Origin of the sequence: Bacillus capparidis (genome assembly GCF_017832095.1) — a bacterium.
Classification (GTDB): Bacteria; Bacillota; Bacilli; order Bacillales; family Bacillaceae; genus Bacillus; species Bacillus gobiensis.
In genome coordinates this window covers 1-57671 of record NZ_JAFDST010000010.1, presented here as the reverse complement: position 1 = coordinate 57671, position 57671 = coordinate 1, and the positions used below count along the sequence as shown (strand labels likewise).

The 57671-nt window shown below is 42.2% G+C and carries 61 protein-coding genes and 2 tRNA genes (1 of these 63 running past the window's edge); 61 read left to right on the top strand and 2 right to left on the bottom strand.

Going from position 1 to position 57671, the window contains the following annotated elements:
* On the top strand, positions 1-253 hold the 3' end of the coding sequence (locus JOC74_RS22940; RefSeq protein WP_053605082.1) for a toxic anion resistance protein. 935 nt of this gene lie to the left of the window's left edge; the window shows 253 of its 1188 coding nt (coding positions 936-1188); its start codon lies off the left edge, out of view; it ends in the stop codon at positions 251-253.
* A 72-nt stretch (positions 254-325) separates the two neighbouring features.
* Here JOC74_RS22940 and JOC74_RS22935 read toward each other — a convergent pair whose 3' ends face one another.
* The gene (locus JOC74_RS22935) at positions 326-568 is read right to left on the bottom strand and encodes a hypothetical protein (RefSeq protein ID WP_053605083.1); all 243 of its coding nucleotides are present in this window, start codon (positions 566-568) and stop codon (positions 326-328) included.
* Between the two features lie 198 nt (positions 569-766).
* Between JOC74_RS22935 and JOC74_RS22930 the strand changes: the two genes are divergently transcribed.
* From JOC74_RS22930 to rsmI, 11 genes are all read left to right on the top strand, one after another.
* Entirely contained in the window at positions 767-2209 is a 1443-nt protein-coding gene (locus JOC74_RS22930; protein WP_053605084.1) for an aminotransferase class I/II-fold pyridoxal phosphate-dependent enzyme, read from the top strand.
* Positions 2206-2829 carry a dTMP kinase gene (gene tmk, locus JOC74_RS22925; protein ID WP_053605085.1) on the top strand — a complete coding sequence of 208 codons (624 nt, stop codon included), beginning with the start codon at positions 2206-2208 and terminating at the stop codon, positions 2827-2829. The genes JOC74_RS22930 and tmk overlap by 4 nt, the downstream gene beginning before the upstream one ends.
* A 60-nt stretch (positions 2830-2889) precedes the next feature.
* Entirely contained in the window at positions 2890-3219 is a 330-nt protein-coding gene (gene darA / locus JOC74_RS22920; RefSeq protein WP_053605086.1) for a cyclic di-AMP receptor DarA, read from the top strand.
* A 12-nt stretch (positions 3220-3231) separates the two neighbouring features.
* Positions 3232-3669, top strand: a complete 438-nt coding sequence (locus JOC74_RS22915; RefSeq protein ID WP_053605087.1) for a YaaR family protein — start codon at positions 3232-3234, stop codon at positions 3667-3669.
* Positions 3670-3681: 12 nt separating this feature from the next.
* On the top strand, positions 3682-4671 hold the full coding sequence (holB, locus tag JOC74_RS22910) for a DNA polymerase III subunit delta' (RefSeq protein ID WP_053605088.1): 990 nt from the start codon (positions 3682-3684) through the stop codon (positions 4669-4671).
* Positions 4672-4673: 2 nt separating this feature from the next.
* Entirely contained in the window at positions 4674-5501 is an 828-nt protein-coding gene (gene ricT, locus JOC74_RS22905) for a competence/sporulation regulator complex protein RicT (RefSeq protein WP_053605089.1), read from the top strand.
* A gap of 14 nt (positions 5502-5515) precedes the next feature.
* Entirely contained in the window at positions 5516-5881 is a 366-nt protein-coding gene (gene yabA, locus JOC74_RS22900) for a DNA replication initiation control protein YabA (RefSeq protein ID WP_053605090.1), read from the top strand.
* Between the two features lie 122 nt (positions 5882-6003).
* Positions 6004-6282: a spore germination protein gene (locus JOC74_RS22895; protein ID WP_053605091.1), complete on the top strand. Its 279-nt coding sequence runs from the start codon at positions 6004-6006 to the stop codon at positions 6280-6282.
* Positions 6283-6285: 3 nt separating this feature from the next.
* Positions 6286-7026, top strand: a complete 741-nt coding sequence (locus JOC74_RS22890; protein WP_053605092.1) for a tRNA1(Val) (adenine(37)-N6)-methyltransferase — start codon at positions 6286-6288, stop codon at positions 7024-7026.
* Positions 7016-7285: a GIY-YIG nuclease family protein gene (locus JOC74_RS22885; RefSeq protein ID WP_053605093.1), complete on the top strand. Its 270-nt coding sequence runs from the start codon at positions 7016-7018 to the stop codon at positions 7283-7285. Before JOC74_RS22890 ends, JOC74_RS22885 begins: the two co-directional genes overlap by 11 nt.
* Positions 7282-8157, top strand: a complete 876-nt coding sequence (rsmI, locus tag JOC74_RS22880) for a 16S rRNA (cytidine(1402)-2'-O)-methyltransferase (protein ID WP_053605094.1) — start codon at positions 7282-7284, stop codon at positions 8155-8157. Before JOC74_RS22885 ends, rsmI begins: the two co-directional genes overlap by 4 nt.
* Positions 8158-8219: 62 nt before the next feature.
* On the opposite strand, the gene abrB is transcribed toward rsmI, so the two are convergent.
* Positions 8220-8504: a transition state genes transcriptional regulator AbrB gene (gene abrB, locus JOC74_RS22875; RefSeq protein ID WP_053605095.1), complete on the bottom strand. Its 285-nt coding sequence runs from the start codon at positions 8502-8504 to the stop codon at positions 8220-8222.
* Between the two features lie 540 nt (positions 8505-9044).
* Here abrB and metG point away from each other — a divergent pair.
* The 49 genes from metG to lysS all read left to right on the top strand — a co-directional run bounded on the left by metG (position 9045) and on the right by lysS (position 57324).
* On the top strand, positions 9045-11033 hold the full coding sequence (metG, locus tag JOC74_RS22870) for a methionine--tRNA ligase (protein ID WP_053605096.1): 1989 nt from the start codon (positions 9045-9047) through the stop codon (positions 11031-11033).
* Positions 11034-11125: 92 nt separating this feature from the next.
* Positions 11126-11893, top strand: coding sequence for a TatD family hydrolase (locus JOC74_RS22865; protein WP_053605097.1), 768 nt, complete (start codon positions 11126-11128; stop codon positions 11891-11893).
* Positions 11894-12138: 245 nt separating this feature from the next.
* Complete coding sequence (locus JOC74_RS22860) at positions 12139-13347, top strand: G5 and 3D domain-containing protein (RefSeq protein ID WP_053605098.1); 1209 nt, start codon at positions 12139-12141, stop codon at positions 13345-13347.
* A gap of 219 nt (positions 13348-13566) precedes the next feature.
* Positions 13567-14127: a ribonuclease M5 gene (gene rnmV / locus JOC74_RS22855; protein ID WP_053605099.1), complete on the top strand. Its 561-nt coding sequence runs from the start codon at positions 13567-13569 to the stop codon at positions 14125-14127.
* Positions 14120-14995: a 16S rRNA (adenine(1518)-N(6)/adenine(1519)-N(6))-dimethyltransferase RsmA gene (gene rsmA, locus JOC74_RS22850; protein WP_053605100.1), complete on the top strand. Its 876-nt coding sequence runs from the start codon at positions 14120-14122 to the stop codon at positions 14993-14995. The genes rnmV and rsmA overlap by 8 nt, the downstream gene beginning before the upstream one ends.
* Before the next feature lie 229 nt (positions 14996-15224).
* Positions 15225-16619, top strand: coding sequence for an L-cystine transporter (locus JOC74_RS22845; protein WP_053605101.1), 1395 nt, complete (start codon positions 15225-15227; stop codon positions 16617-16619).
* A 334-nt stretch (positions 16620-16953) separates the two neighbouring features.
* Positions 16954-17841: a sporulation peptidase YabG gene (gene yabG / locus JOC74_RS22840; RefSeq protein WP_053605102.1), complete on the top strand. Its 888-nt coding sequence runs from the start codon at positions 16954-16956 to the stop codon at positions 17839-17841.
* A 221-nt stretch (positions 17842-18062) separates the two neighbouring features.
* Positions 18063-18329 carry a biofilm formation stimulator Veg gene (gene veg, locus JOC74_RS22835; protein ID WP_053605103.1) on the top strand — a complete coding sequence of 89 codons (267 nt, stop codon included), beginning with the start codon at positions 18063-18065 and terminating at the stop codon, positions 18327-18329.
* 146 nt (positions 18330-18475) lie between these two features.
* Positions 18476-18652: a small, acid-soluble spore protein, alpha/beta type gene (locus JOC74_RS22830; RefSeq protein ID WP_053605104.1), complete on the top strand. Its 177-nt coding sequence runs from the start codon at positions 18476-18478 to the stop codon at positions 18650-18652.
* A gap of 199 nt (positions 18653-18851) precedes the next feature.
* Positions 18852-19721: a 4-(cytidine 5'-diphospho)-2-C-methyl-D-erythritol kinase gene (gene ispE, locus JOC74_RS22825; protein WP_053605105.1), complete on the top strand. Its 870-nt coding sequence runs from the start codon at positions 18852-18854 to the stop codon at positions 19719-19721.
* Between the two features lie 57 nt (positions 19722-19778).
* On the top strand, positions 19779-20600 hold the full coding sequence (purR, locus tag JOC74_RS22820; protein ID WP_053605106.1) for a pur operon repressor: 822 nt from the start codon (positions 19779-19781) through the stop codon (positions 20598-20600).
* Positions 20601-20619: 19 nt separating this feature from the next.
* On the top strand, positions 20620-20997 hold the full coding sequence (gene ridA / locus JOC74_RS22815; protein ID WP_053605107.1) for a 2-iminobutanoate/2-iminopropanoate deaminase: 378 nt from the start codon (positions 20620-20622) through the stop codon (positions 20995-20997).
* Positions 20998-21206: 209 nt separating this feature from the next.
* The gene (spoVG, locus tag JOC74_RS22810; RefSeq protein WP_053605108.1) at positions 21207-21497 is read left to right on the top strand and encodes a septation regulator SpoVG; all 291 of its coding nucleotides are present in this window, start codon (positions 21207-21209) and stop codon (positions 21495-21497) included.
* A 179-nt stretch (positions 21498-21676) separates the two neighbouring features.
* Positions 21677-23047, top strand: a complete 1371-nt coding sequence (glmU, locus tag JOC74_RS22805) for a bifunctional UDP-N-acetylglucosamine diphosphorylase/glucosamine-1-phosphate N-acetyltransferase GlmU (protein WP_211086332.1) — start codon at positions 21677-21679, stop codon at positions 23045-23047.
* Between the two features lie 20 nt (positions 23048-23067).
* Positions 23068-24021: a ribose-phosphate diphosphokinase gene (locus tag JOC74_RS22800; protein WP_053605110.1), complete on the top strand. Its 954-nt coding sequence runs from the start codon at positions 23068-23070 to the stop codon at positions 24019-24021.
* A 69-nt stretch (positions 24022-24090) separates the two neighbouring features.
* Positions 24091-24720: a 50S ribosomal protein L25/general stress protein Ctc gene (locus tag JOC74_RS22795; RefSeq protein WP_053605111.1), complete on the top strand. Its 630-nt coding sequence runs from the start codon at positions 24091-24093 to the stop codon at positions 24718-24720.
* Between the two features lie 322 nt (positions 24721-25042).
* Positions 25043-25603, top strand: a complete 561-nt coding sequence (gene pth / locus JOC74_RS22790) for an aminoacyl-tRNA hydrolase (protein ID WP_053605112.1) — start codon at positions 25043-25045, stop codon at positions 25601-25603.
* 60 nt (positions 25604-25663) lie between these two features.
* Positions 25664-25894, top strand: coding sequence for an anti-sigma-F factor Fin (gene fin / locus JOC74_RS22785; RefSeq protein WP_053605113.1), 231 nt, complete (start codon positions 25664-25666; stop codon positions 25892-25894).
* 65 nt (positions 25895-25959) lie between these two features.
* Positions 25960-29493 (top strand): transcription-repair coupling factor, encoded by a 3534-nt coding sequence (gene mfd / locus JOC74_RS22780; protein WP_053605114.1) that lies wholly within the window; start codon positions 25960-25962, stop codon positions 29491-29493.
* A 254-nt stretch (positions 29494-29747) separates the two neighbouring features.
* Positions 29748-30284 (top strand): stage V sporulation protein T, encoded by a 537-nt coding sequence (spoVT, locus tag JOC74_RS22775; RefSeq protein ID WP_053606171.1) that lies wholly within the window; start codon positions 29748-29750, stop codon positions 30282-30284.
* 313 nt (positions 30285-30597) lie between these two features.
* Entirely contained in the window at positions 30598-32193 is a 1596-nt protein-coding gene (locus JOC74_RS22770) for a putative polysaccharide biosynthesis protein (RefSeq protein WP_211086331.1), read from the top strand.
* Complete coding sequence (gene yabN, locus JOC74_RS22765) at positions 32183-33649, top strand: bifunctional methyltransferase/pyrophosphohydrolase YabN (protein ID WP_053605116.1); 1467 nt, start codon at positions 32183-32185, stop codon at positions 33647-33649. The genes JOC74_RS22770 and yabN overlap by 11 nt, the downstream gene beginning before the upstream one ends.
* 1 nt (position 33650) lies before the next feature.
* Positions 33651-33914: an RNA-binding S4 domain-containing protein gene (locus JOC74_RS22760; RefSeq protein WP_053605117.1), complete on the top strand. Its 264-nt coding sequence runs from the start codon at positions 33651-33653 to the stop codon at positions 33912-33914.
* 90 nt (positions 33915-34004) lie between these two features.
* A complete protein-coding gene (yabP, locus tag JOC74_RS22755) occupies positions 34005-34316 on the top strand; it encodes a sporulation protein YabP (protein WP_053605118.1) in 312 nt (103 codons plus the stop codon).
* Entirely contained in the window at positions 34313-34924 is a 612-nt protein-coding gene (yabQ, locus tag JOC74_RS22750; RefSeq protein ID WP_053605119.1) for a spore cortex biosynthesis protein YabQ, read from the top strand. The genes yabP and yabQ overlap by 4 nt, the downstream gene beginning before the upstream one ends.
* Before the next feature lie 29 nt (positions 34925-34953).
* Positions 34954-35331: an FtsB family cell division protein gene (locus JOC74_RS22745; RefSeq protein WP_053605120.1), complete on the top strand. Its 378-nt coding sequence runs from the start codon at positions 34954-34956 to the stop codon at positions 35329-35331.
* A 152-nt stretch (positions 35332-35483) separates the two neighbouring features.
* Positions 35484-35870 carry a S1 domain-containing RNA-binding protein gene (locus tag JOC74_RS22740; protein ID WP_053605121.1) on the top strand — a complete coding sequence of 129 codons (387 nt, stop codon included), beginning with the start codon at positions 35484-35486 and terminating at the stop codon, positions 35868-35870.
* A gap of 172 nt (positions 35871-36042) precedes the next feature.
* Positions 36043-36119: transfer RNA gene (locus JOC74_RS22735), tRNA-Met, on the top strand.
* Between the two features lie 16 nt (positions 36120-36135).
* Positions 36136-36207 (top strand) — tRNA-Glu (locus JOC74_RS22730).
* Positions 36208-36426: 219 nt separating this feature from the next.
* Positions 36427-38910 carry a stage II sporulation protein E gene (gene spoIIE, locus JOC74_RS22725; protein WP_053605122.1) on the top strand — a complete coding sequence of 828 codons (2484 nt, stop codon included), beginning with the start codon at positions 36427-36429 and terminating at the stop codon, positions 38908-38910.
* Positions 38911-38985: 75 nt separating this feature from the next.
* Positions 38986-39723, top strand: coding sequence for a vWA domain-containing protein (locus tag JOC74_RS22720; protein WP_053605123.1), 738 nt, complete (start codon positions 38986-38988; stop codon positions 39721-39723).
* Positions 39689-40711: a serine/threonine protein kinase PrkT gene (gene prkT, locus JOC74_RS22715; RefSeq protein WP_053605124.1), complete on the top strand. Its 1023-nt coding sequence runs from the start codon at positions 39689-39691 to the stop codon at positions 40709-40711. Before JOC74_RS22720 ends, prkT begins: the two co-directional genes overlap by 35 nt.
* 111 nt (positions 40712-40822) lie before the next feature.
* On the top strand, positions 40823-42241 hold the full coding sequence (gene tilS, locus JOC74_RS22710; protein ID WP_053605125.1) for a tRNA lysidine(34) synthetase TilS: 1419 nt from the start codon (positions 40823-40825) through the stop codon (positions 42239-42241).
* Positions 42238-42777 carry a hypoxanthine phosphoribosyltransferase gene (gene hpt / locus JOC74_RS22705; RefSeq protein ID WP_053605126.1) on the top strand — a complete coding sequence of 180 codons (540 nt, stop codon included), beginning with the start codon at positions 42238-42240 and terminating at the stop codon, positions 42775-42777. Before tilS ends, hpt begins: the two co-directional genes overlap by 4 nt.
* A gap of 96 nt (positions 42778-42873) precedes the next feature.
* Entirely contained in the window at positions 42874-44766 is a 1893-nt protein-coding gene (gene ftsH / locus JOC74_RS22700; RefSeq protein WP_053605127.1) for an ATP-dependent zinc metalloprotease FtsH, read from the top strand.
* Between the two features lie 268 nt (positions 44767-45034).
* Complete coding sequence (locus tag JOC74_RS22695; protein WP_053605128.1) at positions 45035-45811, top strand: type III pantothenate kinase; 777 nt, start codon at positions 45035-45037, stop codon at positions 45809-45811.
* Between the two features lie 10 nt (positions 45812-45821).
* On the top strand, positions 45822-46697 hold the full coding sequence (hslO, locus tag JOC74_RS22690; protein ID WP_053605129.1) for an Hsp33 family molecular chaperone HslO: 876 nt from the start codon (positions 45822-45824) through the stop codon (positions 46695-46697).
* Between the two features lie 47 nt (positions 46698-46744).
* Positions 46745-47632 carry a peptidyl-prolyl cis-trans isomerase gene (locus tag JOC74_RS22685; RefSeq protein ID WP_053605130.1) on the top strand — a complete coding sequence of 296 codons (888 nt, stop codon included), beginning with the start codon at positions 46745-46747 and terminating at the stop codon, positions 47630-47632.
* 60 nt (positions 47633-47692) lie between these two features.
* A complete protein-coding gene (gene cysK, locus JOC74_RS22680) occupies positions 47693-48616 on the top strand; it encodes a cysteine synthase A (protein ID WP_053605131.1) in 924 nt (307 codons plus the stop codon).
* A gap of 146 nt (positions 48617-48762) precedes the next feature.
* Positions 48763-49815 carry an SDR family oxidoreductase gene (locus JOC74_RS22675; protein WP_053605132.1) on the top strand — a complete coding sequence of 351 codons (1053 nt, stop codon included), beginning with the start codon at positions 48763-48765 and terminating at the stop codon, positions 49813-49815.
* 146 nt (positions 49816-49961) lie between these two features.
* Entirely contained in the window at positions 49962-51371 is a 1410-nt protein-coding gene (locus tag JOC74_RS22670) for an anthranilate synthase component I family protein (RefSeq protein ID WP_053605133.1), read from the top strand.
* 6 nt (positions 51372-51377) lie between these two features.
* Positions 51378-51971, top strand: coding sequence for an aminodeoxychorismate/anthranilate synthase component II (gene pabA, locus JOC74_RS22665; protein ID WP_053605134.1), 594 nt, complete (start codon positions 51378-51380; stop codon positions 51969-51971).
* On the top strand, positions 51968-52813 hold the full coding sequence (gene pabC, locus JOC74_RS22660; RefSeq protein ID WP_053605135.1) for an aminodeoxychorismate lyase: 846 nt from the start codon (positions 51968-51970) through the stop codon (positions 52811-52813). Before pabA ends, pabC begins: the two co-directional genes overlap by 4 nt.
* A gap of 24 nt (positions 52814-52837) precedes the next feature.
* Positions 52838-53695, top strand: coding sequence for a dihydropteroate synthase (gene folP, locus JOC74_RS22655; protein WP_053605136.1), 858 nt, complete (start codon positions 52838-52840; stop codon positions 53693-53695).
* Entirely contained in the window at positions 53688-54050 is a 363-nt protein-coding gene (gene folB, locus JOC74_RS22650) for a dihydroneopterin aldolase (protein WP_053605137.1), read from the top strand. The genes folP and folB overlap by 8 nt, the downstream gene beginning before the upstream one ends.
* Entirely contained in the window at positions 54047-54550 is a 504-nt protein-coding gene (folK, locus tag JOC74_RS22645; protein ID WP_053605138.1) for a 2-amino-4-hydroxy-6-hydroxymethyldihydropteridine diphosphokinase, read from the top strand. The genes folB and folK overlap by 4 nt, the downstream gene beginning before the upstream one ends.
* On the top strand, positions 54502-54714 hold the full coding sequence (locus JOC74_RS22640) for a helix-turn-helix domain-containing protein (protein ID WP_082364182.1): 213 nt from the start codon (positions 54502-54504) through the stop codon (positions 54712-54714). The genes folK and JOC74_RS22640 overlap by 49 nt, the downstream gene beginning before the upstream one ends.
* Positions 54715-54732: 18 nt before the next feature.
* Positions 54733-55734 (top strand): tRNA dihydrouridine synthase DusB, encoded by a 1002-nt coding sequence (gene dusB, locus JOC74_RS22635; RefSeq protein WP_053605139.1) that lies wholly within the window; start codon positions 54733-54735, stop codon positions 55732-55734.
* Positions 55735-55821: 87 nt separating this feature from the next.
* A complete protein-coding gene (lysS, locus tag JOC74_RS22630) occupies positions 55822-57324 on the top strand; it encodes a lysine--tRNA ligase (protein WP_053605140.1) in 1503 nt (500 codons plus the stop codon).
* Positions 57325-57671 lie beyond the last annotated feature (347 nt).

Genomic DNA, 57671 nt, shown 5'->3' with positions numbered 1-57671 from the left:
AAATGCAGAAATGCTGAAGGCCAATACGATTGAAACGGCAAAAGAAAACGAACGAGGGCTTGTCGACATTGAAACGTTAAAGAAAGTTCAGGAAAATCTCGTCGGAACGCTGGAAGAAACCTTGAAAATTCAAGAGGAAGGCCGAACGAAGAGACAGCAGGCAGAGCAAGAAATATTGGCCATGGAAGACGACTTAAAGCAAAAGCTGCTGAATATAAAATCAGACCAAAACAATCAAACGTATTTGCCGTAGGAGCCTTTTTTGGAAAGGCTCTTTTTTAATTTCAGTGAAAAAAATTCAGGAACAGCGTTTTCAAATTATCACTTATGGCCCAAATAAAGAATATCCTATAAATATGAAAATAAAAAAGCTGAAACTCATAATCGCATTCAAAATAGTGAATACATAGCTTTTGCCAAAAATACCAAGAGCTATTCCAATTGGACCGACTAAAAAAGTAAAAGTCCAGAAAGGGCTGCTTATTTGAAAAATGAGATTAGGCGCCCAAAGCAAGAGACATATTATAAAACAAGCGAGTGACCAAATTTTTAAGTTTTTTTTATTCATAAAAACAACCCCCGTTCGCCTGAATTTCTTATGTTACGGATTGGTTATGGTAAGCTGTTAAAATATGTGTCAAAAATAATTATATAATAATATTTACACAGGAAAAAAACCCTTTTCCTAGCTTTATACTTGGTATGGGAACTTATGTTACAATACAAGTACAACAAATAAGAACATATTTTAAAAGGATCGTTCAAATTGAAAACACCATTATTCCACGCCTTACTGCGCCACGTGCAATCCAATCCTTATTCGTTTCATGTGCCGGGACATCACAACGGGGATGTCTTTTTTGATAAGGCCCGCCCCTTTTATGATTCACTGCTTGCGCTTGATCTGACAGAAATAGAAGGCTTGGACGACCTCCATCATCCCGAAGGCGTGATTAAGGAAGCACAGGAGCTGGCCGCAAAGCTCTACGGTGCATGCGAAACTTTTTTCTTAGTTAACGGCAGCACTGTCGGCAACCTGGCAATGATATTGGCCTCGTGTCAGCAGGGTGATACGATCTTGGTGCAGCGGAACTGCCATAAGTCGGTGTTTCACGCCGTCGAGATGGCCGGCGCTTACCCGGTTTACCTTAGCCCGGAAATTGACTTGGACATGAAGCTGCCCACTCACGTGTCGGAGGAGACACTGAATAGAGCGATGTCGCTCTATCCTGAAGCAAAAGCGATTGTACTGACAAATCCGACGTATTATGGCCACGTGACAGACCTGGCACCATCGATCAAGGAGGCCCATCGCCGCGGAATTCCTGTCCTTGTTGATGAAGCGCACGGCGCGCATTTTGTATTGGGCAAGCCGTTTCCATTGTCTTCCCTGCAGATGGGTGCTGATGTCGTCGTCCATTCGGCTCATAAGACGCTGCCGGCGATGACGATGGGATCCTATCTTCATCTCAACAGCGACCGGATCAACAGAGAACGGATCGCTTACTATCTGTCAATTTTGCAAAGCAGCAGCCCATCTTATCCGATTATGGCTTCACTTGATTTGGCAAGAGCCTATCTTGATGAGATCATCTATTCAAATCAGCTGGAAGCGATTGTGAAGGATATTGCATCATTTCATGGCTTGTTTGCGGAAATGCAGCATGTTGAAATTAAAAAACCAACAGATCCGTCCATTCAAACAGATCCGTTAAAGCTTGCTGTCCAATCAAAGTGCGGGCATACTGGATATGAATTAAAGGAGCTGTTTGAAGCGGCTGATGTTCATCCGGAAATGGCAGACGAACAATTTGTGCTTTTTGTGCTGCCCATGGAAAAGAACAGATCGATTTCTAAAGTACGTTTTCAAGCGATAGACAAGGAAGTAGAAAGGACAAGGCGGCAAGGGCGGAAAGCTCTCACGTCGGATCAACCGTCTGAAAAAATAACGGAATTAGCGTATGACAAAGAAATACTTGCGTCATTCAAAAAAGAACCGCTCTCCCTTGAAAAGACAATCGGCCGCGTGTGTGCGGGACCAATTATCCCGTATCCGCCGGGAGTGCCACTACTTTTGCCGGGAGAACGAATTATAGAGGAAAAAGCTGAGATACTAAAGAGGCTTATTGATCAGAAAGCCCGGATACAAGGGAACGGGATCAATCACAATTATCAATTACTTGTTTATATAGAAGAGGAGACACCATGACAGGAGTATTTATTACATTTGAAGGACCAGAAGGAGCAGGGAAAACGACAATTCTTCAAAAGGTTAAAGAGCGGCTTGAAAAGGATGGCCACAGCGTCACCGCTACACGGGAACCAGGGGGAATTGACATTGCCGAGCAAATTCGCCAAGTGATTTTAAAAGAAGAAAACACTGCGATGGATGCAAAGACAGAAGCCCTCCTTTACGCGGCAGCAAGAAGGCAGCATCTTGTTGAAAAAGTATTGCCAGAGCTGAAAAGCGGGAAAATAGTCTTGTGTGACCGATTTATCGACAGCTCGCTTGCGTACCAAGGGTTTGCAAGAGGTCTTGGCATCGATGAGGTCTATTCGATTAACCAGTTTGCAATCGGAGACGCAATGCCTGACTTGACGATCTATTTTGATATCGATCCTGAAGAAGGCTTAAAGAGGATTGAAGAGAGCAGCGACAGGGAAAAGAATCGTCTTGATTTAGAAACGATTGAATTTCATAAGCGAGTGCAGCAGGGCTACCAGGAAGTGATCAAGCGATTTGCAGGCAGAATCGAGACCGTTTCTGCTGAACGATCGATTGAAGACGTTTGTCACGATGTCTATTCCATTATTCAAAAGAAAATATGACCTAATGGCCTATATGATATAATAAGAAATAATGTTTTCAAATACGAGGAGGTCCGAAAATTGAAACTAATCATTGCAGTCGTTCAAGATCAAGATAGCAATACCTTGCTAAAAGCATTGACTGAAAATAATTTCCGCGTTACTAAGCTTGCAACGACGGGCGGATTTCTTAAGTCAGGCAACACGACATTTATGATCGGTACAGAGGATATTCGCGTAGAAAAGGTGCTTGATATTATTAAGCAAAACGGAAGGAAACGCGATCAGCTCGTTACTCCTGTATCTCCAATGGGAGGAAACGCTGACTCCTATGTTCCGTATCCAGTAGAAGTTGAAGTCGGCGGTGCGACCGTGTTTGTTATGCCGGTTGAAAAATTCCATCAATTTTAAGGTGAACGGATAGTGAAAATTAATCAAGACGTTCGTATCACGGAGCTGCAAAAGCAGATTTCGGCCAAGCAAGCAACTACGTCCCCTTCTTTTAAATCCGCTATGGAAAAAGAAAAGGGAAGGCTTCAAGCGGATCAGCTGACGAAGCTGTTGTCTGACATAGAAGAGTTTGGAAAACGTCTGGCCAAGTCGAGAAATTTTAAAGACTTGGCCAGATTCAAAGGGTTAGTTAAACGATTTGTAAAGGAAGCTGTCGAAAGCGGTTTATCTCTCGAAGAATCGAGAAGCTTTGACCTTTATGGAAACAGCCGGACGTTAACCGTTGTAAAAGAATTGGACACAAAACTGATTCAGCTGACGGAGGATCTATTGAATAAAGAACAGGATTCCGTTTTATTGCTGGAACGAATCGGCGAGATCAAGGGACTATTAATAAACCTGTACACATAGAGAGTTGATAAAATGGGTAGAAGCTGGACTGAAATGGAGGGCCATCAGCCGGCCGTAATGAAGCTTTTTTCAAATAGCATAAAAAAAGAGCGCTTGGCTCATGCTTACTTGTTTGAAGGCGGGAGAGGCACGGGGAAATCAGACGCTGCCTATTTGCTGGCGAAAAGTTTTTTCTGCCTTGAATCGGGTGTTGAGCCTTGTGAAACGTGCAGAAACTGCAAACGAATCGAGTCAGGGAATCATCCGGATGTATTCGTCATTCGTCCGGACGGCCAATCGATAAAAAAGGGCCAAATCCAGGCACTTCAGGAAGAATTTAAAAAGACAGGTGTCGAATCCAAAAAGAAACTGTACATTATTTTTCATGCAGATCAGATGACGGCCAATGCGGCAAACAGTTTGTTGAAATTTTTGGAGGAACCGAATCCCGGAACAATGGCCGTTATAGTTACCGAGCAGCCGCAGAAGCTGCTTAATACGATCATTTCCAGATGCCAAATGTTAACATTCAGGCCGCTGGCTCCTTCTTCCATTGAAAAAGACCTCATCAAGGAGGGTGTCTCTGCACACTTGGCGGCTCTTTTATCTAATTTAACGGGAAATGTGGCTGAAGCACTCGAATTAAGTCGGAATGAAGAGTTTGCAGAAGCAAGATCGATAGTGATAAAATTATATGAAGTGTTAACTCATCGAAGAGGACATGCTTTCTTTTATATACATGACAAGTGGATGCCTTTTTTTAAAGAAAAAGATCAGCAGGAGCTTGGACTGGATCTGTTACTGTTCATCTATCGTGATGTGTTGTCCATTCAAGTGGGAAATAATGGACAGGTTTTATATCAGGATTTGATGGACAATATAGAGTCTCATGCATTACAATCAACGCAGGCAGTCGTAATGAACCAAATTCATGCTGTGCTGGAAGCTAAAAAACGGCTTCGTTCCAACGTGAATGCCCAGGTACTGATGGAACAGCTGGTGTTAACGTTGCAGGAGGGATAACCTTGTATAATGTAATTGGAGTCCGTTTTAAAAAAGCGGGGAAAATTTATTATTTCGATCCAAATGGATTTCAGATAGAGCGCGACACAAACGTAATCGTTGAAACCGTCAGAGGCGTTGAATACGGACATGTTGTGATCGTAAATAAAACGGTGGAAGAGCATGACATTGTGCTTCCGCTTAGAAAAGTCATCCGTGTTGCTGATGAGCGCGATAAGATGATAGTTGATGAAAATAAGGAAGCCGCTGCACAAGCTTTTGGCATTTGCCAAAAAAAAGTGGCCGAGCACGGGTTGGATATGAAGCTGGTAGATGTTGAATTCACCTTTGACCGCAACAAAGTGATCTTTTATTTCACAGCTGATGGAAGAGTCGATTTCAGAGAGCTGGTGAAGGATCTGGCTTCTATTTTTAAAACACGAATCGAGTTAAGGCAAATCGGGGTCAGAGATGAAGCGAAAATGCTCGGCGGAATCGGGCCGTGCGGAAGAATGCTTTGCTGCTCTACCTTTCTCGGTGATTTTGAACCGGTATCTATTAAAATGGCGAAGGATCAAAATTTATCATTAAATCCTACTAAGATATCTGGTTTATGCGGAAGGTTAATGTGCTGCTTGAAATATGAAAATGATGAGTACGAAACGGCAAAAGAACAGCTTCCGGATATCGGTGAATTCATTACGACAACAGACGGACCTGCGAAAGTGGTTGGCCTGAATATCCTTGAACGAATCCTTCAGGTTGAGCTTACAGAGAGAGATAAAGTCGTAGAATACACTTGGGAAGAATTGCTCGAAGAAGGTGTTGTTTCCGCTCAAACAACAGATTGACGAGGTGGAGAACCTTGGATAAAAAAGAATTATTCAGTGCAGTCAGCAGTATGGAGGAACAAATCGGCTCCTTATATAAGCAGCTGGGAGATTTAAAGCTTCATATTGGTGAAATGATCGAAGAAAATCATTATCTACAGCTTGAAAATAATCATCTCCGCCAAAGGCTTGAGGAAAAGAACAACGGTGCAGCTGTGGAAGAAGAGCCTGTTTCTGGAGAAGAAAAAACCGAAAAAATGGTATCTGCGGAAATCGGAGAGGGCTATGATAATTTGGCGCGCCTTTATCAAGAAGGCTTTCACATTTGCCCCATCCATTACGGCAGCGTCCGTAAAGACGGTGATTGTCTGTTTTGTCTTTCTTTTTTAAATAAGAAGTAATAAATGGCTCCCGAAGAGATTCGGGAGTTTTTTTTGTAGAAAATGATTGATTTGATAAGAGACAGGAGCACGGGAATAGAAAAAAAGAATGCATAGAATGCGTGTAAGAGGAGGAATAGAACATGAGAAAACAATGCAATATTACAATTAACAGTGTTACCGGCGGCGGGGTTGTTAATTTTGGCGGGGCTTATAAAATCTCTCCTGTTACTTTCACAAAAACTGTATCGTCAGCAGAGGGAAACTCTGTACAGGGGAACACGACAGAGGAAATGCCAATGGACGAAGCATCTGGAGAAGTTATGGTTAATTCAAACACCCGCGGTTTCAAAACAAAAGAAATCGTTTATAATCAAGGAAACAGTGATAATGCTTTAAGAGTTACAATAAGAAAGGAATAATATATGGTTGTATTACGAGATGATGAAAGATTGGATTATTTGCTGGCAGAGAATATGAAAATTGTTCAAAGCCCTAGTGTTTTTGCTTTTTCACTTGATGCCGTACTGCTGTCAAAATTCGTGTATGTTCCGATTCAAAAAGGAAAAATCATCGATTTATGTACAGGCAATGGCATTGTCCCGCTTTTGCTCAGCACTCGGACAAAAGCGGAAATCATCGGAGTCGAATTGCAGGAGCGGCTCTATGATATGGCAGTAAGAAGCGTGGGGTACAATGGATTGCAGCATCAAATTGGTTTGATTCAGGATGACCTGAAAAATATGCCGGTTGTTTTAGGTCATAATAAATATGATGTAGTTACGTGCAATCCTCCGTATTTTAAGACACCGAATCAAGAAGAAAGAAACCTGAACGAGCACTTGGCTATTGCGCGGCACGAGATTCATTGTACGTTGGAAGATGTCATTCGGGTGGGCAGCAAACTGCTGAAGCAGGGCGGAAAGCTTGCTCTAGTCCATCGCCCCGGACGGCTGATTGAAATATTTGAACTGATGAAGGCATATCAAATCGAACCAAAACGTGTTAGATTTGTCTATCCCCGAGAGGGAAAAGAAGCGAATACGATCTTGGTTGAAGGGATCAAAGCCGGAAAACCGGACCTTAAGATCTTGCCCCCGTTATTTGTGTATACGGATAAAAATGAATATACACCTGAAGTCAGGACGATTCTATATGGAGAATAATCACTTTTTTTATGTGCTGCTTTGTGGAGATGGCAGCTTTTATGCAGGCTATACGAATGATCTGGACAAGCGATTGAAAGTACATAATAAAGGGAAAGGGGCAAAATATACGAGAGCCAGACTCCCTGTTTCCTTGGTACATAGCGAAGCTTATCCAACTAAACAAGAAGCGATGCAAATGGAATATCATTTCAAAACACTATCGCGAAAAAAGAAAGAACGATATTTGGAAGCGAGAAGGGAGGCAGTCAGCGAATGAAAAGCCAAAAAAGTTTTAACGGCCATTCTGATATGGGGACTTTGTTTCTGGTTCCAACGCCTATAGGCAATTTGGAGGATATGACCTTTCGCGCTGTAGACACGTTAAAAACAGTGGATTATATTGCAGCAGAAGATACGAGACAAACGAAGAAGCTGTGCCATGTTTACGACATTGAGACCCCGCTTGTCAGCTACCATGAGCATAACAAAGAATCCAGCGGACATAAAATCATCGAATGGCTGAAAGAAGATAAAAATATCGCACTAGTCAGCGATGCTGGAATGCCGACGATTTCCGATCCAGGAAGAGAAATCGTCAGAGAATATGTATCGATTGGCGGAAACGTGGTCCCGCTGCCCGGAGCCAATGCAGCTCTCACAGCCTTGATCGCGTCAGGTATTTCTCCTCAGCCATTTCTTTTTTTCGGTTTTCTGGACAGGTCGAAGAAAACGAAGAAAAAACAACTGGATGAGTTAAAAGACCGTGAAGAAACGCTTATTTTTTATGAGGCGCCACATCGTTTAAAAGAAACCCTAACGTTTATTCATGACCATTTGGGGAATCGTCAAATCACGGTATCAAGAGAGCTGACAAAAAAATTTGAAGAATTTATCCGGGGCACGGCTGAAGAGCTAAAGGATTGGGCGGCAAATGAAACGATTCGCGGTGAATTTTGCCTTGTTGTAGAAGGTTCACAACAAAAGAGCGAGCAAACATCGGCATGGTGGGATGAATTAACCGAGATCGAGCATGTCGAACATTACATCCAGCTGGGCTGTTCGACGAAAGAAGCCGTCAAAAATGCCGCAACGGACCGCGATATTCCAAAACGAGCAGTATATGATGCCTATCACATACGAAATAAATAAAAAAGATCGCTCTCAGGAGTTGCGTACAACTGGCTGAGAGCGGTCTTTTTTTATGTTTTATCTTATTTTGATGATTGAAGCTTGTTTTGGATTTCGCTGATAATCAATTCTGCACCTTCGCGGCTAAGAACCAATTTTCCTTCAGCAAGGTTCAAGTTATCATCAGAAACTTCACCAGTCACCTGACAAGTCATGTTTGGTTTGTATTTTTTAAGAATGATTTTTTCATCATCCACGTAGATTTCAAGAGCATCTTTTTCTGCAATTCCAAGAGTGCGGCGTAATTCAATCGGAATAACCACACGGCCTAATTCATCAACTTTACGTACAATTCCTGTAGATTTCATATGTTTTCTCCTCCCAAGAGTCATTTATTTTTTGTTCTTCGTCATTATTCGACAAATTCCTTACCCTATAAGAATAACAGGGTTTCCAATAAACGTCAATCATTTAATCTTCTATAGTTTGTAAAAACTAGATCTTAAAGTAAAAAAGCATTTAAAACCTTTATACTACAGGGTTTTTCTTTTTTCAATGATATAAACTTCACCAATTCGAGATAAACAAAAATCAAGACTTTCGAACTAAAGATATTTTTGTTTGTTGTTTTTTACGACATTATTCGACAAAAAAATAGGTTTTCTGTCTTATTTTTTAAAAAAATTTGAAAAAGGGCTTTTTATCAAAAGTGTCTGTCATGTATATTTCCTTGAACTTAAAGGCTAAGATGGTATCATATAAGAAGAGTTAAAAAAACAAATATAATATAAAATTATGCGCTCTCGTCCTTCGGGCGGGAGTTTTTGGCGAATCATTTAGAAAGAATGCCTGTCTGATCTGATTCGGCCATTATTGTCATCGGAACATATTGTTTAGGAGGTTTTACCATGCCACAAGAGAAAAACACTTTTTATATTACGACTCCGATTTATTATCCTAGCGGGAAATTACATATCGGCCATGCCTATACGACTGTAGCGGGCGATGCTATGGCCCGTTACAAAAGGCTGAGAGGCTTCGATGTGATGTATTTGACAGGCACTGATGAACATGGACAAAAGATTCAGCAAACCGCTGAGAAAAATAATACAACGCCTCAAGAATATTTGGATCACGAAGCAGAAGTGATTAAAGAACTGTGGAAAAAATTAGATATTTCCAATGATGATTTTATCCGTACGACTGAAACACGCCATAAGACAGTCGTTGAAAAAATTTTTAAAAAGCTTTTGGATAACGGGGATATATACCTTGACGAGTATGAAGGGTGGTACAGCATCCCTGACGAAACGTTTTATACGGAAACGCAGCTGGTAGATGTTGAACGTGATGAGAACGGAACAATCACCGGCGGAAAAAGCCCTGATAGCGGCCATCCAGTTGAATTGATTAAGGAAGAATCATATTTTTTCCGTATGAGCAAATACGCGGATCGTCTCCTTGCCTACTATAAAGAAAATCCCGGTTTTATTCAGCCTGAATCAAGAAAAAATGAAATGATCAACAATTTCATTAAGCCGGGTCTGGAAGACTTAGCAGTCAGCCGAACGACATTTGATTGGGGTATCCCGGTTCCAGGAAATCCAAAACATGTCATCTACGTATGGATTGACGCACTGTCGAATTATATTACTGCGCTCGGTTACGACACTGGCCAGGATGAAAAATATAAAAAATATTGGCCGGCAGATGTACATTTAGTTGGTAAAGAGATTGTCCGCTTCCACACCATTTATTGGCCGATTATGCTAATGGCTTTGGATCTTCCGCTTCCAAAAAAGGTCTTCGCCCATGGCTGGCTGCTAATGAAGGATGGGAAAATGTCAAAATCAAAAGGAAATGTGGTTGATCCAGTCACATTAATTGACAGATATGGTTTGGATTCTCTTCGTTATTATTTACTTCGTGAGGTTCCATTCGGTTCTGACGGTGTTTTCACTCCCGAAGGCTTTATAGAACGGGTAAATTTCGATTTGGCGAATGATTTGGGAAATCTGTTAAACCGGACAGTAGCAATGATCAACAAGTATTTTGACGGCCAAATCAAATCGTATGCCGGACCTGTCACTCCGTTTGATAAAAATTTATCGGATATGGCTTTACAAACAGTGAAATCATATGAAAAGGCAATGGATAATATGGAGTTTTCCGTTGCACTTAACCAATTGTGGCAATTCGTCAGCCGGACAAATAAATATATTGATGAAACTGCTCCATGGGTTTTGGCTAAAGATAAAGAAAAAGAAAACGAACTGCAGTCTGTTATGTATCATCTTGCAGAGTCGCTGCGGATCATTGCTGTTCTATTGAAGCCGTTTTTAACAAAAGCGCCAGAGCAAATCTTTTTGCAGCTCGGCGTGTTAGAGGATTCATTAACATCATGGGAAAGCATTTCAGAGTTCGGAAGGCTGGCTGACACGAAAGTACAAGCTGGTTCTCCATTATTCCCGCGATTGGACGCTGAAGAAGAAGTCGCCTACATTAAAAATAAAATGCAGGGTTCTGTCCCGGCTGCAAAAAAAGAAACAAAGATAGAAGAGGTGGAGAAGCTTCCTGAAATCGGCATTGATGAATTTATGAATGTCGAGCTTCGTGTCGCTGAGGTAATCAAAGCCGAACCTGTAAAAAAAGCGGACCGCTTGCTAAAGCTCCAGCTTGATTTAGGCTTTGAACAACGACAAGTTGTCTCCGGAATTGCTAAGTTTTACAGCCCTGATGATTTAACCGGGAAAAAAGTCATCTGCGTGACTAATCTTAAACCTGTAAAATTAAAGGGAGAGTTGTCACAGGGGATGATTTTGGCAGGGGAAGATAACGGTACTCTTTCACTCGCTTCAGTAGATGAATCGTTAGCCAATGGTGCCAGGATTAAGTAAGCTTATTAGAACATACGCAAAAGGTGTTTCACGTGTAACATTTCGTCGAACACCTTTTGTTTTTTGTCTAAAGAAGAAAGGAGAAGCTTTTTATGCTATTTGATACACATGTTCATTTAAATGCAGATCAATATAATGAGGATGTAAATGAAGTCATTGAACGGGCGCGTGATGCCGGAGTAGAAAAGATGGTTGTTGTGGGATTTGATCGTCCTACCATCGAAAAAGCTATGAAGTTGATTGAGGAATATTCCTTTCTTTATGCAGCTATAGGCTGGCATCCTGTCGATGCGATTGATATGAAGGATGAGGATTTGAAATGGATAAAGGAGCTTACCGCTCATCCTAAGGTTGTTGCCATTGGTGAAATGGGTCTTGATTATCATTGGGACAAGTCACCAAAAGATATTCAAAAAACAGTTTTTCGTAAACAGATTGCCCTTGCCAAAGAAGTGAAATTGCCGATTATTATTCATAACCGGGATGCAACCGAGGATGTTGTTGCCATTCTTGAAGAAGAAGGCGCAAGCGAGGTAGGGGGAATTATGCATTGTTATAGCGGAAGTATTGAAATCGCCCAGAAATGTATGGATATGAATTTTTACATCTCCTTTGGCGGTCCTGTTACGTTTAAAAATGCTAAAAAACCTAAGGAAGTTGCAAAAGAAATTCCTTTCGATCGGCTTTTGATTGAGACGGATTGCCCTTATTTAACACCTCATCCATTTAGAGGAAAAAGAAACGAACCAGGGTATGTTAAATATATTGCAGAACAAATCGCGGAATTAAAAGGCGTTTCATATGCAGAAATTGCGAAAATTACTACAAAAAATGCTGAAAAAATTTTCTCTATAAAATGACAGCATTCGATGTAATTTCCTGGATGTGCTCGTCCTTTTTTTCTATATTACAAAAAAGTTCTACACGCCGATTCTCTTTCATAGGATAAGTTTGTCGACAACTCTTTCTTTCCTTTTCTAGTTAATTTTTGCATAATAGAGGGTGCATTTGGCTTATAGTGTAAGTAATTAGGAGGGTTGACAGGGTTGACGATACTATATATAATCTCTCCGAGGAGAAGGAGGCGTTTTTCATCGTACAAAAAATGAAAAAGCTGTTTTCCGTAAAGCTAAGTAAAAGCAAAGTTATTCTGCTTGCTGCGTCCTTGCTTATTATAGGCAGCGGAACCGCCTATGGAACTCATGAGCTTACGAAACAATCAGTCTCTGTTTCTATTAACGGCAAAAAGCAGCAGCTGAGAACTCATGCTAATACAGTGGGAGAGCTTCTGGAAAGCCAAGGGGTTTCCACGAGAAGTGAAGATAAAATCTCTCCAGCAATACAAACGAAGCTGGAAAACAATATGAAAGTTGCATATGTATCTTCAAAGCCTGTCCAGCTTACAGTGGATGGCCAAAAGGAAACGATATGGACAACTGCAGAAACGGTAGATGATTTTCTTGCCGAGCAAAAGCTCGCTCTGGGTGATCACGATCAAGTGCAGCCTTCAAAAGATAAAAAGCTTACTGAAGATGCCAAGCTTACGATCAATAAGGCTTTTCAAATAAAGCTAAGTGATGCCGGGAAAGAAAAGCAGCTATGGACGACTTCGACTACGGTCGCTGACTTTTTAAAGCAACATGATTTGGAACTAAGTGATATGGATAAAATCGAACCTTCATTGGACGAAAAATTAACAGCAGATCATAAGGTTACAATAACTCGAATCGAAAAAGTCACCGATGTAGTGGAAGAAAAGCTCGCCTATCAAGTGAAAAGAAAAGAAGATCGTTCACTTGAAACAGGGAAAGAAAAAGTTGTTCAAAAAGGAAAAGAAGGCACCCTGAAAAAGCATTATGACGTTGTTAAGGAAAACGGTAAAGAGGTTTCCAGAAAACTTGTAAAAGAAGAATCTGGAGACGACAGTATAGATAAAATTGTTGCTGTAGGAACGAAGGATAAGAAAAACCAAGTAGTTGCCACAGCAGAAAAAAATCCGGTGTCGAGAAGCAGTAATTCTACCGGAAAAGAATATTATGTTACATCCACGGCATATACAGCAAGCTGTTCGGGATGTTCAGGCCGTACGGCTACCGGAATTGACTTGAAAAATAATCCAGGTGCCAAAGTAATCGCGGTTGACCCGAGTTTTATTCCATTAGGAACCAAAGTGCATGTAGAAGGCTATGGCTATGCCATTGCAGCTGATACAGGTTCGGCAATCAAGGGAAGTAAAATCGATGTGTTTTTCCCTGATAAGTCCACTGCGTATCGCTGGGGAAATAAGCAAGTGAAAATAAAAGTACTTAAGTAATCGATTCAGAGGGATTTTGCACCCTCTGTTTTTTTCGTTATAATGAATGGAGCTTTTCGAGTTTCTAGTAATTAGACGATCCATCAGAGAAAAAGTTTCATTTTTTTCTCGATTTTTTCAATTTTATTTCAAATATTAAATTATTCGCGTGAAATGGCTGTCCCAAAGCGGGGAATGAAAAGATAAGCTTTAGGCTTCATTCGGTAGACGGAGGAATATATGAGGATAAAAGAAATTATTGTAGTAGAAGGACGGGACGACACGGCAAAAATAAAATCTGCCGTAGATGCGGATACAATTGAAACAAACGGTTCTGCGATTGGCGAAGAGGTCATTAAACGAATCCGGCTTGCTCAGCAAACGAGAGGAGTCATTATTTTTACGGATCCGGACTTTCCCGGAGAAAAAATTAGAAAAACGGTCGCAGAAGCCGTGCCTGGTTGTAAGCATGCGTTTTTGCCCAAGCATCTTGCCATCCCGAAAAATAACCGCGGGATCGGGGTCGAGCACGCATCAGTGGAAAGCATTCGAGAGTCCCTAAGCTCCGTTCATGAAGAAATGGAAGATCCGGTTTTGGAAATCACAACGGAAGAGCTTATCGAGGATGGCTTGATAGGCAGTGCTGTCTCCAGAAAGAGAAGAGAACGTCTCGGAGACCGGTTAAATATAGGATATACTAATGGCAAGCAGCTTCAAAAACGCCTGCAAATGTTTCAAATTACGAAAAGTGAATACAAGCAAGCTATGAAAGCTGTCATGCAGGAGGAACAAAATGAATAAAGAGATCGCAACACCGAATCGAACAAAAGAAATTTTGCAGAAATACGGGTTTTCTTTCAAAAAGAGCCTGGGGCAAAATTTTCTGATCGACCCCAATATCCTTCATCGAATTGCCGACCATGCAGGAATTACGGATCAGACTGGTGTCATTGAGATTGGTCCGGGTATTGGAGCTTTGACGGAGCAATTGGCAAAACGAGCAAAAAAGGTCGTTGCCTTTGAAATTGACCAGCGGTTGTTGCCGATTCTTGACGATACACTATCACCTTATGAAAACATTAAAGTGATTCATCAGGATGTGTTGAAGGCCGACGTGGCTGCAGTTATCAACGAAGAGTTTCAGGATTGTGATGAGATAAAAGTCGTTGCCAATTTGCCGTACTATGTTACAACCCCAATTATTATGAAGTTGTTAGAAGAAAAACTTCCATTAAATAGCATTGTCGTCATGCTTCAAAAAGAAGTAGCAGATCGAATGGCTGCAGCTCCCGCAAACAAGGATTACGGTTCTTTATCGATTGCCGTTCAATTCTATACGGAACCGAAGACTGTTATGACAGTGCCGAAAACAGTTTTCGTGCCGCAACCTAATGTTGATTCTGCAGTAATACGTCTTGCGCTTCGAGATGGACCAGCCGTTTCTGTTGATAATGAAACCTTCTTTTTCCAGTTGGTCAAAGCAAGTTTTGCCCAACGAAGAAAAACGCTGCAAAACAATCTCATCAACAATCTTTTTGCTGAAAAAGCAGGGAAACAGATGATTGAAGATGCGCTTGAAACAGCGGGAATTGACGGGAGGCGCCGTGGAGAAACCCTTTCGATAAAAGAATTTGGCCATCTAGCAAATATTTTGTTTGCCAAGCTTTAGGATCCTGATGAAAAAGGTATTGTCCTTTCTGGCTTTATTAGCGAGAATGCCGCTAAGCTGCAGAAAATGGACAGTACCGTTTTTGTTAGTTTTAGAGTTTGGATTATTGGAACAAATCCGACTATTCTTGTAAGCTTAGTTGTTGACCCTGCTTCCTGATATGTATAAAATGAATATCGCTGTTAAATTAATTAACAAATAAATTGAAATAGAAGGAGGTTTTTTTGTCATGGATACATTTTTCATTCTGCTTAATATTGTAATCATGCTTGCCATTGTCGGACTCTTACTTTATATGCAAAAAAAGCATGTTTCCTTTACAAAGCGTGTATTTACCGGACTGATATTGGGTATCGTCCTCGGAGCATATCTGCAGGTCGTATTCGGTCCGGAATCATTTGTAACAGTGACAACTACAGATTGGTACAGCATTGCAGCAGATGGATATGTCAACTTATTAATGATGATCGTGATGCCGTTAGTACTAGTATCGATCATTCAATCCATTACGAACCTGAAAAATTCCGCTGATTTTGGAAAAATGTCAGCATGGATTATCGGAATACTTGTCGCAACAGCGATGATTGCTGCAGCAGTTGGGATAGCCAGTGCTTCAGTATTCCAATTAGATGCAGGCGAAATAGAGATTGGCCAGGCTGAGACGGAGCGAGGAGAAGCGCTTCAGGAGAAACTCGGCGGGATTCAGGACTTAACAACGCCGCAAAAAATTCTCAGCTTTCTTCCGGCAAATCCATTCCTTGATTTAACGGGTCAGCGGGCGACATCCACCATTGCCGTTGTAATCTTTGGAATTATTGTTGGGATAGCCGTTCTCGGATTAAGAAGGAAGAAACCCGAGGAAGCGGAGCGTTTCTCGGGCATGGTGAATGCCGTTTATGCGGTTGTGATGCGTATTGTGACGCTTGTGCTGAGACTTACCCCAATTGGTATTTTGGGCCTGATGGCAAATACGGTAGCGAGCACAGATATCAATGGAATTGTTGAGCTTGGGAAGTTTGTCATTGCTTCCTATGCAGCACTTGCCGCCATGTTTATCATCCATCTCATCATTCTGGCTATATCCGGACTAAATCCGTTTATGTTTGTTCGGAAGGTACTGCCTGTTTTAGGATTTTCCTTTACTTCGCGTTCCAGTGCAGCGACGATCCCGCTGAATATCGATGCACAAAAAAATCGATTGGGTGTCCATGAAGGGATTGCTAATATGTCAGCTTCATTTGGTGCGACCATTGGTCAAAACGGCTGCGCAGGTATTTACCCGGCCATGCTTGCAATGATGATCGCGCCAACTCAAGGAATTGATGTGACTTCACCGTCCTTTCTGATCCAATTGATTTTAATCGTCGGCATCAGTTCCTTTGGTGTAGCCGGTGTTGGAGGAGGAGCAACATTTGCAGCATTGATCGTTCTTTCCTCAATGAACTTGCCAGTGGCTTTGGCAGGTTTGCTGATTTCGGTTGAACCGCTCATTGATATGGGAAGAACAGCCTTAAACGTAAACGATAGCATGCTGTCCGGTACGTTGGCTTCCAAATTTACGAAAAAGCTCGATGTTGAAACATACAATAGCCGGGATGCAATCAGTGGAGAGACAGTAAACTGATTGATAAGTGAGCATGGTAAGAAAAAAAGATAGAATTACGAAAAAAGCAAAATGTTCGAATAAGCGCATCCCCAGTGGTGCGCTGTTTTTTTGTTGAGGAGGTTTATATGCCACTTCACGCGACATATGAGCTTTTCACCTGCAGAAACGACGCCTATATTAATCACCTTCTTCTTCCGGCTGACATAGGCTAGATAAGAACTTCATCCCGCTTTAACAGGCAGTTTCTTCGCTAATGACAAGGATAACTGCCAGTTAGTGTCTGATAAGATCGAGCAGTGGGGATGTAAAGTTTTCCTTATAGTAGAGGGAGTATAGGTGTGGAGTGAAAAGCATGCAATTTCAAATAGGTGACCTGGTAACACGCAAATCCTATCACGGTGATATTGTTTTTCGCATTATTTCAATCGAACGCCTGGAAACAGGGAAATGGATTGCCATGCTTCATGGCGATGAGTACAGACTAGTTGCTGATGCTGAATTCACTGACTTACAGACGATCAAAAAAGAAGAGCAGCTAGTCAGAAAGCGAGAGAATGATTTGAGGTTAAGTGAATCGCTGGATTTGCTTAAACAAGATTATAAGCTTTCGCGGGAAAAGCACGAATATCAAGCTACCGGCCGCTACAGGCATCAAGAGCACTATTTTAGTATGCCGGGAAAGGTGCTTCATTTAGATGGCGATTCGGTGTATTTAAATAAGTGTCTGGCCGTTTACGAAAAAATCGGTGTTCCCGTTTTTGGCATTCATTGTGATGAAAAAAAGATGCCTCTCATCATAGAGGGACTGCTTGATAAATACCGTCCGGATATATTGGTGGTCACCGGCCACGACGCTTATTCCAAACAAAAAGGCAGCATTGACGATATCAATGCATACAGACATTCAAAGCATTTTGTCCAAACAGTGCAAAAAGCGAGAAAAAAAATACCTCACCTCGATCAGCTGGTCATTTTTGCCGGTGCGTGCCAATCCCACTTTGAATCACTTATTCGAGCTGGAGCTAACTTTGCCAGTTCGCCATCCCGAGTAAATATTCATGCGCTTGACCCTGTCTATATTGTGGCAAAGATCAGCTTCACCCCTTACCGTGAGCACATCAATGTATGGGATGTCCTGCGAAACACGCTTACAAGAGAAAAAGGGCTTGGCGGAATTGAAACAAAAGGGGTACTTAGGACGGGAATGCCGCTTCGGACAAACACGAATGCCTCACAATAGAGCCAAAACCGCCTGACACGAAACAGGCGGTTTTTACTATTTAAAAAAGCAAATAAAAGAAACGTACATAATTGGAGGAAAATGTGGAAAAATATTGGCGAAAATCAAAATGTTTGTCAAAATAATTTTATTGACAATAGCTTATCAACGTTGATATAATTTAAATTTTATTTGACTAAATTAGGCTATTGTTGTATAATGACCTTAGTGAGGTGGATGCAATGGCGAAGTCGTTGTCCGATATCAAAAGATCGCTTGATGGTAATTTAGGAAAAAGGCTTACGTTAAAAGCAAACGGTGGCCGCCGAAAGACAATTGAGCGTTCGGGCATTTTAGCTGAGACGTACCCTTCAGTTTTTGTGATACAACTAGATCAAGAAGAAAATTCATTTGAACGAGTTTCATACAGCTATGCTGATATTCTGACTGAGACGGTAGAATTACGGTTCTCCGAAGATGCTTCGCTCAGTAGCATTTATGGGCAGTAAACCATTTGGTTTGCTGCTTTTTGCTTTTTTCCGCGAATACCCAATATTTTTCGGGGGAATTTCTCTGACTTCATGGAAAGCTAAAAGGGTCACTGTTATTAGAGTTGCACGAACTGTAAATAATTTCGTTAAAGGGGTTGTTTCGTTTGGGCAGACGACGAGGGATTATGTCAGAGGAATTCAAATATGAGCTTGCAAAAGACCTTGGTTTTTATGATACTGTTAAAAATGAAGGCTGGGGTGCAATTCGCGCAAGAGATGCAGGAAACATGACAAAGCGTGCAATTGAACTTGCAGAAGAACATTTGAGAACTAAAGCATAACGTATACCTTCACATTTTTGCGGAGGTCTTGCTGCCCCCGCCTGATGAGGGTTAAACCATAACAGTGACAGCCGGCAGTTCGCTCTGCCGGCTTCTTTTTTTGAAAATGCTTTCTATCTTTCCTAAAGCAGAAGATTTGCTTCCAAGTTATGTGTTACAATATCCATACTTATGTTTGAAAATGAAGTAGGTGAAAGAGATGCGCATTTTAGAAAAAGCACCCGCCAAAATTAATCTATCGCTGGATGTTCTTCACAAACGTCAGGATGGCTTTCATGAAGTCGAGATGGTGATGACAACCATTGATTTGGCTGACCGGATTGAACTTACAGAGCTGGATGAAGATATCATACATGTCGCCTCCCATAATCGTTTTGTGCCGGATGACCAAAGAAATTTAGCCTTTCAGGCAGCGAAGTTATTAAAACAAAAGTTTAACCTGAAAAAAGGCGTATCTATTATGATAACGAAAGTAATTCCTGTTGCGGCAGGTCTCGCAGGCGGAAGCAGTGATGCAGCGGCTACGCTGAGAGGCTTGAACAGGCTCTGGAAGCTAAATTTATCTTTGGACGAGCTGGCAGAATTGGGGGCGCAAATCGGGTCAGACGTTTCCTTTTGCGTGTACGGAGGTACGGCAGTGGCCAGCGGGCGCGGAGAAAAAATTAAGCATATCGGAACTCCTCCGCATTGCTGGGTCGTTCTTGCCAAACCAACAATCGGGGTTTCTACAGGTGAAGTATATAAGCAGTTGAACCTTAAAGATGCCTGCCATCCTCGAGTCCAGGAGATGGTTCAGGCCATTGAAGAAAAAAGCTTTCCTAAAATGTGCAAGCATTTGGGCAATATCCTTGAAACGGTGACTTTGCAAATGCACCCCGAGGTGTCGATGATTAAAAACCAAATGAAGAGATTCGGTGCCGATGCGGTCTTGATGAGCGGCAGCGGCCCTACTGTATTCGGACTTGTGCAATATGAATCAAAAGTTCACAGAATATACAACGGACTAAGAGGGTTTTGTGATCAAGTATATGCTGTACGCATGATAGGAGAGCAGAATGACCTTGATTAAATCCGTATATTAAGTTATATTATCAATAAAATATTCGGATTCTGGGGGTAATTGTGCATGAAATTTCGTCGGAGTGGAAGGTTGGTGGACTTAACGAATTATATGTTAACCCACCCGCACGTGCTAGTGCCTTTAACCTTCTTTTCAGAACGGTATGAATCAGCCAAATCATCCATCAGTGAAGACTTGGCGATTATCAAACAGACATTTGAACAGCAGGGAATCGGAACCCTCCTCACAGTCCCTGGAGCAGCCGGGGGAGTGAAGTACATTCCGAGAATCAGTGCGGATGAAGCAAAAAGGTATGTACATAAGCTGGGAGAGTCTCTGGCTAATGCTGAACGGGTGCTGCCTGGAGGCTATCTCTACTTTACAGATATATTAGGTAAACCTTCTATCCTGTCAACTGCGGGGAAAATCTTCGCATCCGCTTTTTCCGCCAGAGAAATCGATGTCGTAATGACAGTGGCAACGAAAGGAATCCCGTTGGCTTACGCTGTTGCCAGCTATCTCGATGTGCCGGTTGTCATTGTGAGAAAGGACAATAAAGTGACGGAAGGATCGACTGTAAGCATTAATTATGCGTCCGGCTCTTCGAATCGGATTCAGACCATGTCACTGGCAAAAAGAAGCCTGAAAACCGGATCGAAAGTCTTGATTATTGATGATTTCATGAAAGCCGGGGGAACAATCAACGGGATGATTAATTTGCTGGATGAGTTCAATGCGACTGTTGCAGGAATTGGAGTGCTAGTGGAAGCGGAGGAAGTAAACGAGAGACTGGTCGATGAATATATGTCCCTGCTTACCCTTTCCGCTATCAACCTAAAAGAAAAAGCGGTTGAAATCCGCGATGGAAACTATATGAGTTTTCTATAAAAAGACGGGAGAGATGAAAATGACTAAAGTAGTTCAAACAAAAAACGCGCCTGCGGCAATCGGGCCTTACTCACAAGGAATCATTGTAAACAATATGTTTTACAGCTCCGGACAGATTCCATTGACGGCAGAAGGAGAATTGATTAACGGAGATATAAAGGAACAAACGCATCAAGTCTTTAAAAATTTAAAGGCTGTCCTTAAAGAGGCCGGCGCTTCTTTGAATACTGTTGTCAAAGCTACGGTTTTTATTGCAGATATGAATCAATTTGGAGATGTAAATGAAGTATACGGAGAATATTTTTCTGAGCATCGTCCTGCCAGATCATGTGTCGAAGTGGCACGGCTGCCAAAAGACGTTTTAGTTGAAATTGAAGTCATTGCGCTTGTAAAGTAATTAAATAAGAGGCCTTTGCAAAAGCCGTCGTGAGTATCGCGGTGTAAAGTGAAAAAAACGGTGATTTTGATATGTTGCAAAATCACCGTTTTTTTGTGTATTTTTTCCCAAATTTTCTAAAATATTTTTACAATTTTGCAGGAAATTAAAATAATTCGTTGAATCTTTAGATTAATGTTTTTTATATTGGGAAAAGGTGGTGAACTACTATGGAGGTTACAGACGTGAGATTACGCCGCGTGAATACCGATGGCCGAATGAGAGCGATCGCATCCATTACGCTTGATCATGAATTTGTCGTCCATGATATCCGAGTGATTGATGGAAACAACGGCTTGTTCGTTGCTATGCCAAGCAAACGTACACCAGACGGAGAATTTCGTGATATTGCCCATCCCATCAATTCTAGTACCCGTGGAAAAATCCAAGAAGCTGTGTTGAATGAATACCATCGACTAGGCGAGGAAGAAATCGAATATGAAGAAGCTGGGGCTTCTTAAAAAATAGGAAAAAAAGCCTTATTTAATAGGCTTTTTTTTGTGCCAATAAAACGTGGAAACCCTAATGTCCCGTATCATTTATAGATAGAGGAAAATAATGTACTTTTTGAACTCACCTTGAAATCAAAAGCCATTTAGGATATATTTTTCTATGGATAATAGGTATTGGAGGCTAATGAATGGATAAGCGCTTTGCAGTTGTTTTAGCGGCAGGTCAAGGGACAAGAATGAAATCGAAGTTGTATAAAGTACTGCATCCTGTGTGCGGAAAGCCTATGGTTGAGCATGTTGCAGATGAAGCTCTTAAGCTATCATTGTCAAAGCTTGTGACGATTGTCGGACATGGCGCAGAGGAAGTACGGAAGCAGCTCGGTTCAAAAAGCGAATATGCTCTGCAAAATGAGCAGTTAGGCACAGCACATGCCGTTAAACAGGCTAAGGAGCATCTTGCCAATGAACAAGGCACAACCATAGTGATTTGCGGAGATACACCGCTGATTACGGCGGAAACGATGGAGGCTCTCTTACTTGAACATAAAAAACAAGATGCAAAAGCAACTGTGCTAACCGCATTAGCGGAAGATCCTGCAGGATACGGTAGAATTATCCGCGGGGCAAAAGGTGAAGTTAGCAAAATTGTTGAACATAAAGATGCTACACCGGAGGAACGCCTTGTACAAGAAATAAATACAGGCACCTACTGTTTTGATAACGAAGCTTTATTTCAAGCCTTGGAGCAGGTTTCTAATGACAATGTACAAGGGGAATATTATCTCCCTGACGTCATTGAAATTCTAAAAAATGCAGGCTCATCCGTTGCAGCTTACCAAACTGAGAATTTTAAGGAGACTCTTGGTGTTAATGATAGAGTTGCTCTATCGATGGCTGAGGAATACATGCGTCAGAGGATCAATAAGCGGCATATGCAAAACGGTGTCAGCCTGATTGATCCTAACAACACGTACATTTCTCCGGAAGCTGTCATAGGGCGGGATACAGTGATCTATCCAGGAACGATTCTTAAAGGAAAGGTTGCCATTGGCGAGGATTGCCTGGTCGGTCCAAACAGTGAACTTGAAAATTGTAAAGTCGGAGACCGTTCAGTCATCAAACAGTCAGTCGTCAGCAGCAGTGAGGTAGGAAACGATGTATCGATTGGGCCGTTCGCTCATATTCGCCCAGATTCTACAATTGGAAACGACGTGAAGATTGGCAATTTTGTAGAAATCAAAAAAACACAGTTTGGCGACCGCAGCAAAGCATCCCATCTCAGTTATGTCGGTGACGCAGAGGTAGGAACAGATGTCAACCTGGGCTGTGGCTCGATTACGGTCAATTATGATGGTAAAAACAAGTTTTTAACAAAGATTGAAGACGGCGTATTTATCGGCTGCAATTCTAATTTGGTTGCGCCGGTAACCATACAAAAAGGTGCATATGTTGCAGCAGGCTCAACGATTACAGAAACCGTTCCTGAGGATTCATTATCTATAGCCAGAGCAAGACAAGTCAATAAAGAAGATTATGTCAAAAAAATGAGAAAAAAATAAAAGCTTTTCGGAGGTTATCGATGTCTAAACAATACAGGGACGGCAGTTTAAAGATTTTTTCTTTAAATTCAAATCCTGAGCTTGCAAAAGAAATTGCCGAAAATGTCGGCTGCGATTTAGGGAAATGTTCAGTCACCCGTTTTAGCGACGGTGAGGTTCAAATCAACATAGAAGAAAGTATCCGCGGTTGTGATTGCTACATTATTCAATCTACAAGTGCACCTGTCAATGAGCATATTATGGAGATGCTTATTATGGTGGATGCGTTAAAACGGGCGTCAGCAAAAACCATTAATATCGTAATGCCTTATTACGGATATGCCCGCCAGGATAGAAAAGCCCGTGCCCGTGAACCGATTACGGCTAAGCTGGTTGCAAATCTTTTGGAAACGGCCGGAGCGACCAGAGTAATCGCTTTAGATCTGCATGCTCCTCAAATTCAGGGCTTCTTCGATATTTTGATCGATCACTTAATGGGTGTACGAATCTTAGGTGATTATTTCGAAAGCAAAAACTTGAATGATGTGGTTATCGTTTCGCCTGACCACGGCGGTGTAACACGAGCCAGAAAGCTTGCTGAGCGGTTGAAGGCTCCGATCGCGATTATCGATAAACGCCGCCCTAGACCAAACGAAGTAGAGGTTATGAATATCGTCGGTCAAATTGAAGGGAAAACGGCGATTTTAATTGATGATATTATTGATACGGCAGGCACGATCACGCTTGCGGCAAATGCATTGGTTGAAAACGGTGCGTCGGAAGTTTATGCATGCTGTACACACCCTGTTTTGTCGGGACCTGCGATTGATCGGATTGGAAATTCAAAGATAAAAGAGCTAGTCGTGACGAATTCAATTGAGCTTGCAGAAGAGAAGAAAATTAATAAAATAAAACAGCTTTCCGTAGCGCCTTTGCTTGCTGAAGCAATTATCCGTGTTCATGAAGCCCAGTCGGTAAGTTTTTTATTTGATTAATTTTCACCAGAATGTTTACATTCTTTCGTTATAGGGTAAAGATAAACATAACGAAAGGATTGTGAATGTATGGCTACTATTAAAGCAAAAAAACGCTTAGAATTGAATCGATCTTCCAATCGGAAAATTCGGCAAGAAGGAAATGTGCTTGGCGTGATTTACGGAAAAAATACAGACAGCCAACCCGTATATCTTGACAGCATAGCTCTATTAAAAACTCTTCGTGATGAAGGGAAAAACACAATCATTACATTAGAAGTTGACGGCAAAAAACAGTCAGTAATGGTTTACGAATTACAAACAGATCCGATAAAAGACGAGCTGCTGCATGCGGATTTCCATGTGGTCGATATGGGGGCTGAGATTGATGTCGATGTTCCTGTCTCACTTCAAGGAGAAGCACAAGGCGTGAAAGACGGAGGAGTTCTTCAGCAGCCTTTGTATGAGCTGTCAATTAAAGCGAAGCCGAAAAGCATTCCTCAAACAATCGAAGTCGATATATCCGCTCTGGAGATGAATGAAGTAATAACGATTGGAGAGTTAAAGGCTGCGGCTGACTATACCTTCAATCATGACAGTGATGAAGTAGTTGCCTCCATTCTTCCTCCGCAAGCAGCTGAAGAACTTGAAGAATCAGAAGATGAAGCTGCTGAACCGGAAGTCATTGGAGAAAAAGAAGAAGAAAATAAAGAAGAGTAAATACACAAAGACGTAATCCTCCCGGGGTTGCGTCTTTTATGCTAGAATAAAGAGAACTTGGCAAAAATAAAGTGAAACTTCAATCAGTGAGGGTCTTACTGCCCGTTAATACGGGATAAAATGAATCTTCAATCAGTAGTGTTGTAATTTCAGCCTATTTTCCGCTGGCTGAATGATCGATTACAAGCTTCAAAGCTGTCGCATTGCGGGATAATAAATATAGATTTATACGAAATGTCACGCGTCTTTGCATGCACGTGGCGTCTTTTAGTATGCTCTTTCTTCATAAAAGCGTACTAATCGTGTAAAGGAGGATTTTTTTATGCATGTGTTTGCGGGACTCGGAAACCCAGGGAAAAATTATGATTCAACAAGACATAATATTGGCTTTATCGCCATTGACCAATTGGCAAGAGAATGGGACATCGCAATGACGAAAGCAAAATTTAACGGACAAATCGGTACGGGGATTGTTTCCGGAGAAAAGGTTCTGCTCGTCAAACCTCTTACATATATGAATTTATCAGGAGAGTGCGTGAGACCGCTTCTTGATTATTATGACGCACCAATCAGCCAGTTAACGGTAATCTATGATGATTTAGATCTTCCGCTGGGGAAAATCCGCTTACGGATGAAAGGAAGTGCCGGCGGACATAACGGAATCAAATCGTTAATCCAGCATCTCGGCACCCAAGAATTCAATCGTATCCGGCTCGGAATCGGACGGCCACAAGGCGGCATGAAGGTGGTCGACTATGTATTAGGGAAATTCACCAGTGATGAATTAAATGAGACAGAAGAGGTGGTATCTATGGCTGTTAAAGCTTGTGAAGCTTCGCTGTCACATCCGTTTCTGGAAGTGATGAATAAATTCAACGCTTAGGTATAAAATGAGATTGCAGCGACCATAATAGAAGAAAAACTTCAGGCTGGGGGCTTTATTATGGCTGTGCATTATCACTGCCGTCACTGCGGGGTAAAAGTCGGCACGCTGCAACTTTCAAATGTAGAAAGTGAAAAATTAGGCTTTAATCACTTAACAAATGAGGAAAGAAACGATATGATTTCTTATAGAGGTAACGGTGATCTTCACGTTAAAACGATTTGCGAGGATTGCCAAGAAGCACTTGAGCGTAATCCCGACTATCATCAATATGGAAATTTTATTCAATAAAATGAGCTTTGGTGTCGTTAAGACCAAGGCATTTTTCTGTTATGGAAGCCAATGAGGAGGGCCCCATGGAAAATATTCGATCGTTTATTCAAGAAAGTGATGACTTTAAATCTATTGTAACAGGGCTAAAAGAGGGTTTGACAGAGCAAATGCTGGCGGGCTTATCGGGTTCCGCCCGTTCTTTGTTTACATCCGCCCTTTCATATAAGGAATCGAGACCTTTATTTTTTATTACCCATAATCTGTATCAAGCGCAGAAAGTAGCAGAGGATTTATCCGGTCTCATTACGAACAGGCAGGTGCTTTTATACCCGGTCAATGAACTTATTTCCGCTGAAATTGCCGTTGCAAGCCCTGAGCTTAGGGCGCAGCGGCTCGACGTGCTGAATAAGCTTGTAGAAGGAGAGGCTCCGGTAATCGTCGCTCCAGTAGCGGCGGTAAGAAGAATGCTTCCACCAGCGAGTCTTTGGAAAAGCTGCCAGAAATCCATTTCTCTCGGCGACGAGATTGAGCCGCAGAAATTTGCAGAGTACCTTGTAAAACTCGGGTATGAACGGACGGATCTTGTGTCAGCACCAGGTGATTTCAGCATAAGAGGCGGAATCATCGATATTTATTTATTAACAGAGGATCACCCGGTCAGGATCGAGCTGTTTGATACGGAAGTAGATAGTATCCGTTCGTTTAACAGTGATGACCAGCGCTCTCTTAATCAATTAAAGCAGGTGAAAATTGGCCCTGCTAAGGAGCTGATTGTTGGGAAGAGCGAATTGGATCGCGCAATCGAAAAAATCGATGAAGGCCTAAGCGACAGTCTGAAAAAATTGCAGCTTGATAAGCATAAGGAGAGCTTGCACGCAAATATCAGTGCGGATAAAGAAAGGCTGTTAAACGGCGATGTCGATCAGGAAATGATGAAGTACCTGTCGTATTTTTACGACTCTCCTGCTAGTTTGCTAGATTACACTCCTGATAATACGCTTGTTCTTTTAGACGAAATCAGCCGAATCTATGAAATGGAAGAACAGCTTAAAAAAGAAGAGGCAGAATGGACAACCAGCTTGTTGGAGGAAGGGAAAATTCTTCACGATCTCACTCTTTCTTTTCCTTTTCAATCCCTGCTGTCAAAGAAAAAGCGGCCTATGTTATACTACTCCCTATTTTTAAGGCATGTGCACAACACAAGCCCGCAAAATATCGTGAACGTCTCGTGCAAGCAAATGCAAAGCTTTTACGGGCAGATGAATGTGCTTACCACAGAATTGGAACGGTATAAAAAATCAAAATATACGATCGTGTTTTTAGGAGCCGGCAAGGATCGGGTTTCGAAGCTTGCTTCTGTCCTGAACGATTATGAAATAGAGGCTGCTGAGACTGACCATCACACTAAGCTCGTTCACGGGCAGTCCTACATAATTGAGGGGGATCTGCAATCCGGATTCGAGCTCCCATTGTTAAAGCTTGCGGTGATTACTGAGGAAGAGTTATTCAAAAAAAGAGTGAAAAAACAGCCTCGTAAGCAAAAAATGACGAATGCCGAACGGATAAAAAGCTATTCTGAGCTGCAGGTAGGCGACTATGTTGTCCACGTCAACCACGGAATAGGCAAATATTTAGGGATTGAGACGCTTACGATAAACGGCGTTCACAAGGATTATCTGAATCTGCATTATCAGGGGAGCGATAAGCTTTACGTGCCTGTTGACCAGATTGACCTCGTGCAAAAGTATGTAGGTTCCGAGGGCAAAGAGCCGAAGCTGTATAAGCTCGGGGGAAGTGATTGGAAACGGGTAAAGAAAAAAGTTGAATCTTCTGTTCAGGATATTGCGGATGATTTAATTAAGCTTTATGCCGAAAGAGAAGCGAGCAAGGGCTATGCCTTTTCGCCAGATCACGAAATGCAAAGGGAGTTTGAAGCAGCTTTCCCTTATCAAGAAACAGACGATCAGCTTCGATCGATCAATGAAATTAAGAAGGATATGGAGCGGGAACGTCCGATGGACCGCCTCCTTTGCGGAGATGTTGGCTACGGAAAAACGGAAGTTGCGATCCGAGCAGCATTTAAAGCGATTGCTGACGGCAAACAGGTTGCGATTTTAGTACCGACGACTATTCTTGCCCAGCAGCATTTTGAAACGATTCAGGAGAGATTTCAGGATTATCCGGTAAGCATCGGGTTGTTAAGCAGGTTTCGCACCAGAAAAGAACTCAATCAAACCACCAAAGGGCTGAAAAACGGGACAATCGATATCGTGATTGGAACCCATCGGCTATTATCAAAGGACATTGTTTACAAAGATCTAGGGCTCTTAATCATTGATGAAGAGCAGCGGTTCGGCGTGACCCATAAAGAAAAAATTAAACAAATGAAGGCCAACGTAGATGTGTTAACCCTGACAGCGACGCCAATCCCGCGTACTCTTCATATGTCGATGCTCGGAGTCCGTGATCTTTCCGTGATTGAAACGCCTCCGGAAAACCGGTTTCCTGTTCAAACCTATGTGGTCGAATATAACGGGGCACTTGTGAAGGAAGCCATTGAAAGGGAAATGGCGCGAGGCGGCCAGGTGTACTTCCTATATAATCGTGTAGAAGACATTGAAAGAAAAACCGAGGAACTATCGATGCTGGTCCCTGACGCAAAGATAGCCTTTGCCCACGGACGAATGACAGAAAATGAACTGGAAGCAGTCATGTTGAATTTTCTCGATGGGCAGACGGACGTTCTGGTCAGCACAACAATTATCGAAACAGGAGTAGACATTCCTAATGTCAATACATTGATCGTTTTTGACGGCGATAAAATGGGACTTTCCCAGCTTTATCAGTTAAGGGGACGTGTCGGCCGGTCGAATCGTGTCGCTTATTCGTATTTTACCTACCGGAAAGACAAGGTATTAACAGAGGTTGCTGAAAAGAGGCTGCAAGCCATCAAAGAATTCACCGAGCTTGGATCGGGCTTCAAAATTGCAATGAGAGATTTAACGATTAGAGGCGCAGGAAACCTCCTTGGTGCTCAGCAGCATGGCTTTATCGACTCAGTAGGCTTTGATTTGTATTCTCAAATGCTGAAGGAAGCAATTGAAGAAAGAAAAGGGGATACCACATCAAGGGATCTCTTTGAAACGGAAATAGACCTAGATGCGGATGCTTATATTCCGGAGAGCTATATTTCCGACGGGAAACAAAAAATTGATATGTATAAACGGTTCAGGGCAATTTCATCCGAAGAGGATGTCAATGAATTGAAGGATGAAATGATCGACCGCTTTGGCGAGTATCCAAAAGAGGTTGAGTACCTTTTCGCTATATCTGAAATGAAAATTTACGCAAAAGAAGAGCGGATTGAGACGATTAAGCAAGAGAAGGATGCTATTAAAATCATGATTGAAGAGGGTGCAAGCGCTAAAATTGATGGCCATAAATTATTCCAGCTTAGCACCCAATTTGGAAGGCAAATCGGGTTGGGAATGGAAGGCAAGAAGCTGAAAATCTCCATACAAACAAAAGGTGATGAGCCTGAGGTTTCAATCGAAAAAACGATCAAAATCATCAAAGGATTGAAAAACGTCAAAAAGCAAACCATTGCTTCCTCATAAAGTGAACCTTAATCAGTGGGGTTTAGACTGCTGGTGAAGCGTGGCAAGAGGACGTCTAAGTAAATTATCCTGGTACAATGCGTCCCCACTGTGTTACTGCCCGTTATTGCGAGATAGATGGAAAAAATATTGCAATAAAGTGTATATTCCCTTTTTATGTGAAGGATACTATTTTCAAATCATGGTGATTGTTGCATAAAGCGTGACATGTGATTCCACCATAACTCATCACATGAAAGAGAGGCAGCATGAATATGAAAGCAACTGGTATTGTTCGACGTATTGATGATTTGGGACGTGTTGTCATCCCGAAGGAAATTCGCAGAACCTTGCGAATAAGAGAAGGAGATCCTTTAGAAATTTTTGTCGATCGAGATGGAGAGGTCATCTTAAAGAAATACTCTCCGATTAGTGAACTCGGTGACTTTGCAAAAGAATATGCAGACGCTCTGTATGATAGTCTGGGCCATTCCGTTTTAATCTGTGACCGTGATGCATTTATAGCTGTATCAGGTAGCTCTAAAAAAGATTATTTAAATAAATCGGTTAGCGGCGAGATCGAAAAAGCGATGGACCATAGAAGCTCCATGATTTCGAAAGAATCGAAAAACTTTCAGCTGATTGACGGAATTGATGAGGAATTGGCCTCCTATACCGTTGCTCCTATTGTAGCCAATGGAGATCCGATTGGAGCTGTAGTCATTTATAGCAAAGAACAATCTATAGGAGATGTGGAGCACAAAGCTGCAGAAACAGCTGCCGGGTTTTTAGCCCGACAAATGGAGCATTAATATCTTATTTTTTAAGACGCATGCTTAACTCGGCATTAAGTCCCCTAAATTAAGTGGGGGAGAGAAAATATCCGATTTTAGGATAAGGCAATATAGCAAACGATAAGTTGAACAGCCCATTTTCGGGCTGTTCATTTTTTTCCTGCATGATCCGAAGCAAGGGCCGCGATTTCAAGGCTATGCTGTCGTATTCCTGCTTCGTCGAATCTTTATAAAACCCTATTTTATTGATGAGGCCAGGTTTCCGTTGTATGGTATAATCAGCTTGCCTCGTATTCTAGAGGCCAATTCAATTGCTTGGAAGTGTTCACGAATGAATGATCGTGTCTCCGCTAAGAAACATTGGTTGTTACAAGGTGCGTTACTTTTAACGATAGCCGGTCTGGCTTCAAAAATTCTGGGTGCAGCCTATCGAATTCCTTTTCAAAATATTGCGGGAGATATCGGGTATTATATTTATCAACAGGTATATCCTTTTTTAGGGATTTCTGCAATGTTTGCTTCCTCTGCTTTTCCGGTGATTTTGTCTAAGCTTGTAGACCATTTTGGGGAAAATAACAGGGCAAAGGTGCTGTCCGTCTCGTTTCTGTATATGGCAGTGCTCGGCATGATCTTTTTTTCAGTCCTATTTTTCGGTGCTGACAGAATTGCTTACGGAATGGCTGATCCAAGGCTTGCCTCAGCGTTAAGAATTTCGGCGTTTCCTTTTTTGCTTTTTCCCTTTATAGCTTACATAAGAGGCTTTTTTCAAGGAAGTCAAGATATGCTTCCTACCGCGATATCACAAATAAGTGAACAATTTATCAGGGTACTAGTAATCATTCTTTTTTCTTACTGGCTTATTGCAAATGGACATTCCTTATATGATGCAGCAGCAGGGGCTGTATCGGGCTCTCTCATTGGCGGGATAGCTGCATTTGCTGTACTTGTTTTCTATTTCAGAAAAAAAGATCGTTTCCACCGGCAAAAACGGAAAGAATCAATTAGCACCTCCGCAATTGTAAAAGAGCTGATCGTTTATACATTTACAATCTGCACGAGCAGCCTGCTTTTGATCTTTGTACAATTAATTGATGCGCTTAATGTCTATGCACTCCTTACGGAAAACGGGAAACAGGTCATGGAAGCGAAGACGTTAAAAGGAGTGTATGACCGCGGCCAGCCTCTCCTCCAATTGGGAGGCGTTTTTGCGACAAGCATAGCGATTGCGCTCGTTCCCACGCTAGCCGCAGCTGCGAAAAACAAAACGAATACAGAAGAAGTGAGAAAGAAAATCCGCTTGTCTCTGAAGGCTTGCGCAGTGATTGGAGCAGGAGCCTCCGCAGGATTAATATGTATTTTAAAGCCTGTAAATATCATGCTGTTTGAAAATAGTGAGGGTACGGGCGTCCTGCAAATCTTTAGCTTGTCCATTCTATTTGCTTCCTTGGCCTTAACGTCTACCGCTGTTTTTCAAGGGCTTGGGAAGCCTGTATTCCCTGCTGTGGCGGTCCTTATCGGAATGGCTCTGAAGCTTTTGTTCAACTACCTTTTCATCCCGGCGCTTGGTATAAATGGAGCGGCACTGGCAACCGTTGGTTCATTTGCTTGTGTCGCCGGTCTCAATCTTTATCGTATGAGAGAAAAGGGCTGGCTGAGTTTTAAGGAATATCCTTTGTTGGCGCTCTTAGCTTCTGCACTTACCATGTGTCTCATATTAATTGTCTATACGTTTCTATTTGAATGGGTCTTTCCGGGTGAAGACAGGGGGATGGCAGTGATTGAAAGCTTGTCAGCACTCGGTATTGGCGGATGTGCTTTTCTTTATAGCATCTATAAGTTAAAGGTCTTTGCCGATGATGAGCTAAGCCGTGTACCGTTAGCAAAAAAAATAGAAAAGCAAAAGGAGGCGAATGAAGGTGGCAGGTAAAATTTCAGTAATTGGGCTTGGCGCGGGCGACTTGGATCAAATGCCCCTCGGTGTTTACAAGCGCTTAACCGACGCAGAAACGGTCTATGTAAGAACTTTTGACCACCCCGTAGTAAAGGAATTGGAAAAAGAGCATTCGACGTGGATGTCTTTTGACAATGTCTATAAAAAACATGAAAATTTTGACGATGTTTATATTGAAATTTGTGAGACATTGCTGGCTGAGGCGAAAGACAAGGAGGTTGTGTACGCCGTTCCCGGCCACCCGCTTGTCGCAGAAAAATCTGTCCAGCTGCTGCTTGAAAAAGAAACCGAGTCGCTGCGGATAGAAATCTACGGAGGCCAAAGCTTTCTTGATGCCACCTTTAACGCTCTGTCGATCGACCCAATTGAAGGCTTTCAGCTTGTTGACGCGGGCGACTTGTGCCCGGATGAATTACAGATAAGGCATCACGTGATCATTTGCCAGGTATATGACCGCCTTACCGCCTCAAATGTAAAGCTTTCACTAATGGAAAAGCTTCCAGATGATTATAAGGTCGCTTTGGTTACTGCAGCCGGCAGCACGGATGAAGACATTCGGTATGTACCGCTGTATGAACTCGATCGTGTCGCGGAAACTAGCAATTTGACGAGTGTATATGTTCCTCCGGTACGCGAGGAACATATACTCCACCAAGAGTTTTCATCGTTTCGCAAAGTCATTAAGGAGTTGCGCGGTCCAGGTGGCTGTCCGTGGGACAAGAAACAGACCCATCAGTCTTTAAAGCCATATATGATCGAAGAATGCTATGAATTGCTCGAAGCGATTGATGAGGAAGACGATGAACATATCGTTGAAGAGTTGGGCGATGTGATGCTCCAAGTCCTGCTTCATGCTCAGATCGGTGAAGACGAGGGATGGTTTTCAATCGATGATGTGATTAAAGGCATTACGGAGAAAATGATTAGACGGCATCCTCATGTGTTTGGCGATACGACGGCTGATAACGAGGCTGCGGTTCTGGAAAACTGGGAAAGCATAAAGAAACAAGAAAAACCAGATCAGGAGAAGCTGCTGTTGGATCATGTTCCGAAGACGCTGCCGGCTTTATCGAGAGCTTACCATCTTCAGAAAAAAGCGGCCAAAGCTGGCTTCGATTGGAAAGACGTCGGCGACATCTGGGATAAGGTCGACGAAGAAGTAAAAGAGTTTTTAAGAGAGGCAGAGTCGTTATCTGACACAAGAAAAATGAAGGATGAATTTGGTGACATACTTTTTGCTCTCATTAACGTCGGACGATTTTATAAAATCGAACCGGAAGAAGCCCTTGCGATGACAAATCATAAATTTTACAATCGATTTTCATATATAGAAAAACAAACGAATCAATCTGAAAAAAAGCTGGAAAACCTCACGCTTGAGGAAATGGATCAGCTTTGGGACGAAGCGAAGCAAAAGGAGAGAGAAGATTAACATGAGACTGGACAAATTTTTAAAGGTTTCCAGACTAATTAAAAGACGAACACTCGCCAAGGAAGTCGCAGACCAGGGAAGAATATCAATCAATGGAATACAAGCGAAGGCCAGCACCGATGTAAAAGCTGGTGACGAAATGGTCATCCGCTTCGGGCAGAAGCTTCTCACAGTAACCGTGAATGAGCTGAAGGATACAACAAAAAAAGAAGAAGCAGCCGGTATGTATACGATAACTAAGGAAGAAAAGCTCGGAGGAGAGTAAGGGGAGCGCGGGGGGCTTGTTCTAAACAGCCATTTTCCCTCATAGAATGCACTAACGTAAAACTAATGCATGGATATGGGGGATGGATGGATGAATTCATATTACAATCAGCAGAACAACCCTTCACAAGGGGTTTCTGATTTTGAGCATGATGTTACTATGAGAGGGAGAAAGCGTCTCGATATATCCGGAGTAAAACAAGTAGAGAGCTTTGACAGTGAAGAGTTTCTTTTAGAGACCGTCATGGGAATGCTGGCTGTCAGGGGAGAAAATCTGCAAATGAAAAACCTTGACGTTGAAAAGGGCATCGTCTCAATTAAAGGGAAAGTCTTTGACTTGATTTACTTGGATGAACAGCATGGGGAAAAAGCTAAGGGCTTCTTTAGCAAGTTGTTTAAATGACGCTATCGGTCCAATTTTACACCATGCTATCCATGGCGGGCATGGGACTTTGGCTGGGAGCTTCCCTTGATACCTACCGAATATTTGTGATTCGCAGCAAAACAGCGAATTGGCTTCTCATTTTTCATGATTTGCTGTTTTGGGCCATCCAAGGATTCTTGTTTTTTTATGTGCTGCTTCTCATAAATAAAGGTGAGCTGAGGATCTATATTTTTCTCGCTGTTCTGCTGGGATTTGCGACATACCAGAGTCTGTTTAAGCGAATGTATGTAACAACTATTCGATGGTGTATCCGCCTGGTCAATTCGATTTTTCAATTTTTATTAAAAACAGTGCGGATTCTGTTAATAAAGCCTGTATTCGGAATCATCCAATTTGCAATTGCTGTACTTCTCTTTCTAATTTATCGCATTCTTGATGTACTGAAGTTTATTTTCATTTTCTTGTATAAAATTATCTCTTTTTTGTTGTTTCCATTTTTCTTCCTGTTTAAGAAACTGCTTCCGAAGCGTTTTCAGGAAATTATCAAAAGGTTTTTTATAAAATCAGCAGGAATTATGGAAAAAGGAAAGAAATTATTGTTATCCATGAAAAAAGATAAGAAGTAACTGTAAAAAAAAGGAAGGAGGCCGTCGAAATGAATCCCTCGAGAAAAAGAAATATTACCCAATTACAAAATGACTATAAAGAACAAATGGAATTGAAACAACAGCACTACAAACGAAGGAGACGCGGTTTATACAGACGGCTTACCGCTTTCGGTATTTTAGTGCTTTTAGCAGCTGTTCTTATAGCCAGCTCCATCTATTCACAATCGTCCGCTTTAAATGCAAATGAAGCAAAGAAAGAAAAGCTTGCTAGGGAATTGAAGGAGATCAAAGGAAAGAAAGCAGATCTAAAAGAAGAAATCATAAATCTTCACGATGAGGATTATGTCTTAGATCTTGCTAGAAAAGATTATTATTTGTCCAAGGACAATGAAACCATTTTTAAAATAGATGAAGAGAACAAATAGCCTTGTTGACACATAAATTTTTTATTATGTATAATTAATAAAATGATTGATTTTGTTTTCGGAAAAAGATTTTTCCGATGCATATGAAAGCCATGTGTTTTTCAATTATGAAAACAGGCTTTCTAACAAGTCTAAGGAGGAGCACTTTTTTTATGTCCATCGAAGTTGGCAGCAAGTTGCAAGGGAAAGTAACAGGTATTACAAATTTCGGAGCGTTTGTTGAATTGCCCGGAGGCTCAACAGGTCTTGTTCATATCAGTGAGGTAGCCGATAATTATGTTAAGGATATTAATGAGCACTTAAAAGTCGGTGATCAGGTTGAAGTGAAAGTCATTAATGTTGAGAAGGATGGAAAAATAGGTCTGTCAATCAAAAAAGCAAAAGACCGTCCACAAGCTAGACCAAGAAATGATTTTCGCACAAAGGAAACATTCGAACAAAAAATGAACAAGTTTCTTAAAGATAGTGAAGATCGCTTATCGTCCCTGAAACGCAACACGGAATCCAAACGCGGAGGACGCGGAGCAAGAAGAGGATAACGAGCTGCTTTCTATATATACATCTTTAGCATCCGTCTTAATACCAACGGATGCTTTTATTTATATTTTTTTGCCCCCCCCATAGATATCTGAAAATTAAAACTATGAATTGGGTATTGACGGGTATCTAAAACCTTTGTATTATAGTTCTTGTGCCTTTTCTAGTTTTTATGGCGGTGTAGCTCAGCTGGCTAGAGCGTACGGTTCATACCCGTGAGGTCGGGGGTTCGATCCCCTCCGCCGCTACCATATATTAAAAATGCACGGCCCGTTGGTCAAGCGGTTAAGACACCGCCCTTTCACGGCGGTAACACGGGTTCGAATCCCGTACGGGTCATCATAGGAAAATCGGTTCCAATTTCGGGACCGTTTTTTTTTGTTTTCATCGCCATTTTTTATCAAATGAAGAAGAAATAACTCGACTTACCAAGAGTCTTTATAGCTGGCTACATATCACGTCGAAGAGTTCTTTATTTTGCATCCTTGTTTTGACAAATTCCTTTTTATTCTTTCGCTATAATGACAAGCAAGATTTGTTATTCGGGGGGATGAAAGAATGGAAAAGATAGAGCGGAGTATTAATGATTCAGGCTTAGGGATGGAAAAGCTTTATGGATGGTTGCAAAAGCGGGTAAATGGTCTGTTTCATCATTTGCATTCGTTCTTTTTTTATAAAGGCTTTATATATGTCATCATTGGTTTTCTATTGGGACGAGCCTTCATTTTGTCTGAGGTTCTTCCATTTGCGCTGCCGTTTTACGGAGCGATGATCGTAATGAAAAGAGACAAATCTGTGCTTGCCTGCCTGTCATTGCTTGCTGGTGCACTAACGATCTCGCCTCAAAACTCATTATTTGTGATGTCCTCGATGATCATCTTTCTGCTTTTATCAAAGCTCATTTCTTTCATTTACGATGATCGAATCAAGACACTCCCTCTAATTGTGTTTTTCTCCATGGCGTTAACTCGAAGTATTTTTGTGTATACAGGCTCTGGTGCATTTTCTGCATACGATTATGTTATGGCGCTTGTGGAAGCGGGCCTGTCCTTTATTTTAACGCTTATTTTTCTCCAAAGCTTACCCATATTTACCGTTTCGAAAATGAAGCAGTCGCTTAAAGTGGAAGAAATCATCTGTTTTATGATATTGGTCGCCTCCGTGTTAACTGGATTGGCGGGCATCTCGTTTTACGGTTTGCAGACCGAGCACATTTTATCGCGTTACAGTGTTTTAACCTTCGCCTATATTGGAGGGGCAAGTATTGGTTGTACCGTAGGCGTCGTAACAGGCCTTATCCTTGGACTTGCAAATGTCGGAAATCTTTATCAGATTAGCCTGCTTGCATTCTCAGGGTTGCTCGGAGGCTTATTGAAAGAAGGCAGAAAAGCAGGTGCAGCCGTCGGGCTATTGATTGGTTCTCTCTTAATTTCCTTATATGGTGAAGGATCAGCAGCTCTGGCGACTACATTGTATGAATCGTTGATTGCCATCTTCCTATTTTTGCTGACTCCCAAACGATTTACGAAAAGGGTGGCCAAGTATATCCCGGGAACAGTCGAGCATGGACAGGAGCAGCAGCAATACGCCAGAAAAATCCGGGATGTAACGGCACATAAGGTCGATCAGTTTTCAAGTGTATTTCAAGCGCTTTCTGAAAGCTTCGCAGCGTTTCATCACACAGTAACCGATGAGAAAAAAGAACAGATAGAAACGGATAACTTTTTAAGTACGATTACAGAGCACTCCTGCCAGACGTGCTATAAGAAAAACCGCTGCTGGGTACAGAACTTTGATAAAACATATGATTTGATGAAGGCGGTTATGCAGGAAACAGAAGAAAAAACGTATCAAAAAAATCGAAAGCTGAAAAAAGAGTTTCAGCAGCACTGCTCAAAATCGAAGCAGCTGGAGGAATTGATCGAGGATGAACTAAAGCTTCAAAAGGCAAACGAAACACTTAAAAAACAGGTTCAGGATTCAAGGAGGCTCGTTGCTGAACAGTTGCTTGGTGTTTCCCAGGTTATGGAAGACTTTTCTCGGGAAATAAAAAGAGAACGGGAGCAGCATTTTCAACAGGAGGAGCAAATAAGAGATGCCCTGCAGAATTTTGGTATCGAAATTCAGCAGGTTGAGATTTACAGCCTAGAGCAGGGGAACATAGATATTGAAATGTTTATCCCCTATTGCAACGGCCATGGAGAGTGTGAAAAGATCATTGCTCCGATGCTTTCAGACATTCTGGAAGAACAAATTGTCGTAAAAGGAGAAAAGTGCGCCGGACATCCTAATGGATTCTGCCATGTTGCATTTGGTTCGTCGAAATCGTTCCGCGTTTTCACCGGAGTGGCACATGCAGCTAAAGGAGGCGGACTTATTTCCGGGGACAGCTTCAGCATGATGGAACTCGGTGTCGGTAAATTTGCCGCTGCCATTAGTGACGGAATGGGGAATGGCGCGAGGGCAAATTTTGAAAGCAACGAAACCATTAAGCTGCTGGAAAAAATCCTTGAATCGGGAATTGATGAAAAGGTTGCGATAAAAACGATTAATAGCATTTTATCTTTGCGCACAACGGATGAAATCTATTCGACCCTTGATTTATCCGTGATTGATTTACAAGATGCAACATGTAAATTTCTAAAGGTAGGATCTTCGCCAAGCTTTATCAAAAGGGGAGAACAGATCTTAAAGGTTCAGGCAAGCAATCTTCCAATCGGCATTATTAATGAGTTCGACGTGGAGGTCGTCACGCAGCAATTAAAGGCAGGGGATTTGTTAATCATGATGAGTGATGGGATTTTTGAAGGTCCAAAGCATGTAGAAAACCACGACCTATGGATGAAACGGAAGATAAAAGGAATAAAAACAGAGGAGCCTCAGGAAATCGCCGATCTTATTATGGAGGAGGTCATTCGAACGAGATCAGGAAAAATAGAAGATGATATGACGGTCGTGGTTACACGAATTGAACACAATACGCCGAAATGGACTTCTATTCCGGTGCCGTCCCATTATCAAAGAAAACAAGAGATTTCCTAAAACCACCGTATAATTCGAAATCCTTCTGGAGATGATGTTTGTAATTAAAAGATTACGCTACCAGGAGGAATAAAAGTGAAAGTTGGTCATTTAAATCAAATCCTGCTTATTACCGACGGCTGCTCGAATCAAGGTGAAGACCCCATTGCAATGGCTGCTCTGGCGAATGAACAGGGGATTACAGTGAATGTTATCGGAATTATGGAAGAGCATAGCAAAGACGAAAAAGCTTTGGATGAAGTGGAAGGAATTGCGCTTGCCGGAGGAGGCGTTAATCAAACCGTTTATGCCGCAGAGTTGTCACAAACGGTACAAATGGTTACCCAGAAAGCAATGAACCAAACGTTGAAAGGTGTGGTCAATAACGAGCTTAAACAAATCCTTGGCAAGCAAACGGAATTGGAAGAGCTTCCCCCAGAGAAACGCGGTGAAGTTATGGACGTAGTTGATGAGTTAGGGGAAACAATCCATCTGAGGGTGCTGGTACTTGTCGATACGAGCGCTAGTATGGGTCCTAAGCTGCAAACCGTAAAGGAAGCGTTATTTGATTTGTCTATCAGTTTGAATTCAAGAATAGGAGATAATGAATTTGCGATGTTTGTATTTCCCGGGAAAAAGCAGGAGGTGGAACGAGTCATGGATTGGACACCAAAGCTCGACTCTCTTTCGCCAATTTTCGCGAAATTGTCTACTGGAGGCATTACGCCGACAGGTCCCGCCATACGAGAAGCGATTTCATATTTTGGCTCGAATCGCTCAAGAAGGAGCATGCTGAGCAATGAAGAAAGCAGCCTCGATGGATTTGGCATGTAGCTTTAAGCCAGGTGATAGCTTAAAAGGGAAATGGAATCAAAATACGTATAGAATCATTAAGCAGCTTGGAAAGGGAGCAAACGGTGTGGTATACCTCGCTGTTTCGGCTAGAGGGCAAGTGGCCTTAAAGGTAAGCGACGACACGATGTCGATCACATCAGAAGTTAATGTATTAAAAGCTTTCTCAAAGGCCCGCTCTAAAGCGATGGGGCCTTCTTTGTTTGATGCAGACGACACGGTTTGCGGTTCTGCCAAGCAAACGATTTCCTTTTACGCAATGGAATATGTCCAAGGCCCTCTTTTGCAAGATTATGTGCAGAAAAGGGGTGAGGAATGGATCACTGTTTTGATGATTCAGCTGTTAACCGATTTATCCTTCCTTCATCAGGAAGGCTGGATTTTTGGTGATCTGAAGCCTGAAAATCTCATCGTTGCAGGTCCTCCAGCAAAAATCAGGTGCATTGACGTTGGAGGCACGACAAAGCAAGGCAGAGCGATAAAAGAATATACCGAGTTCTTTGATAGGGGCTATTGGGGTTTTGGAAGCCGAAAAGCCGAACCTACATACGATTTGTTTGCTGTAGCTATGATAATGATTAATTGCGTAGTGACACAAAAGTTTAAGAAGAGTGAACATCCAAAGGAACAGCTTTTCTCCGTCATCGAAAAAAACACGTACTTAAACAGATACAAACACGTGCTGCAATCTGCGCTGAGCGGCAGCTACTTATCGGCTGATGAGATGAGAAACGGGCTGCTGTCTGCCGGGCAAAAGGGGACAAACCGGGTAGTACGGCAGCAGAGCTATACACAAGGAAGCGGAAATAGCAGAACAACTCGTGTCCGTTCCCAAAGAAGCAGCAACCCAAATCGGATGGCAAAAAAACAGAAAACGAAAAAGCCGGGAGGCGGGATTGCAGAAACGATGCTGATTGTTATCAGTATTGTAGCCTTATATTTCGCTTATATTATTCTCTTTCTTGCATAGAATTATGATGAATATGTGAATTCGGGTACTTCTTCTTTGCAGGAGAAGATATAAAGTGATAGGATATGAATATCTTTACTATTCCACATGTTTTTAGACGGAGTTGACGCTGTGAAAAGTATCGTGGATTTTTTAAACAAACACCGTCTTTCATTAAAAAATAAAACAATAATTGTCGGCGTTTCCGGCGGGCCGGATTCAATCGCCCTTCTTCACGCCCTGAAAAGCACCATGCTGGGATCGTCCCGGCTCATTGCAGCTCATGTGGATCACATGTTCAGGGGAGAAGAGTCTGCAAAGGATCTTCGTTTTGTTCAAAGGTTTTGTGAATCGGAGAGCATAGATTGTGAAGCAGTTCAAATCGATGTTTCTCAATTTGCAAAAGAAAAGCAGATGAATAAGCAAGCGGCAGCCAGAGTGTGCAGATATCGTTTCTTTGAAGAAGTGATGAGAAAAAACAATGCATCCTTTCTTGCATTAGGCCACCACGGGGATGACCAGATCGAAACGATGCTGATGAGGCTTTCGAATGGCACAGTAGGGAAAGGCCTGTCAGGGATACAGCCTGTGCGTTCTTTCGGACCCGGTTGGATTATTCGTCCATTTCTCTCAATCTCAAAGGATGAGATCTTAGGCTATTGCCAGAGTCAAAATCTGGCGTATCGAACAGATCAAAGCAATTTTGAGGATGATTATACTCGAAACCGTTTTAGAAAGAATGTGCTGCCTTTTCTAAAAAGCGAATCGCCTAAGGTCCATAAGCATTTTCAGTATGCCAGTGAAACATTGGCAGATGATGAAACCTATTTGCAAGCATTAACAAAAGAGAAAATGAATAAAGTTATTAAAAATCAGTCTTCCCAATCGGTTGAGATTGATTTGAATCGTTTCGCTGAACTCCCTTTGCCTTTACAAAGAAGAGGGATTTTACTACTATTGAATTACCTTTATGAAAACGTTCCGTTAACGTTTGCATCCATACATATCGAGACGTTTCTGGAATTTGTCTCCCAAAATAAATCTTCAGGCTCCCTCGATTTTCCAAATGGATTAAAGGTGATCAAGTCTTACGGGTCTTGTATTTTTTCTTTTAATCATTCTTTGAATGAACACAACTCATTTTTTTTTCAAATAGATCGACTGAAAGATTGCCGGCTGCAGCTTCCGAATAGTTCATTTCTGGAATTCAGCACGCGAGAGGATCAATCAACTGGCCAAGAAAAAAACACATTTGTTATTAGCCTTAGCAAAACGCCGTTTCCCTTATATGTTCGAAGCAGAAAAACAGGGGACAGGATGAAAGTTAAAGGAATGAACGGGTCAAAAAAAGTGAAGGATATATTTATTGATGAAAAGATTCCTCGATCCCAAAGGGACTATTGGCCAATTGTAACGAACGCAAATCATGAAATTATCTGGCTGCCCGGCTTGAAAAAATCAGTTTTTGAGGAGGCTGACGCTTCAATCAATGACCGGGTTGTAATAAAATATAGACAGCATGAAAACTGTAGGGGGCAATTATACGAATGAAGCATGATATTGAACGGATTTTAATTTCAGAAGAGGAGATAGAAAAAAAGGTAAAAGAGCTCGGGGCGGCTTTAACAGAGGAATATGATGGCCGGTTTCCTCTTGCGATTGGCGTTTTAAAAGGAGCCATGCCTTTTATGGCTGATCTTCTAAAAAATATCGATACATATTTAGAAATGGATTTTATGGATGTATCGAGTTATGGAAATTCTACAGTCTCTACTGGAGAAGTGAAAATCGTTAAAGACCTGGATACCTCAGTGGAAGGGCGCCATATTTTGATCATAGAAGACATCATCGACAGCGGCTTGACCTTAAGCTATTTAGTGGAACTGTTCCGTTACAGAAAAGCCGAATCAATTAAAATCGTCACTCTTCTCGATAAGCCAAGCGGAAGAAAAGCCGATATACAAGCTGACTATGTAGGGTTTGAAGTTCCTGATGCATTTGTCGTCGGTTATGGCTTGGATTACGCGGAAAGGTACAGGAATTTACCGTATATCGGAATCCTGAAACCAGAAGTTTATGAGAGCTAACCTGGCGATAGCTGCAAGCAAGGATATTTGTTGTAATGGAATGATTTTCTATGATACTATTGAACATAGTTGTGCTTACGTGGGAGGAGGTAAGGGATGAATCGGATCTTCCGTAATACCATTTTTTATTTACTTATATTATTAGTAATTATCGGCGTTGTGAGTTTTTTCCAAGGCTCTAACCCGAGAACAGAAAATATGAAATACAGCGACTTTATTGAACATCTTGAAAAGAATGAAGTTGAAAACATCACCATTCAGCCTGTTAGAGGTGTATTTGAGGTTAGAGGACAGCTGGATGGGTATAAAGAAGACCAGTTCTTTTTGACTCACGTGCCTGAAGGAAAGGGTACCGATCAAATTACAGATGCTGCTAGAGGAACGGATGTGACGGTGGATCCCGCACAAGAAACAAGTGCCTGGGTAACCGTATTTACGACGATTATTCCGTTCGTTATCATTTTCATTCTGTTCTTCTTCTTATTGAACCAAGCTCAGGGCGGCGGAAGCCGTGTCATGAACTTCGGGAAAAGTAAGGCGAAGCTGTACACAGAAGAAAAGAAAAAGGTTAAGTTTAAGGATGTAGCAGGAGCCGATGAAGAAAAGCAAGAACTCGTCGAGGTTGTTGAATTCCTTAAAGATCCGCGCAAGTTTGCGGAGCTTGGAGCGCGTATTCCAAAGGGTGTTCTGCTTGTAGGACCTCCAGGGACAGGTAAAACCTTGCTCGCGCGCGCATCCGCAGGTGAAGCTGGAGTACCTTTCTTTAGCATCAGCGGATCGGATTTCGTCGAAATGTTTGTCGGTGTCGGTGCATCCCGCGTACGTGACTTGTTTGAAAATGCCAAGAAAAATGCACCTTGCTTAATCTTTATTGATGAGATTGACGCCGTTGGACGCCAGCGTGGAGCAGGACTTGGCGGGGGTCATGATGAGCGTGAACAAACGCTGAACCAGCTACTTGTAGAAATGGATGGTTTCAGCGCCAATGAAGGGATTATTATCATTGCGGCAACTAACCGTGCAGATATTCTTGATCCCGCACTTTTGCGCCCCGGCCGTTTTGACCGCCAGATTACGGTTGACCGACCGGACGTCAAAGGACGCGAAGCCGTACTGCAGGTACATGCCAGGAATAAGCCGCTCGATGACACTGTAAACCTCAAAGCAATTGCGTCAAGAACACCAGGTTTTTCAGGTGCGGATCTTGAAAACCTGTTAAATGAGGCGGCTCTCGTTGCTGCTCGCATGAACAAAAAGAAAATTGATATGCGTGATATCGATGAGGCGACAGACCGAGTTATCGCGGGTCCTGCTAAGAAAAGCAGAGTCATTTCTAAAAAAGAACGCAATATTGTTGCTTACCATGAAGCTGGACATACCGTAATCGGACTTGTATTGGATGAAGCGGATATGGTTCACAAAGTAACCATTGTACCTCGCGGGCAGGCTGGCGGTTACGCAGTCATGCTTCCTAGAGAGGATCGGTATTTCCAAACGAAGCCGGAGCTGTTGGATAAGATTGTCGGACTTCTTGGCGGACGCGTAGCTGAAGAGATTATCTTTGGCGAAGTGAGTACAGGCGCGCATAATGACTTCCAGCGTGCAACGAGCATTGCCAGAAGAATGGTCACAGAGTTTGGAATGTCTGAAAAACTGGGGCCGCTGCAGTTTGGATCATCTCAAGGCGGGCAAGTATTCCTTGGCCGGGACTTTAATAATGAACCGAATTACAGTGATCGGATTGCCTATGAGATCGATCAGGAAGTTCAGCGATTTATTAAAGAAAGCTATGAGCGTGCGAAGACCATACTTACTGAAAATCGTGAGAAGCTCGAATTGATTGCCCAAACCTTGCTAGAGGTCGAAACACTCGATGCAGAGCAAATCAAGCATCTTTCTGAACAGGGAAAACTTCCTGAAAGAAATTATTCGGACGATCATATCGCGAATGATGATGTGAAAGTCAACATAACGACGAAAAAAGACTGATTGTTAGTTGCACCACCCCTAGCTTTTTGGGCAGTTATCCCCCACCTAGGATTGCTCGTTTACATTCATAATCTTAAGGTGGGGGTCATAGTGCCTGTTAATGCGGGATAAATTTAATGTGTTGAAAAAGCTGCCAGATATGCGATTTGGCAGCTTTTTCTTTCATTTGCTACCGTTCATTTTACAAGACCATGAAACTTCGTGTATCTTATGGAGTGAGAATTCTTTTGATGATTGGTAGAGAAACTATGATAAGTGGTGATGAAGGTTGTTACTAGTATTAGACGTGGGAAATACCAATACGGTTATTGGTGTTTATCATAAAGGAGAGCTTGAGTATCATTGGCGGATTGAGACTAGCCGCAATAAAACAGAAGATGAGTACGGAATGCTTTTGCGATCATTGTTTGAGCATGCGGGGCTGATGTTTGAACAAATTGACGGAATCATTGTTTCATCTGTCGTACCGCCCATCATGTTTGCATTAGAAAGAATGTGCAAGAAATACTTTTTTATTGATCCGCAAATCGTCGGCCCTGGAATCAAGACGGGATTAAATATTAAATACGATAATCCGAAAGAAGTCGGTGCGGATCGTATCGTTAATGCAGTTGCTGCTATTCATCTTTATGGCAGCCCGCTTATCATTGTCGATTTCGGAACGGCGACCACATATTGCTATATCAATGAAAACAAGCAATACATGGGAGGTGCGATCGCGCCAGGCATCACGATTTCTACGGAAGCTCTATATTCAAGAGCGGCAAAGCTGCCTAGGATAGAAATTGTCCGGCCGGAGCACATCATTGGAAAAAACACGGTTACTGCCATGCAGTCCGGGATATTATACGGGTATGTCGGACAAGTTGAAGGCATTGTGAAACGAATGAAATGGCAGTCTAATCATAATCCGAAAGTTATTGCTACAGGGGGGCTTGCTTCTCTTATAGCAGACGAATCAGACTGCATAGATATTGTCGATCCTTTTTTGACATTAAAAGGCCTGGAGCTTATTTACGAGCGTAATCGAGTCGAAACGATATAGGAGGGAAACGATGGACTATTTAATAAAAGCATTGGCTTTCGACGGACAAGTAAGAGCATACGCGGCGAGAACAACGGATACGATTGCCGAAGCGCAAAGGAGGCACGACACTTGGCCGACTGCTTCCGCGGCAATCGGACGGACTATGACCGCGACGTTAATGCTAGGTGCCATGCTAAAAGGAAATGATAAGCTGACTGTAAAAATCGAAGGGGACGGTCCAATCGGAGCCATTATTGCAGATGGAAACGGAAAAGGAGAGGTTCGCGGATATGTCAGTGAGCCCCATGTCCATTTTGACCTAAATGAGATCGGCAAGCTTGATGTGAGGCGGGCTGTCGGAACGAGCGGCACGTTAAGTGTTGTCAAAGATTTAGGCTTAAGAGACCATTTCACCGGACAGGTCGAAATTGTTTCTGGTGAGATTGGCGAGGATTTTACCTATTATCTTGTGACCTCTGAACAGGTTCCCTCATCCGTAGGTGTTGGAGTTTTAGTTAATCCTGACCACTCGATTTTAGCTTCTGGCGGATTTATCGTACAGCTGCTTCCCGGTACAGACGATGAGACAATAACAAAAATAGAAAATCGACTGTCAAAAATTGATCCGATTTCCAAGCTGATTCACAGAGGACTTACTCCAGAGCAGATTCTAGAGGAAGTGTTAGGAGAAAACATTTCTGTATTAGAAACGGTCCCGGTTCAGTTTAGCTGCAATTGTTCAAAGGATCGATTCGCTGCAGCTATAATTGGGCTAGGCGCTCAGGAAATTCAAGATATGATTGTCGAGGATGGCCAAGCAGAAGCGGCATGCCATTTTTGCAATGAAAAATATCACTATACGAAAGAAGAGCTTGAAGCGCTTCGAGATGAGGCTGCGGGGTAAGCGGAAAGCCCCATTTAAATATTTTTTCAGGTGGTGATCAGCTCAGAATGAATCGAAAAATTTGGACGGTTATTATGGTTATGATAGTTGTCAATATCGTAGTCGTTGCCTATGTGTTAACGAGAAATCACGTAACCGCTTCTTCCGGTAATAATGAAGAAGTTGCAACAATAGGAAGCGACTCGATTTCAAGAGAAGAATGGCTGAATAAAATGGAAGAAAATCACGGGAAAGATACGTTGGAAGAGATGATCAATAACCGGGTCATTGAACAATTATCCGAAAAGTATGGGATAAAAGTAACCGATAAAGAGGTAGACAGAGAATTTTTAATGATAAAGGCTGTCTACAATTCTTTCTACGAAGATAATAAAACGACAGAAGCAGAATGGAAAGAGCAAATCCGCCACAATATCCTGTTAGAAGAGCTGCTGACGAAAGATGTCGTCATACCTGATGATGAATTAGAAGCGTTTTATCAAAAAAACAAAGATCTTTACGAGTTTGAGGATTCTTATCGTTTGGCTCACATTGTAGTCAAAACGAAAAAGGAAGCCGATGAAGTGATTCAAGATCTTGAAGGGGGCTCCAGCTTCCAAGCCGTGGCAGCCGAACGGTCGATTGACAGGTATACGTCCCAATATGGCGGGGATTTGGGTTTTGTTTCTTCAAAGCAGGAAAATATTCCGGGTGAGTATATAGAAAATGCAGCAAGGCTTACACCAAACGAGTTTGACAAGAATCCGGTGAAGGTCGACCAGGGGTACGCGGTCATACAGCTACGGGAAAAGCTTGATGCTCGGGTCTTTTCTTATGAAGAAGTAAAGAATCAAATTAAACGGCAAATTGCGATGGAGCAGCTGGGAGATCAGGCGAATGTGAAAACCCTTTGGGATGAAGCGAAAGTGAATTGGTTTTTTGAGGGGAAAGAGTAACAGGTGAAGTGCGATCCTACAAGTGATTAAAATACATATTTAAAAAATGAGGTGTTTATTTTGGTACGTGTGGCTAATCATATTTACGAATTAATCGGCAATACGCCGATCGTTAAGCTAAATCATTTGGTCGATGAAAACAGTGCTGATATCTACTTAAAGCTTGAATACATGAATCCAGGAAGCAGTGTAAAAGACCGGATTGCCCTTGCAATGATTGAAGAAGCTGAGGAAAAAGGGCTCCTAAAAGAAGGAGATACTTTGATTGAGCCAACCAGTGGAAACACGGGAATAGGTTTGGCTATGGTAGCCGCTGCAAAAGGCATCCGCGCTATCCTCGTCATGCCGGACACAATGAGCTTGGAGCGCCGAAATTTGCTTCGCGCATACGGTGCAGAGCTTGTACTAACTCCAGGCGAAGACGGAATGAAAGCCGCAATTAAAAAAGCAGAAGAACTTTCAAAAGAACATGGCTACTTCATGCCGCAGCAATTCAGCAATGAAGCCAACGTTGAGATTCATAGAAAAACAACCGGTAAAGAAATCGTTGAACAAATGGGCGAACAGCTTGACGCATTTATTGCAGGGATCGGAACCGGAGGAACCATTAGCGGCGCCGGGGAAATTTTGAAAAAAGCATACCCTTCCATCAGAATTTATGCGGTAGAGCCGAGTGATTCTCCGATATTATCAGGAGGAAGACCCGGGCCTCATAAAATCCAGGGAATTGGAGCAGGCTTTATCCCATCGATTTTAAACACTAAAATTTATGATGACATTATTCAAGTGAAAAGCGAAGACGCATATGAGTATGCACGCAGAGCTGCCAAAGAAACAGGCATTCTTGGCGGAATTTCATCCGGAGCCGCAATTTACGCTGCATTAAAGGTAGCGAAAAAGCTCGGAAAAGGAAAAAAAGTGCTGGCTGTTTTACCAAGTAATGGCGAGCGTTACTTAAGCACTCCGCTTTACCAATTTGAATAAACGTTCCAGGGGCTGTCCCGAAAGCGAAAACCTGCTTTTGGGGACGGCCCCTTTTTTCATATCAAATAAAACTAAGTCGAATCATTTTCGTTAAAGCAACATCATTCATTAAAATAGTGGTGTGCAAAAAACAAGGAGGGGATTTCATGTCGGAAAAAACTGCACTTGTCGTAGGCGCCACTGGGATTATCGGCAGCTATATTTTAGACCATATCAGTTCTTTAGAAGACTGGAACGTAAAAGGGGTTGCAAGAAATATCCCAAGTGAACATCCTGAACGTTATATCAGCATCGATTTATTAAATGTTGATGATGTAAAAGAAAAAATAAAAGCAGCAGGAGAAGTTACCCATATCTTTTTTGCCGCTTATCAAGATTTCCCTGCCCTGTCAAAAGATCAAATAGAAGTGAATACAAGCATGTTGGAAAATGTCGTAATGGCTGTTGAAGAAACATCAAATTCCTTGCAACGAGTTGTTTTAATGCAGGGAGCAAAGGTTTATGGGGCGCACTTAGGTAAATTTAAGACACCGGCCAAGGAAAGTGACCCTCGTCATCTTCCGCCGAACTTTTATTATAATCAAGAAGATTTTTTGCGATCACATCAAGAAGGAAAAAGCTGGTCGTGGACGATTCTGCGACCGGATCTTGTGGCGGGATTATCAATAGGGAATCCGATGAGTATTGCAATGGCCATAGCTGTTTATGCTTCTATTTCAAAGGAATTGGGACTGCCCCTTCGTTTTCCGGGAAAAGAAGGAGCATATAGTGCTTTAGTTCAAATCACAGACGCATCTCTGCTTGCCCGTGCTTCTGTCTGGGCAGCTGTTCAAGAGCACACGGCTTTTGAAATCTTTAATATCACCAATGGCGATTTATTTAGATGGGAACAATTATGGCCAAAATTCGCTTCATTTTTTGAGATGGACTATGCACCTGTTCAAACTATTCCATTGACAGATATGATGCCGCTGCAAAAAGGTGTGTGGGAAGAAATGGTCGAAAACTATCAGTTGCAGCCCGTTCCTTTTGAAAAGGCTGCAGCTTGGCCATTTGCTGATTTTATATTCGGCAGTGAACACGATGTCATTTCAGATACGACAAAAATTAAACAGTTCGGCTTTCATGAAGTGGCGGATAGCGAGAAAATTTTTCTTGATTTGTTTGCAGAGTTTAAAGAAAGAAAGTTAATACCTTAATGCTGCGGCAGGTCAATTCAGTAAAAAAGAGTCGGCATCACCGGCTCTTTTTTTAGCTTTTTCAATCTGGAAATGAATTTCTCTTTTCTTTCTGAAAAGTTTTGCTTTACAATAATGCTAGAACGAAACAGAGGAATGATGAAAGCATGAAGCGTAAACCGACAGCGAGAACAGTTCCTTGCACTGCATCCGATTTTTTCACAGCGTATGAATGCCTTGCTCGCGACAAAACACACCACGTCCTGCTCGAAAGCGGGCGAGGAGGAAGGTATAGCATAGCTGGATTGGATCCTATCGCCATTGCGGAAGGGAAAGACTGGATCACAACAATAAAATATAGAGATCAAACGTTGTTTAGAGAAGGTGATCCATTTCGGGAGTTTACGGCGTGGTTTCAGACACTCGAAACGGAAACCAATAAGGAATACCCTGACTTTCAAGGCGGGGCCATTGGTTTTCTAAGCTATGATTATGCCCGATATATTGAAGAGCTGAAAATGATTTCTATTGACGATCTAGATACACCTGATTTGTTTTTTCTTGTTTTCGATGATGTAACGGTTTATGACCATGAGAATCAATTGTTGTGGCTCATTACCCATTCCCCGGACGCTACCCTCCGTTTGGACGAGCTGGAAACAATGTGGCTTACTGCTTCAAATGCAGAAGCAAGTGACCAAGAAGAAATATGTACAGACCTATCAGACGGAATTTTCCCGGACTCTCTTGATGAAAGCTCCTTTGCAAAAGCGGTTGAGAAAATAAAGAAGTATATTGCGAGCGGGGATGTGTTTCAGGTGAATTTATCACTGAGACAATCTGAAAAAGTTTCTGTACCGCCATATAAAATATATAAAGCAATGAAAAAAATTAATCCTTCTCCGTATATGGCTTACTTGGAAGCTCCGGATTTTCAAATTATATGCGGATCACCTGAGCTATTGATTAAAAAAACAGGAGCTTTGCTCGAGACAAGGCCAATTGCTGGCACGAGGTCGCGAGGAAAAGATGATCTTGAGGATGAAAGTTTAGCAAACGAGCTTATCGATAACGAAAAAGAACGAGCGGAGCACGTCATGCTTGTAGATTTGGAGCGAAATGATGTGGGCAAGGTTTCCGAGTACGGATCAGTCCATGTCAATGAATTCATGGTTATTGAAAAATATTCCCATGTGATGCACATCGTTTCAAATGTTCAAGGAACGATGAAACCGGAATGTGACGCGGCAGACCTGATTCACGCCGTGTTTCCTGGAGGAACCATTACCGGAGCGCCTAAAGTGAGAACGATGGAAATCATCGAAGAACTTGAGCCAACGAGGCGGGGAGTATATACTGGTTCTATCGGCTGGTTTGGATTTAATCAGGATATGTGCTTTAACATCGTAATCCGGTCGATATATGTTAAGGACAATCACGCATTTATGCAGTCAGGTGCCGGGGTTGTGATTGATTCAAACCCGAAGCATGAATTTAAAGAGGCGCATAAAAAAGCTATTGCCCTGAAGAAAGCTTTAGAGCTTAGCAAAGCAGAGAAAAATACGAGTATGAGGTGAGCAGAGATGATTTTAATGATCGACAATTATGATTCCTTTACGTACAATTTAGTCCAATATTTAGGAGAGCTGGGGGAAGAGCTCGTTGTAAAAAGAAACGACGAAACGACGGTTTCCGAAATCGAAAACATGTCTCCGGACTTTTTAATGATTTCTCCCGGTCCGTGCAGTCCGAATGAAGCGGGCATTAGTATGGACGCCATCCGCCATTTTGCCGGCAAGATCCCTATTTTCGGGGTATGTCTTGGTTATCAAGCCATTGGGCAAGTATTTGGCGGTGATGTCGTCAGGGCTGATCGGCTGATGCACGGGAAGACATCTGAAATGAAACATGATGGAAAAACGATATTCCGCGGTCTGGAAAATCCTTTTACAGCGACAAGGTACCACTCGCTGATTGTGAAGGAAGAAACACTGCCGGACTGTTTTGATAAAACTGCTTGGACCGTTGAAGGCGAGCTGATGGCGATTCGTCATAAAACCATGCCGATTGAAGGGGTGCAATTTCATCCTGAATCGATTATGACAACCTGCGGAAAAGACATGCTTCGTAATTTTATTACTGCTTACCGCCAGGAAGGAAAAAACATCAACGCATGATCATTTATTTAAATGGACAGTATGTAGAGGAGAAAGAGGCAATGCTTTCTCCTCTTGATCATGGTTTTTTGTACGGCGTCGGGGTGTTTGAGTCCTTTTGTCTGATCGGAGCTAAGCCTTTCTTGCTGGAGTGGCATCTTGAGCGTCTTCATTATGCGCTAAATGATTTAGGCATTAACATACATTTAGAAAAACGAGAAGTTCTTCACATATTGGCAGAATTACTCAAGCGCAATCGTTTGCAGGGCGGCAACGCCAGAATTCGTTTAAATGTTTCAGCGGGACCTGGTGAGAAAGCAGCGCCTTCTGCAAATCCATATCTCAATCCATCTGTACTCATTCTTATTTCTCCTTTCCAGCCTGATTCGATCCCTGAAGAAAAGAATGGCATTTTATTAAACCTCCGCCGCAACACACCGGAAGGACACGTGAGACTGAAATCCCATCATTTTTTAAATAACATTTACGCAAAAAAAGAAGTTGGCAATGATTCGTCAAAGGAAGGGATCTTCTTAACGAGCGATCATTATGTCGCAGAGGGAATCACGTCCAACATTTTTTGGAGAAAAGATCAGACCGTCTTTACCCCTTCTATTGGTACGGGGATACTGAACGGCGTCATGAGGCGATATGTATTGCAAGTTCTAAAAGAGAACGGATATGAGATTCGAGTCGGGAAATTTCGCAAAGAATCGCTGCTGGAAGCCGATGAAGCGTGGTTGACGAATTCTGTCCAGGCTATTGTTCCTTTTGCGGCGATAGAATCGTCTGTTTATCCGGGGAAGAACGGAATGCTGACAATATTTTTGAAACAGGTATACAATAAAGAGAGACAGGCTTAAAATCACAATTGAAGGATGATGTTTATGGCAGAGCAAACATTAGCCAGACCAAAACAACTGATCGCAAAAGACTTTCGGTTAACATATGAAGATAAGACCTTAATTATGGGGATTTTAAACATAACTCCGGACTCTTTTTCTGATGGCGGCAAATACCAATCATTGGATAAAGCATTAGCTCATGCCAAGCTTATGATTGATCAGGGAGCCCATATTATTGATATCGGCGGAGAATCGACAAGGCCCGGTTCAGAGTTTGTTTCTGCAGATGAAGAGTTATCACGGGTCATTCCGGTCATTGAGCGGCTGGCAAATGAAATTGAGGCGCCGATCTCAATCGACACGTATAAAGCCGAGGTAGCGGACGAGGCGCTCAAAGCAGGAGCCTCCATTATCAATGATGTATGGGGAGCCAAGGCGGATGAAGGTATGGCAGGTGTTGCAGCAAGTCATGGCGTTCCTATTATCCTTATGCATAATCGCCATAACACGGATTATCAAAATCTTATTGAGGACATGGTGACGGATTTATCAGAAAGCATTTCCCTCGTGAAAGCGGCTGGAGTAGAGGACCATCAGATTATCATCGATCCAGGTATCGGTTTTGCTAAAAACTTTGAGCACAATCTTTCGGTTATGAATCAGCTTGAAGCATTTTGTTCGATGGGATTTCCCGTTTTATTAGCAACATCCAGAAAACGGTTCATCGGGCGGGTGCTGGATCTGCCGCCGGAAGAACGAGCGGAAGGGACAGGAGCAACCGTTTGCCTTGGTATTCAAAAAGGCTGCGATATCGTAAGGGTGCATGACGTACTGCAAATCTCAAGAATGGCGAAAATGATGGATGCGATGATAAACAAAGGAGGCGTTTACCATCGATAAGGTGTATGTCGAAGGTATGGAATTCTACGGGTATCATGGCGTTTTCGCGGAAGAAAATAAGCTCGGTCAGCGCTTTAAGGTCGATTTGTCCGCGTCGCTTGATTTAAGTGAAGCCGGAAAAACCGACAATATCGATGCAACAATAAACTATGCAGACCTTTACCATATTTGCAGGGACGTGGTGGAAGGAAAGCCGGTAAAGCTTGTTGAAACCTTGGCAGAAACGATAACAGCAAAGGTGCTCGAAACGTTTCCGAATGTGTCAGAGTGCAAAGTGAAAGTGATAAAGCCTGATCCCCCCATACCGGGCCATTATCAATCGGTGGCCATAGAAATGACAAGAACGAGACAATGAATAATATCGTATATGTTGCACTCGGCTCTAATATGGGGGATCGCGAAGCATATTTGAGAAGCGCTGTATCCTTTATCCATCAGCATCCTCACGTGAAGGTAGATGCAGTTTCTTCTATATACGAAACCGATCCCGTTGGCTATGACGATCAGGACTTGTTTTTAAATATGGTGATTTCTTTATCGACTTCCTTGGATCCTTTTGAATTGCTTCAGTTTTTGCTGAAGACAGAAGCTAAGCTTGACCGTGAGCGAACGATCAGGTGGGGACCAAGAACAGTAGACCTTGACATTTTGCTCTATAATGAAGAAAATATTGAGACAGAGCAGCTTATTATTCCGCATCCTAGAATGCATGAACGTTTATTTGTACTTATACCCTTGAAAGAAATCAAACCAGATTTGACAGAAGGACTCATAAATAAACGAACAGATCAAGAAGGTGTAAGAATATGGAGGCAGAGAACCGAGGTAGACGAATTCGTGCATACCGAAAGCTAAAAGGGTATACTCAAGAAGAGTTTGCCAGGACTTTAGGCATCTCGGTGTCTGTGCTGGGTGAAGTAGAACGCGGTACCCGTAACCCGTCAGAACAACTGATTCATAATGCAGCTAAAGCTTTAAATATATCGGTGGAAGAATTGCTTTCACCTTGGGATAATTAACGAAAGGAGGATAATCGTATGTTTAAAATCGGCGATATTCAAATGAAAAACAGAGTCGTTCTTGCTCCGATGGCAGGCGTATGCAATTCTGCTTTCAGACTGACTGTAAAAGAGTTTGGAGCAGGCCTCGTTTGTGCAGAAATGGTGAGCGACAAAGCGATTCTCTACAATAACGCCAAAACAATGGGGATGCTTTATATCGACGAACGGGAGAAGCCGTTAAGCCTGCAAATATTTGGGGGAGAAAAAGATACCCTTGTCGAAGCGGCAAGATTTGTTGATCAAAATACCACCGCGGATATTATTGATATCAACATGGGGTGTCCTGTTCCAAAAATTACAAAGTGTGATGCTGGAGCGAAGTGGCTTTTAGATCCGGATAAAATTTACGAAATGGTTTCTGCGGTTGTAGAGGCTGTTGATAAGCCTGTTACTGTAAAAATGAGAATGGGCTGGGATGAGGATCATATTTTTGCCGTCAAGAATGCACAGGCTGTTGAACGCGCAGGAGGTAAAGCAGTATCACTACATGGCCGTACTCGTGTTCAAATGTATGAAGGTACTGCAAATTGGGATATCATTAAAGAAGTTAAAAATTCCGTTTCTATCCCAGTTATCGGAAACGGAGATGTGAAAACTCCGCACGATGCAAAACGGATGCTTGATGAAACAGGTGTTGACGGCGTCATGATAGGGCGTGCAGCATTAGGTGATCCATGGATGATTTACCGTACCGTTCACTACCTGGAGACAGGCAAATTGATGGAAGAACCAAAGGTCCGTGAGAAAATCGAAGTTTGCAAGCTTCACCTCGACCGCTTGATTGCACTTAAAGGAGAATCAGTCGCGGTCCGGGAAATGAGAAAGCATGCAGCCTGGTATCTAAAAGGCATCAGAGGAAACGCAAAAGTACGAAATGAAATTAACCAATGTGAATCAAGAAACTCACTTGTAAACTTATTGGATGAATTTACGATTGAAGCCGAGGCAAAGGAGCTTCAAAAAGCAAAAGTAGGTTAAGTTTTTCTGTTTTGCTGCTCACTGCCAGTTTATTCGCTGGCAGTTTTTTATTCTTGTGATTAATAAAATGATGGAGTGATCGTTAAAATGGGCCAAGAAGAGAATTCCCAGCATGAATTAAATGACCAGCTGAAAGTTAGACGCGAAAAAATGAACGAATTAAGGGAAAACGGGATCGATCCGTTTGGCTTCCGCTATGAGCGTTCTCATCAGTCGAACGAACTGATGGATTCATATCAAGAACTGACAAAAGAAGAGCTGGAAGAAAAAGCAATTCAAGTTACCATTGCGGGACGCATGATGACAAAAAGAGGCAAAGGGAAAGCCGGATTTGCCCATATTCAGGATTTAGCAGGCCAGATTCAAATCTATGTAAGAAAAGACAGTGTCGGCGAAGAAGCTTATGAAATTTTTAAAACAGCTGATTTAGGAGATATCATTGGAGTCTCCGGTAAAGTGTTTAAAACAAACGTAGGAGAACTTTCGGTGAGGGCAGACTCATTTGCATTGCTGACAAAAGCATTGCGTCCGCTTCCCGATAAATACCACGGTTTAAAAGATGTTGAGCAGCGCTATCGCCAACGCTATTTGGATTTAATCGTAAATCCTGACAGCAAACAAACCTTTATTGCAAGAAGCAAAATCATTCAATCGATGAGAAGATACTTAGATGACCACGGATATTTGGAGGTTGAAACGCCTACGATGCACAGCATCCCGGGAGGTGCATCCGCGAGACCTTTCGTTACCCATCATAATGCATTAGATATGCCCTTATACATGCGTATTGCCATCGAGCTTCATCTGAAACGTTTGATCGTCGGCGGCCTTGAGAAAGTGTACGAGATCGGGCGCGTATTCCGTAACGAAGGAGTGTCTACCCGTCACAACCCGGAGTTTACGATGATTGAATTATATGAAGCATATGCTGATTACAAAGATATAATGGCTCTTACCGAGAATGTGATTGCCCATGTAGCAAAAGAGGTTACTGGATCTACTACAGTTCAATATGGAGACTATGAGGTGGATTTAAAGCCTGAGTGGAAAAGAATTCATATGGCTGACGCTGTAAAAGAAGCAACGGGCGTAGACTTTAGACAAGAAATGTCTCTAGATGAAGCAAGAGAATTAGCAAAAGAACATGGGATCGAAATCACGAATTCTATGAGTATCGGACATATTATCAATGAATTTTTCGAGCAAAAAGTAGAAGAAACTCTTATTCAGCCTACTTTTGTTTATGGGCATCCGGTAGAGATCTCGCCTTTAGCGAAGAAAAACCCGGAAGATCCCCGCTTCACTGATCGTTTCGAGCTGTTTATTGTGGGCAGAGAACATGCAAATGCATTTACAGAGTTGAACGACCCAATTGACCAGAGAGAAAGATTCGAAGCTCAGCTGAAGGAAAGAGAAGAAGGAAATGATGAAGCTCACTTAATGGATGAAGATTTCGTTGAAGCATTGGAATACGGAATGCCTCCAACAGGCGGTTTAGGCATTGGAATTGACAGACTCGTCATGCTGTTGACGAATTCGCCATCTATAAGAGATGTATTATTGTTCCCTCAAATGAGGCATAACCGCTAGGATGCTTAATAACCACTGCCTTGCAGTGGTTTATTTCTTTTTTTGGGGCCTGTATAAGAAGATGAAATATACTAAGAAAAAAATTATCTTAAATTCTTTAAAAAAATATAAAAAAGGTGTTGCGCAAACATTCATAGAGTGGTATATTATTATTCGTTGCCGCAAAAAGAGGGCAACAGCAAAAAAACTTTTTAAAAAAAGTCTTGACTTATTATCTTGATTCTTGTTATGATAATAGGGTCGCTCTAAGACAATGATCTTTGAAAACTAAACAAGACAAACGTACCTGTTAATTCTAGATTTTGTTTTAAAAAATCGCATAGGCGACTATGCGTAGTCAGTCAAAC

What these genes read in the sequence shown, in the direction of transcription:
- JOC74_RS22935 (WP_053605083.1), bottom strand. Translation starts at nt 568, where the DNA reads ATGAATAAAAAAAACTTAAAAATTTGGTCACTCGCTTGTTTTATAATA.
- tmk (WP_053605085.1), top strand. Translation starts at nt 2,206, where the DNA reads ATGACAGGAGTATTTATTACATTTGAAGGACCAGAAGGAGCAGGGAAA.
- holB (WP_053605088.1), top strand. Translation starts at nt 3,682, where the DNA reads ATGGGTAGAAGCTGGACTGAAATGGAGGGCCATCAGCCGGCCGTAATG.
- JOC74_RS22895 (WP_053605091.1), top strand. Translation starts at nt 6,004, where the DNA reads ATGAGAAAACAATGCAATATTACAATTAACAGTGTTACCGGCGGCGGG.
- JOC74_RS22890 (WP_053605092.1), top strand. Translation starts at nt 6,286, where the DNA reads ATGGTTGTATTACGAGATGATGAAAGATTGGATTATTTGCTGGCAGAG.
- JOC74_RS22885 (WP_053605093.1), top strand. Translation starts at nt 7,016, where the DNA reads ATGGAGAATAATCACTTTTTTTATGTGCTGCTTTGTGGAGATGGCAGC.
- rsmI (WP_053605094.1), top strand. Translation starts at nt 7,282, where the DNA reads ATGAAAAGCCAAAAAAGTTTTAACGGCCATTCTGATATGGGGACTTTG.
- abrB (WP_053605095.1), bottom strand. Translation starts at nt 8,504, where the DNA reads ATGAAATCTACAGGAATTGTACGTAAAGTTGATGAATTAGGCCGTGTG.
- metG (WP_053605096.1), top strand. Translation starts at nt 9,045, where the DNA reads ATGCCACAAGAGAAAAACACTTTTTATATTACGACTCCGATTTATTAT.
- JOC74_RS22865 (WP_053605097.1), top strand. Translation starts at nt 11,126, where the DNA reads ATGCTATTTGATACACATGTTCATTTAAATGCAGATCAATATAATGAG.
- JOC74_RS22860 (WP_053605098.1), top strand. Translation starts at nt 12,139, where the DNA reads ATGAAAAAGCTGTTTTCCGTAAAGCTAAGTAAAAGCAAAGTTATTCTG.
- rnmV (WP_053605099.1), top strand. Translation starts at nt 13,567, where the DNA reads ATGAGGATAAAAGAAATTATTGTAGTAGAAGGACGGGACGACACGGCA.
- rsmA (WP_053605100.1), top strand. Translation starts at nt 14,120, where the DNA reads ATGAATAAAGAGATCGCAACACCGAATCGAACAAAAGAAATTTTGCAG.
- JOC74_RS22845 (WP_053605101.1), top strand. Translation starts at nt 15,225, where the DNA reads ATGGATACATTTTTCATTCTGCTTAATATTGTAATCATGCTTGCCATT.
- yabG (WP_053605102.1), top strand. Translation starts at nt 16,954, where the DNA reads ATGCAATTTCAAATAGGTGACCTGGTAACACGCAAATCCTATCACGGT.
- veg (WP_053605103.1), top strand. Translation starts at nt 18,063, where the DNA reads ATGGCGAAGTCGTTGTCCGATATCAAAAGATCGCTTGATGGTAATTTA.
- ispE (WP_053605105.1), top strand. Translation starts at nt 18,852, where the DNA reads ATGCGCATTTTAGAAAAAGCACCCGCCAAAATTAATCTATCGCTGGAT.
- purR (WP_053605106.1), top strand. Translation starts at nt 19,779, where the DNA reads ATGAAATTTCGTCGGAGTGGAAGGTTGGTGGACTTAACGAATTATATG.
- ridA (WP_053605107.1), top strand. Translation starts at nt 20,620, where the DNA reads ATGACTAAAGTAGTTCAAACAAAAAACGCGCCTGCGGCAATCGGGCCT.
- spoVG (WP_053605108.1), top strand. Translation starts at nt 21,207, where the DNA reads ATGGAGGTTACAGACGTGAGATTACGCCGCGTGAATACCGATGGCCGA.
- glmU (WP_211086332.1), top strand. Translation starts at nt 21,677, where the DNA reads ATGGATAAGCGCTTTGCAGTTGTTTTAGCGGCAGGTCAAGGGACAAGA.
- JOC74_RS22800 (WP_053605110.1), top strand. Translation starts at nt 23,068, where the DNA reads ATGTCTAAACAATACAGGGACGGCAGTTTAAAGATTTTTTCTTTAAAT.
- JOC74_RS22795 (WP_053605111.1), top strand. Translation starts at nt 24,091, where the DNA reads ATGGCTACTATTAAAGCAAAAAAACGCTTAGAATTGAATCGATCTTCC.
- pth (WP_053605112.1), top strand. Translation starts at nt 25,043, where the DNA reads ATGCATGTGTTTGCGGGACTCGGAAACCCAGGGAAAAATTATGATTCA.
- fin (WP_053605113.1), top strand. Translation starts at nt 25,664, where the DNA reads ATGGCTGTGCATTATCACTGCCGTCACTGCGGGGTAAAAGTCGGCACG.
- mfd (WP_053605114.1), top strand. Translation starts at nt 25,960, where the DNA reads ATGGAAAATATTCGATCGTTTATTCAAGAAAGTGATGACTTTAAATCT.
- spoVT (WP_053606171.1), top strand. Translation starts at nt 29,748, where the DNA reads ATGAAAGCAACTGGTATTGTTCGACGTATTGATGATTTGGGACGTGTT.
- JOC74_RS22770 (WP_211086331.1), top strand. Translation starts at nt 30,598, where the DNA reads ATGAATGATCGTGTCTCCGCTAAGAAACATTGGTTGTTACAAGGTGCG.
- JOC74_RS22760 (WP_053605117.1), top strand. Translation starts at nt 33,651, where the DNA reads ATGAGACTGGACAAATTTTTAAAGGTTTCCAGACTAATTAAAAGACGA.
- yabP (WP_053605118.1), top strand. Translation starts at nt 34,005, where the DNA reads ATGAATTCATATTACAATCAGCAGAACAACCCTTCACAAGGGGTTTCT.
- yabQ (WP_053605119.1), top strand. Translation starts at nt 34,313, where the DNA reads ATGACGCTATCGGTCCAATTTTACACCATGCTATCCATGGCGGGCATG.
- JOC74_RS22745 (WP_053605120.1), top strand. Translation starts at nt 34,954, where the DNA reads ATGAATCCCTCGAGAAAAAGAAATATTACCCAATTACAAAATGACTAT.
- JOC74_RS22740 (WP_053605121.1), top strand. Translation starts at nt 35,484, where the DNA reads ATGTCCATCGAAGTTGGCAGCAAGTTGCAAGGGAAAGTAACAGGTATT.
- spoIIE (WP_053605122.1), top strand. Translation starts at nt 36,427, where the DNA reads ATGGAAAAGATAGAGCGGAGTATTAATGATTCAGGCTTAGGGATGGAA.
- prkT (WP_053605124.1), top strand. Translation starts at nt 39,689, where the DNA reads ATGAAGAAAGCAGCCTCGATGGATTTGGCATGTAGCTTTAAGCCAGGT.
- hpt (WP_053605126.1), top strand. Translation starts at nt 42,238, where the DNA reads ATGAAGCATGATATTGAACGGATTTTAATTTCAGAAGAGGAGATAGAA.
- ftsH (WP_053605127.1), top strand. Translation starts at nt 42,874, where the DNA reads ATGAATCGGATCTTCCGTAATACCATTTTTTATTTACTTATATTATTA.
- hslO (WP_053605129.1), top strand. Translation starts at nt 45,822, where the DNA reads ATGGACTATTTAATAAAAGCATTGGCTTTCGACGGACAAGTAAGAGCA.
- JOC74_RS22685 (WP_053605130.1), top strand. Translation starts at nt 46,745, where the DNA reads ATGAATCGAAAAATTTGGACGGTTATTATGGTTATGATAGTTGTCAAT.
- JOC74_RS22675 (WP_053605132.1), top strand. Translation starts at nt 48,763, where the DNA reads ATGTCGGAAAAAACTGCACTTGTCGTAGGCGCCACTGGGATTATCGGC.
- JOC74_RS22670 (WP_053605133.1), top strand. Translation starts at nt 49,962, where the DNA reads ATGAAGCGTAAACCGACAGCGAGAACAGTTCCTTGCACTGCATCCGAT.
- pabA (WP_053605134.1), top strand. Translation starts at nt 51,378, where the DNA reads ATGATTTTAATGATCGACAATTATGATTCCTTTACGTACAATTTAGTC.
- pabC (WP_053605135.1), top strand. Translation starts at nt 51,968, where the DNA reads ATGATCATTTATTTAAATGGACAGTATGTAGAGGAGAAAGAGGCAATG.
- folP (WP_053605136.1), top strand. Translation starts at nt 52,838, where the DNA reads ATGGCAGAGCAAACATTAGCCAGACCAAAACAACTGATCGCAAAAGAC.
- folK (WP_053605138.1), top strand. Translation starts at nt 54,047, where the DNA reads ATGAATAATATCGTATATGTTGCACTCGGCTCTAATATGGGGGATCGC.
- JOC74_RS22640 (WP_082364182.1), top strand. Translation starts at nt 54,502, where the DNA reads ATGGAGGCAGAGAACCGAGGTAGACGAATTCGTGCATACCGAAAGCTA.
- dusB (WP_053605139.1), top strand. Translation starts at nt 54,733, where the DNA reads ATGTTTAAAATCGGCGATATTCAAATGAAAAACAGAGTCGTTCTTGCT.
- lysS (WP_053605140.1), top strand. Translation starts at nt 55,822, where the DNA reads ATGGGCCAAGAAGAGAATTCCCAGCATGAATTAAATGACCAGCTGAAA.